This is a genomic window from Burkholderia sp. APQ4-4ca (assembly GCF_057837105.1).
In genome coordinates, this window is record NZ_JBYQCG010000067.1 from 7,469 (window position 1) to 63,276 (window position 55,808).

The 55,808-nt window shown below is 68.4% G+C and carries 51 protein-coding genes and 2 pseudogenes (1 of these 53 cut by a window edge); 18 read left to right on the top strand and 35 right to left on the bottom strand.

Annotation, left to right across the window (positions count from 1 at the left end; genetic code table 11):
• From AC3IFE_RS04675 to AC3IFE_RS04685, 3 genes are all read right to left on the bottom strand, one after another.
• Nucleotides 1–560: glutamate--cysteine ligase (locus tag AC3IFE_RS04675; protein ID WP_489189740.1), on the bottom strand; the 560-nt coding region annotated here is incomplete at its 3' end.
• Nucleotides 561–802: 242 nt separating this feature from the next.
• Nucleotides 803–2,320 carry an ammonium transporter gene (locus AC3IFE_RS04680; RefSeq protein WP_489189741.1) on the bottom strand — a complete coding sequence of 506 codons (1,518 nt, stop codon included), beginning with the start codon at nt 2,318–2,320 and terminating at the stop codon, nt 803–805.
• A 39-nt stretch (nt 2,321–2,359) separates the two neighbouring features.
• A complete protein-coding gene (locus AC3IFE_RS04685) occupies nt 2,360–2,698 on the bottom strand; it encodes a P-II family nitrogen regulator (protein WP_006398175.1) in 339 nt (112 codons plus the stop codon).
• A gap of 355 nt (nt 2,699–3,053) precedes the next feature.
• Here AC3IFE_RS04685 and AC3IFE_RS04690 point away from each other — a divergent pair, with 355 nt between their 5' ends.
• Both AC3IFE_RS04690 and AC3IFE_RS04695 read left to right on the top strand, forming a co-directional pair.
• Nucleotides 3,054–3,305, top strand: a complete 252-nt coding sequence (locus AC3IFE_RS04690; protein WP_006489451.1) for an accessory factor UbiK family protein — start codon at nt 3,054–3,056, stop codon at nt 3,303–3,305.
• Nucleotides 3,306–3,558: 253 nt separating this feature from the next.
• Nucleotides 3,559–5,163 carry a YifB family Mg chelatase-like AAA ATPase gene (locus AC3IFE_RS04695; protein WP_489189742.1) on the top strand — a complete coding sequence of 535 codons (1,605 nt, stop codon included), beginning with the start codon at nt 3,559–3,561 and terminating at the stop codon, nt 5,161–5,163.
• A gap of 333 nt (nt 5,164–5,496) precedes the next feature.
• On the opposite strand, the gene AC3IFE_RS04700 is transcribed toward AC3IFE_RS04695, so the two are convergent.
• Nucleotides 5,497–6,069 (bottom strand): hypothetical protein, encoded by a 573-nt coding sequence (locus AC3IFE_RS04700; RefSeq protein WP_489189743.1) that lies wholly within the window; start codon nt 6,067–6,069, stop codon nt 5,497–5,499.
• A gap of 156 nt (nt 6,070–6,225) precedes the next feature.
• Here AC3IFE_RS04700 and AC3IFE_RS04705 point away from each other — a divergent pair, with 156 nt between their 5' ends.
• Nucleotides 6,226–6,762: a peroxiredoxin family protein gene (locus tag AC3IFE_RS04705; protein ID WP_069620227.1), complete on the top strand. Its 537-nt coding sequence runs from the start codon at nt 6,226–6,228 to the stop codon at nt 6,760–6,762.
• A gap of 79 nt (nt 6,763–6,841) precedes the next feature.
• Here AC3IFE_RS04705 and AC3IFE_RS04710 read toward each other — a convergent pair whose 3' ends face one another.
• The 9 genes and pseudogenes from AC3IFE_RS04710 to AC3IFE_RS04750 all read right to left on the bottom strand — a co-directional run bounded on the left by AC3IFE_RS04710 (nt 6,842) and on the right by AC3IFE_RS04750 (nt 17,253).
• Nucleotides 6,842–8,194, bottom strand: coding sequence for a sigma-54-dependent transcriptional regulator (locus tag AC3IFE_RS04710; RefSeq protein WP_089468540.1), 1,353 nt, complete (start codon nt 8,192–8,194; stop codon nt 6,842–6,844).
• 98 nt (nt 8,195–8,292) lie between these two features.
• The gene (locus AC3IFE_RS04715; RefSeq protein ID WP_301739669.1) at nt 8,293–10,302 is read right to left on the bottom strand and encodes a sensor histidine kinase; all 2,010 of its coding nucleotides are present in this window, start codon (nt 10,300–10,302) and stop codon (nt 8,293–8,295) included.
• 4 nt (nt 10,303–10,306) lie between these two features.
• Complete coding sequence (locus AC3IFE_RS04720) at nt 10,307–11,599, bottom strand: dicarboxylate/amino acid:cation symporter (RefSeq protein ID WP_089468542.1); 1,293 nt, start codon at nt 11,597–11,599, stop codon at nt 10,307–10,309.
• Nucleotides 11,600–11,952: 353 nt separating this feature from the next.
• Nucleotides 11,953–12,162, bottom strand: a pseudogene (actP, locus tag AC3IFE_RS04725) (cation acetate symporter); the annotation flags it as partial.
• Between the two features lie 21 nt (nt 12,163–12,183).
• Nucleotides 12,184–12,369, bottom strand: a complete 186-nt coding sequence (locus AC3IFE_RS04730; RefSeq protein WP_489189744.1) for a DUF485 domain-containing protein — start codon at nt 12,367–12,369, stop codon at nt 12,184–12,186.
• A pseudogene (locus tag AC3IFE_RS04735) lies at nt 12,357–12,677 on the bottom strand (CoA transferase); the annotation flags it as partial. The gene AC3IFE_RS04730 and the pseudogene AC3IFE_RS04735, both read right to left, overlap by 13 nt.
• 31 nt (nt 12,678–12,708) lie before the next feature.
• Nucleotides 12,709–13,866: an acyl-CoA dehydrogenase family protein gene (locus AC3IFE_RS04740; RefSeq protein WP_489189745.1), complete on the bottom strand. Its 1,158-nt coding sequence runs from the start codon at nt 13,864–13,866 to the stop codon at nt 12,709–12,711.
• Between the two features lie 13 nt (nt 13,867–13,879).
• Nucleotides 13,880–15,088, bottom strand: coding sequence for an acyl-CoA dehydrogenase family protein (locus AC3IFE_RS04745; RefSeq protein ID WP_489189746.1), 1,209 nt, complete (start codon nt 15,086–15,088; stop codon nt 13,880–13,882).
• Between the two features lie 29 nt (nt 15,089–15,117).
• On the bottom strand, nt 15,118–17,253 hold the full coding sequence (locus AC3IFE_RS04750) for a 3-hydroxyacyl-CoA dehydrogenase NAD-binding domain-containing protein (RefSeq protein WP_489189747.1): 2,136 nt from the start codon (nt 17,251–17,253) through the stop codon (nt 15,118–15,120).
• A gap of 238 nt (nt 17,254–17,491) precedes the next feature.
• On the opposite strand from AC3IFE_RS04750, the gene AC3IFE_RS04755 reads away from it, so the two are divergent.
• The 3 genes from AC3IFE_RS04755 to AC3IFE_RS04765 all read left to right on the top strand — a co-directional run bounded on the left by AC3IFE_RS04755 (nt 17,492) and on the right by AC3IFE_RS04765 (nt 22,615).
• Nucleotides 17,492–18,448: a LysR family transcriptional regulator gene (locus tag AC3IFE_RS04755; protein ID WP_489189748.1), complete on the top strand. Its 957-nt coding sequence runs from the start codon at nt 17,492–17,494 to the stop codon at nt 18,446–18,448.
• Nucleotides 18,449–18,549: 101 nt separating this feature from the next.
• Nucleotides 18,550–20,424, top strand: a complete 1,875-nt coding sequence (gene ggt / locus AC3IFE_RS04760) for a gamma-glutamyltransferase (protein ID WP_489189749.1) — start codon at nt 18,550–18,552, stop codon at nt 20,422–20,424.
• Nucleotides 20,425–20,785: 361 nt separating this feature from the next.
• Nucleotides 20,786–22,615: a YadA family autotransporter adhesin gene (locus AC3IFE_RS04765; RefSeq protein WP_489189750.1), complete on the top strand. Its 1,830-nt coding sequence runs from the start codon at nt 20,786–20,788 to the stop codon at nt 22,613–22,615.
• A 333-nt stretch (nt 22,616–22,948) separates the two neighbouring features.
• Here AC3IFE_RS04765 and lipA read toward each other — a convergent pair whose 3' ends face one another.
• The 3 genes from lipA to AC3IFE_RS04780 form a co-directional block, all read right to left on the bottom strand.
• A complete protein-coding gene (gene lipA, locus AC3IFE_RS04770; RefSeq protein ID WP_006477693.1) occupies nt 22,949–23,941 on the bottom strand; it encodes a lipoyl synthase in 993 nt (330 codons plus the stop codon).
• The gene (gene lipB / locus AC3IFE_RS04775; protein ID WP_301739921.1) at nt 23,934–24,689 is read right to left on the bottom strand and encodes a lipoyl(octanoyl) transferase LipB; all 756 of its coding nucleotides are present in this window, start codon (nt 24,687–24,689) and stop codon (nt 23,934–23,936) included. Before lipB ends, lipA begins: the two co-directional genes overlap by 8 nt.
• 85 nt (nt 24,690–24,774) lie before the next feature.
• Entirely contained in the window at nt 24,775–25,101 is a 327-nt protein-coding gene (locus tag AC3IFE_RS04780; RefSeq protein ID WP_089468797.1) for a DUF2917 domain-containing protein, read from the bottom strand.
• 102 nt (nt 25,102–25,203) lie between these two features.
• On the opposite strand from AC3IFE_RS04780, the gene AC3IFE_RS04785 reads away from it, so the two are divergent.
• Complete coding sequence (locus AC3IFE_RS04785; protein WP_089468550.1) at nt 25,204–26,193, top strand: transcriptional regulator GcvA; 990 nt, start codon at nt 25,204–25,206, stop codon at nt 26,191–26,193.
• A gap of 19 nt (nt 26,194–26,212) precedes the next feature.
• Here the strand turns inward: AC3IFE_RS04785 and AC3IFE_RS04790 are convergent, their stop codons facing one another.
• The 10 genes from AC3IFE_RS04790 to AC3IFE_RS04835 form a co-directional block, all read right to left on the bottom strand.
• Nucleotides 26,213–26,521, bottom strand: coding sequence for an HP0495 family protein (locus AC3IFE_RS04790; RefSeq protein WP_011546305.1), 309 nt, complete (start codon nt 26,519–26,521; stop codon nt 26,213–26,215).
• Nucleotides 26,521–27,447 (bottom strand): D-amino acid aminotransferase, encoded by a 927-nt coding sequence (locus AC3IFE_RS04795; protein ID WP_489189751.1) that lies wholly within the window; start codon nt 27,445–27,447, stop codon nt 26,521–26,523. Before AC3IFE_RS04795 ends, AC3IFE_RS04790 begins: the two co-directional genes overlap by 1 nt.
• A gap of 48 nt (nt 27,448–27,495) precedes the next feature.
• Nucleotides 27,496–28,806 (bottom strand): D-alanyl-D-alanine carboxypeptidase family protein, encoded by a 1,311-nt coding sequence (locus tag AC3IFE_RS04800; RefSeq protein WP_089468552.1) that lies wholly within the window; start codon nt 28,804–28,806, stop codon nt 27,496–27,498.
• A gap of 490 nt (nt 28,807–29,296) precedes the next feature.
• Nucleotides 29,297–29,941, bottom strand: coding sequence for an alpha/beta hydrolase (locus AC3IFE_RS04805; protein ID WP_489189752.1), 645 nt, complete (start codon nt 29,939–29,941; stop codon nt 29,297–29,299).
• Nucleotides 29,942–29,954: 13 nt separating this feature from the next.
• On the bottom strand, nt 29,955–30,272 hold the full coding sequence (locus AC3IFE_RS04810) for a (2Fe-2S) ferredoxin domain-containing protein (protein WP_027785549.1): 318 nt from the start codon (nt 30,270–30,272) through the stop codon (nt 29,955–29,957).
• Nucleotides 30,273–30,426: 154 nt separating this feature from the next.
• Complete coding sequence (locus AC3IFE_RS04815) at nt 30,427–31,578, bottom strand: VanZ family protein (RefSeq protein WP_489189753.1); 1,152 nt, start codon at nt 31,576–31,578, stop codon at nt 30,427–30,429.
• A 43-nt stretch (nt 31,579–31,621) separates the two neighbouring features.
• Nucleotides 31,622–32,260 (bottom strand): ABC-type transport auxiliary lipoprotein family protein, encoded by a 639-nt coding sequence (locus AC3IFE_RS04820; RefSeq protein WP_489189754.1) that lies wholly within the window; start codon nt 32,258–32,260, stop codon nt 31,622–31,624.
• Nucleotides 32,261–32,333: 73 nt separating this feature from the next.
• Nucleotides 32,334–33,263 (bottom strand): MlaD family protein, encoded by a 930-nt coding sequence (locus tag AC3IFE_RS04825; protein WP_089468556.1) that lies wholly within the window; start codon nt 33,261–33,263, stop codon nt 32,334–32,336.
• A gap of 17 nt (nt 33,264–33,280) precedes the next feature.
• A complete protein-coding gene (locus AC3IFE_RS04830) occupies nt 33,281–34,180 on the bottom strand; it encodes an ABC transporter ATP-binding protein (protein ID WP_489189755.1) in 900 nt (299 codons plus the stop codon).
• A complete protein-coding gene (locus AC3IFE_RS04835; RefSeq protein ID WP_089468558.1) occupies nt 34,177–35,301 on the bottom strand; it encodes an MlaE family ABC transporter permease in 1,125 nt (374 codons plus the stop codon). The genes AC3IFE_RS04830 and AC3IFE_RS04835 overlap by 4 nt, the downstream gene beginning before the upstream one ends.
• A 391-nt stretch (nt 35,302–35,692) precedes the next feature.
• On the opposite strand from AC3IFE_RS04835, the gene AC3IFE_RS04840 reads away from it, so the two are divergent.
• The 3 genes from AC3IFE_RS04840 (at nt 35,693) to AC3IFE_RS04850 (ending at nt 39,305) form a co-directional block, all read left to right on the top strand.
• The gene (locus tag AC3IFE_RS04840; RefSeq protein WP_489189756.1) at nt 35,693–37,762 is read left to right on the top strand and encodes a bifunctional 2',3'-cyclic-nucleotide 2'-phosphodiesterase/3'-nucleotidase; all 2,070 of its coding nucleotides are present in this window, start codon (nt 35,693–35,695) and stop codon (nt 37,760–37,762) included.
• Nucleotides 37,763–37,770: 8 nt separating this feature from the next.
• Nucleotides 37,771–38,616, top strand: a complete 846-nt coding sequence (locus AC3IFE_RS04845) for a tetratricopeptide repeat protein (protein ID WP_489189757.1) — start codon at nt 37,771–37,773, stop codon at nt 38,614–38,616.
• A 143-nt stretch (nt 38,617–38,759) separates the two neighbouring features.
• Nucleotides 38,760–39,305, top strand: a complete 546-nt coding sequence (locus AC3IFE_RS04850) for a hypothetical protein (protein WP_089468561.1) — start codon at nt 38,760–38,762, stop codon at nt 39,303–39,305.
• Between the two features lie 67 nt (nt 39,306–39,372).
• Here the strand turns inward: AC3IFE_RS04850 and AC3IFE_RS04855 are convergent, their stop codons facing one another.
• Genes AC3IFE_RS04855 through AC3IFE_RS04865 form a run of 3 tightly spaced genes read right to left on the bottom strand, consistent with a single transcriptional unit; the run spans nt 39,373 to nt 41,009 of the window.
• Nucleotides 39,373–39,891: an OmpA family protein gene (locus AC3IFE_RS04855; protein WP_489189758.1), complete on the bottom strand. Its 519-nt coding sequence runs from the start codon at nt 39,889–39,891 to the stop codon at nt 39,373–39,375.
• Nucleotides 39,794–40,468, bottom strand: a complete 675-nt coding sequence (locus AC3IFE_RS04860) for a M35 family metalloendopeptidase (protein ID WP_226211326.1) — start codon at nt 40,466–40,468, stop codon at nt 39,794–39,796. The genes AC3IFE_RS04855 and AC3IFE_RS04860 overlap by 98 nt, the downstream gene beginning before the upstream one ends.
• Nucleotides 40,458–41,009: a PAAR domain-containing protein gene (locus AC3IFE_RS04865; RefSeq protein ID WP_089468564.1), complete on the bottom strand. Its 552-nt coding sequence runs from the start codon at nt 41,007–41,009 to the stop codon at nt 40,458–40,460. The genes AC3IFE_RS04860 and AC3IFE_RS04865 overlap by 11 nt, the downstream gene beginning before the upstream one ends.
• A 490-nt stretch (nt 41,010–41,499) precedes the next feature.
• Here AC3IFE_RS04865 and AC3IFE_RS04870 point away from each other — a divergent pair, with 490 nt between their 5' ends.
• The 3 genes from AC3IFE_RS04870 (at nt 41,500) to AC3IFE_RS04880 (ending at nt 43,656) form a co-directional block, all read left to right on the top strand.
• Nucleotides 41,500–42,420 (top strand): biotin--[acetyl-CoA-carboxylase] ligase, encoded by a 921-nt coding sequence (locus AC3IFE_RS04870; RefSeq protein WP_489189759.1) that lies wholly within the window; start codon nt 41,500–41,502, stop codon nt 42,418–42,420.
• Nucleotides 42,417–43,217, top strand: a complete 801-nt coding sequence (locus tag AC3IFE_RS04875) for a type III pantothenate kinase (protein WP_489189760.1) — start codon at nt 42,417–42,419, stop codon at nt 43,215–43,217. Before AC3IFE_RS04870 ends, AC3IFE_RS04875 begins: the two co-directional genes overlap by 4 nt.
• A gap of 196 nt (nt 43,218–43,413) precedes the next feature.
• Nucleotides 43,414–43,656 carry a hypothetical protein gene (locus tag AC3IFE_RS04880; protein ID WP_175976676.1) on the top strand — a complete coding sequence of 81 codons (243 nt, stop codon included), beginning with the start codon at nt 43,414–43,416 and terminating at the stop codon, nt 43,654–43,656.
• 16 nt (nt 43,657–43,672) lie between these two features.
• Here the strand turns inward: AC3IFE_RS04880 and rfaE2 are convergent, their stop codons facing one another.
• The 6 genes from rfaE2 to AC3IFE_RS04910 all read right to left on the bottom strand — a co-directional run bounded on the left by rfaE2 (nt 43,673) and on the right by AC3IFE_RS04910 (nt 49,681).
• Nucleotides 43,673–44,158 (bottom strand): D-glycero-beta-D-manno-heptose 1-phosphate adenylyltransferase, encoded by a 486-nt coding sequence (gene rfaE2 / locus AC3IFE_RS04885; protein WP_069620197.1) that lies wholly within the window; start codon nt 44,156–44,158, stop codon nt 43,673–43,675.
• 167 nt (nt 44,159–44,325) lie between these two features.
• Nucleotides 44,326–45,204 (bottom strand): ferritin family protein, encoded by an 879-nt coding sequence (locus tag AC3IFE_RS04890; protein WP_011353352.1) that lies wholly within the window; start codon nt 45,202–45,204, stop codon nt 44,326–44,328.
• Nucleotides 45,205–45,669: 465 nt separating this feature from the next.
• A complete protein-coding gene (locus AC3IFE_RS04895) occupies nt 45,670–46,896 on the bottom strand; it encodes a patatin-like phospholipase family protein (protein WP_489189761.1) in 1,227 nt (408 codons plus the stop codon).
• A 24-nt stretch (nt 46,897–46,920) separates the two neighbouring features.
• Nucleotides 46,921–47,649 carry a PhaM family polyhydroxyalkanoate granule multifunctional regulatory protein gene (locus AC3IFE_RS04900; protein WP_489189762.1) on the bottom strand — a complete coding sequence of 243 codons (729 nt, stop codon included), beginning with the start codon at nt 47,647–47,649 and terminating at the stop codon, nt 46,921–46,923.
• Between the two features lie 81 nt (nt 47,650–47,730).
• A complete protein-coding gene (locus AC3IFE_RS04905; protein WP_489189763.1) occupies nt 47,731–48,558 on the bottom strand; it encodes an enoyl-CoA hydratase/isomerase family protein in 828 nt (275 codons plus the stop codon).
• A 130-nt stretch (nt 48,559–48,688) separates the two neighbouring features.
• On the bottom strand, nt 48,689–49,681 hold the full coding sequence (locus AC3IFE_RS04910) for a fumarylacetoacetate hydrolase family protein (RefSeq protein WP_489189764.1): 993 nt from the start codon (nt 49,679–49,681) through the stop codon (nt 48,689–48,691).
• Nucleotides 49,682–49,823: 142 nt separating this feature from the next.
• On the opposite strand from AC3IFE_RS04910, the gene AC3IFE_RS04915 reads away from it, so the two are divergent.
• The 5 genes from AC3IFE_RS04915 to metH all read left to right on the top strand — a co-directional run.
• On the top strand, nt 49,824–50,690 hold the full coding sequence (locus AC3IFE_RS04915) for an IclR family transcriptional regulator (protein ID WP_489189765.1): 867 nt from the start codon (nt 49,824–49,826) through the stop codon (nt 50,688–50,690).
• A gap of 119 nt (nt 50,691–50,809) precedes the next feature.
• The gene (locus AC3IFE_RS04920) at nt 50,810–52,057 is read left to right on the top strand and encodes a DUF3108 domain-containing protein (protein WP_489189766.1); all 1,248 of its coding nucleotides are present in this window, start codon (nt 50,810–50,812) and stop codon (nt 52,055–52,057) included.
• 243 nt (nt 52,058–52,300) lie between these two features.
• Complete coding sequence (locus tag AC3IFE_RS04925) at nt 52,301–52,558, top strand: BTH_I0359 family protein (RefSeq protein ID WP_006477667.1); 258 nt, start codon at nt 52,301–52,303, stop codon at nt 52,556–52,558.
• 202 nt (nt 52,559–52,760) lie between these two features.
• The gene (locus AC3IFE_RS04930) at nt 52,761–53,828 is read left to right on the top strand and encodes a homocysteine S-methyltransferase family protein (protein WP_301739928.1); all 1,068 of its coding nucleotides are present in this window, start codon (nt 52,761–52,763) and stop codon (nt 53,826–53,828) included.
• 29 nt (nt 53,829–53,857) lie between these two features.
• Nucleotides 53,858–55,808 carry the 5' portion of a methionine synthase gene (gene metH, locus AC3IFE_RS04935; RefSeq protein WP_489189786.1) on the top strand. It continues 779 nt past the right edge of the window, so 1,951 of the gene's 2,730 nt are visible here — the first part of the coding sequence; it begins with the start codon at nt 53,858–53,860; the stop codon falls past the right edge of the window.

Genomic DNA, 55,808 nt, shown 5'->3' on the forward strand with positions numbered 1-55,808 from the left:
TCCAGCACGGCCGGGATGCCGGCCGACAGGTCGTTGTTCAGCAGGATCGAGCACGGGTCGAAATTCTTCAGGCCAAGGCGGCGCTGCGAACGCTCGAGCGGCTCCAGCACGATCTTCTGGCCGTCGGCCAGCGTGATCGGCGTCATGTCGGTGATGCTGGGGTCGAGCGAGCCGAAGCGCACGTTCAGGCCGGCCTGGCGCATGATCGTCGCGAGCCGCGCGACGTTTTCCAGGTAGAACGCGTTGCGGGTCGGCAGCTCGGGAATCACGAGCAGATTCTTCGCGTCCGGGCAGATCTTCTCGATCGCGGCCATCGCGGCCTGGACGGCGAGCGGCAGCACTTCGGACGGCAGATTGTTGAACGCGCCGGGAAACAGGTTCGCGTCGACGGGCGCCAGCTTGAAGCCGGCATTGCGCAGGTCCACCGAACAATAGAACGGCGGGGTGTGTTCCTGCCATTCGAGCCTGAACCAGCGTTCGATCGCAGGCGTCGCGTCGAGGATCTTCTGCTCGAGTTCGAGCAGCGGACCGTTCAACGCGGTAACGAGGTGGGGAACCATGAATCACTCGCGAGCGGGAGAATGAAGATTGTAGAGCAATTGCCTTGCCCATTTGGGGATTGTTCCCGGCTTCACAAGGATAGGGAGGGAGTTTTCGGCTATTGACCCGATAGAGTGAAGGGTTATCCGCTACGGCAGGAGGCGACAGGAGAAAAAAAGCCCGCCGGGTAGGCGGGCCGAAGTCGCTGCGCTCATTCGGGGCGGCGCCGTCTGCGCGGCGGCCCGCCGTTGATTCGTGTGACTTATTCCACGTGCTCGCCGTGCAGGATCACGTCGAGGCCTTCGCGCTCTTCCTCTTCGGTCACGCGCAGGCCGATCGTCAGGTCGATCAGCTTCAGCAGCACGAAGCTCAGCACGCCGCTGTAGACCAGCGTGATCAGCACGCCCTTCGCCTGCAGCAGCAGGCTGCCGTCGAAGCCGCCAATGTCCTTGACCGCGAACACGCCGGTCAGCAGCGCGCCGAGAATCCCGCCGATGCCGTGCACGCCGAATGCGTCGAGCGAATCGTCGTAGCCGAGCTTCGACTTGAGCCAGGTCGCCGACCAGAAGCACACGACGCCCGCCGCGATACCGATCACGAGCGCGCCCGCCACGCCGACGAAACCGGCTGCCGGCGTGATCGCCACGAGACCCGCGACCGCGCCCGACACGATACCGAGCACCGACGGCTTGCCCTTCGCGATCCACTCGGCAAACATCCAGCCGAGCGCCGCGCAGGCGGTGGCGACTTGCGTCGTCAGCATCGCGAAGCCGGCGCGGCCGTCGGCCGCGACCGCGGAGCCCGCGTTGAAGCCGAACCAGCCGACCCACAGCATCGAGCCGCCGATCATCGTCAGCACCAGGTTGTGCGGCGCCATCGATTCACGGCCGTAGCCGACGCGCTTGCCGAGCACCAGGCACGACACGAGGCCCGCGATACCGGCGTTGATGTGCACCACCGTGCCGCCCGCGAAGTCGAGCACGCCGTCGGCCGACAGCCAGCCGGTCGGCTCCCACACCATGTGCGCGATCGGCACATAGACGATCAGCGACCAGAGCGTCATGAACACGAGCATCGCCGAGAACTTCATCCGGTCGGCGAACGCGCCGCAGATCAGCGCCGGCGTGATGATCGCGAACGTCATCTGGTAGACGAAGTAGACCGATTCCGGAATCGTCGTCGCGAGGTGGCTGACCGTCAGCGTGGTCGCCTTGTCGCCCTTGATGTAGTTCATGCCGTGCAGGAACACGCGCGACAGGCCGCCGATGAAGCCGTTGCCCGGCGTGAACGCGAGGCTGTAGCCGACCACCGTCCACAGCACCGTGATCACGGCGGTGATCGCGAAGCTCTGCATCACGGTGGCGAGCACGTTCTTCTTGCGGACCATGCCCGCGTAGAACAGCGCGAGGCCGGGGATCGTCATGAACAGCACGAGCGCGGTGGACGTCAGCATCCATGCGGTGTCGCCCGCGCTGATCTTCGACGAATCGACCGAGAACGGTGCGGCGGGCGCAGCCGGGGCGGCCGGCGCGGATGCGGCGGCGGCAGCCGATGCGTCGGCCGTGCCCGATGCCGGTGCGGCAGCGGCGGATGCGTCGGCGGCCGGCGCCGAAGCGGCCGGAGCTGCGGCAGCCGATGCGTCGGAAGCCGTGGCGGCGGGCGCGGATGCGGCCGCGGTGGAACCAGCCGCGGCGGACGCCGCGTCGTCCGCGAGCGCGGAACCGACGCCGGCCGCGATCAGCGAGCCGGCCATCAGCAGGGACATCAGAAGTTTGCGCATCTTGGGTTTCCTCTTGTCGCTTGTCTTTAGTCTGTTCTGTTACAGCGCGTCCGCGCCCGTCTCCCCGGTGCGAATCCGGATCACTTGTTCGATCGGCGTGACGAAGATCTTGCCGTCGCCGATCTTCCCCGTGCGCGCGGCCCGCTCGATCGCTTCCACCGCCTGGTCGACGAGATCGTCGGACACGGCCGCCTCGATCTTCATCTTCGGCAGGAAATCGACCACGTATTCGGCGCCGCGGTACAGCTCGGTATGCCCCTTCTGGCGCCCGAACCCTTTCACCTCCGTCACCGTGATGCCGGAGACGCCAAGCGCCGACAGCGCCTCGCGCGTCTCATCGAGCTTGAACGGCTTGATGATTGCGGTAATGAGTTTCATGAAGTCCTCTCGCTGGGTTGTCCCGTCGAATTGGTTGGAATGTTGTAACGGACTCTTCTCAGCAACTCGCATGCCATGTTGGCCCGAACACCGTCTCGGAGGGCTTCGGAACGGGGTCGTATCCCGCGGTGTAAGGCGCCAAAGCCCGGCCGAATGGCCAACGTCGGCCGGTTTGCTGGCGCGGCGAAAGGATCGTTGCTAGAGTGCACGCACGTCCCGGATCGCCGGGCCATTCACCCATGCGGGCGCCATGCCCGGAATTCGCGCCCCGCGCGCACCATTTCCGGTCATGCGTGCATCATGGGCACGTACGCAACTGAAGATGCACATTTTTTGTGCAAGGAAGGGGAATCACATGAAGCAACCCAGCGACGTTTTCAACGATCTGCAGTCGCGCGTCAGCGATTTGCTGAAAAACTCGCCGGCCAAGGACGTCGAGCGCAACGTGAAGGCCATGCTGTCGCAAGGCTTCTCGAAGCTCGACCTCGTCACGCGCGAGGAATTCGACACTCAGGCGCAGGTGCTCGCCCGCACCCGCGTGCGCCTCGAGGAACTCGAAAAGCGCGTCGCGGAACTCGAGCAGAAGCTCGCCGCGCCGCAGGCCTGACGCCCCACCCGGCCGCAAGGTCCGGGCGCGGGCCGCCTCGTGCGGCTCGCGCCCGCCACCTTCCTCCGCGCTTCGGCGTCCGTCGTTCTTCGCAGCACCTCCGCTCTTCGCAGCCCATCGCTCTTCGCTGTTCGTCGTTCGCAACACCTCGTTCTTTCCCCGCGCCACGCCGGCAAGCGCGCACCGATTTCTCCGATTCCCGCGGCATGCGGCCCCGAACGGCCGTCGCCGCCTGTCATGCAGGAGCCTCGCCATGTCGCTCGCCGTGGTGCGCAGTCGCGCGCCCGCCTCCGGCCGCGCGCCGGACGTCACCGTCGAAGTCCATCTCGCCAACGGGTTGCCGTCGTTCTCGATCGTCGGGCTGCCCGATCTCGAAGTCCGCGAAAGCCGCGAGCGCGTACGCGCCGCGTTGCAGAACTGCGGATTCGAATTCCCGGTGCGCCGCATCACCGTCAATCTCGCGCCGGCCGACCTGCCGAAGGAATCCGGCCGCTTCGACCTGCCGATCGCGCTCGGCATCCTCGCCGCGAACGGCCAGATCCCGGCCGACGCGCTGGCCGGCCGCGAATTCGCCGGTGAGCTATCGCTGACCGGCGCGCTGCGGCCGATGCGCGGCGCGTTCGCGATGGCGTGCGGCGCCGCGCGGGACTGGCGGGCGGGCGCATCCGGCGCGGGCCTTGCTGGCGGCGCGGGCCTGGATGCCGGCGCCTCGCGCGATTCCGTCGCGACATCGCGTCCGCCCGAGCTGTACCTGCCGCTCGACAGCGCCGCCGAGGCCGCACTCGTGCCGGGCGTGACCGTATTCGGTGCGCGAGACCTGCCCGCGCTATGTGCGCACCTCGCCGATGCGCCCGACGGACGGCTCTCACCGGTCGCGGCGCCCTGCCTCGACGGCCTGCCGGCGCCCGCGGCGCCCGACCTCGCGGACGTCGTCGGCCAGCGCGGTGCGCGGCGCGCGCTGGAAGTCGCGGCCGCGGGCGGCCACCACATGCTGATGGTCGGCCCGCCCGGGGCCGGCAAGTCGATGCTGGCCGCGCGCCTAGCCGGCCTCCTGCCGCCGCTGACCGACGACGAGGCGCTGACCTCGGCCGCGCTGCTGTCCGCGAGCCGGCTCGGCTTCTCGCCCGCGCAGTGGCGCCGCCGTCCGTTCCGCTCACCGCATCACTCGTCGAGCGCCGCCGCGCTGGTGGGCGGCCGCAATCCGCCGCAGCCGGGCGAAATCACACTCGCGCACCTCGGCGTGCTGTTTCTCGACGAACTGCCGGAATTCGACCGGCACGTGTTGGAAATGCTGCGCGAGCCGCTCGAAGCCGGCCGCATCACGATCTCGCGCGCGGCCCAGCAGGCCGACTTCCCCGCCGCGTGCCAGTTGATCGCCGCGATGAATCCGTGCCCGTGCGGCTGGCACGGCGATCCGTCCGGGCGCTGCCGCTGCTCCCCGGACGTGGCCGCCCGCTATCTGCGCAAGCTGTCGGGGCCGCTGCTCGACCGCATCGATATCCAGATCGACCTGCCCGCGCTGTCGCCGGCCGAACTCGCGTCGCGCGCGACGGCGCCCGGCGAGCCGAGCGCCGTGGTGGCCGCCCGCGTCGCGCACGCGCGGGCGCTGCAGCTCGAGCGGCAGGGCAAGACGAATCACATGCTGAGCGGCCGCGAAACCGACGACCTGTGCCGGCCGACCGACGAAGGCGAGCGGTTGCTCCGCGAGGCCGGCGAACGCTTCGGCTGGTCGGCGCGCGCGTATTTCCGCGTGCTGAAGGTCGCGCGGACGATCGCCGATCTGGCCGGCGACCCGCTGCCGACGGCCGCGCAGATCGCCGAGGCGATCCGCTACCGGCGTGCGCTGACGGCGCTATGAGCGCTTGAGGAGGACAAAATCAGGCTGTCAAGACTTGACTTATACACAATTCCACTAATCCGGCCCCGGATCGCGGGTCGCGGCGGCCTTTGCCGGACCGAATTCGTATCCCGTTGTTTTAATTGATTTTTCTCAAACGGCGCACGGGCGGCCAAACGAGCCGGAAGGCCGTCCGGCGTGGCTGTGCGGGAAATACGCGGGACTTTTCAACAAAGTTATCCACATGCGCTGTGGATAGTCGAAAAACCCTCGCAAAATCCGGCGATTAGCATCGAAAGCTGCGAATGAACTTTCAGTTGTCACTGCGTGTCTGAGCGCCCTCGCCAGCCGCCGTCAATCGAGTTTGAACGAGCCGAAAAACTGATCGAGCTGCTCCTGCGCGAGCGGCCCGTCGGCGATCACGACGGCCTGGTATGCGTGCCGGCCGCGCGCGACGAGCCGCGCGACGATCGTCTTGCGCGCGCGATCGCCGCCGGCGGCCGCGCCCGCGATGCGCAGCTCGAGCCCGTTCACCGCGCCGCCGGCGGCGAGCGGCACGGGCACCGACGCCGTCTGCGGCGTGCCTTCGAGGTTGCGCGACAGCCCCGCGCGCAGGAATTCGAGCGCCGCGCGCCGCGTATCGTCGCGATCGTCGGGCAACGTCAGCGTGCCGACCGCGAATACCGCGCCGTCGACGTGCGCGGCCTGCATCCGCATCGGCATCGACGTACCGCCGAATGCCACCGGCTGCTCCTCGACGGTCGGCTTCGCCGGCAGGTCGATCGTGTAGCCGGCGTCGTTGTGCAGGGTGCGCCAGTCGTACGACGGCGAGCACGCGGCCAGCACGACGCTCAGGCAGGCCAGCGCGGCGAAGTGTCGCAGCGGGCGAAAAAGGGGGCGCAACGAATCGGTAACTTCCTTCGGCATGGCGGGGATCGAAGCAGGCAAAACGGGCATTATCCGCCGAACCTGAAATCGGGATGTGCGGCCGCCGCCGGTGCACACGCCGCATTCGCGCTAAAATGAGCGCCGAATTTCGACCTCCTTTGCATCGATCCGCGTCATCGACTCCGAGAGCACCAGATGAACACCACGCCTCCCGCCCGCCGCAGTACCGGCCCCGTGCGCTACCTCGTCGCGGCCGCCGTCGTCGCGGCGATCGCCGTCGCCGGCTTCTTCGCGTTCAACGGCAAGTCCAGCGTGCCGGACGCAACCTTCACGCTGCTGTCGGGCCAGAAGGTCTCGACCGCCGGCGACCTGAAGGGCAAGGTCTATCTGGTGAACTTCTGGGCGACGAGCTGCGCGACCTGCATGCAAGAAATGCCGCAGATGGTCGATACCTATAATCGCTTCAAGGGTCAGGGGCTGGAATTCGTCGCGGTCGCGATGAACTACGATCCGCCGATGTACGTCGCGAACTACGCGCAGACGCGCCAGTTGCCGTTCAAGGTCGCACTCGACGACGGCAGCGTCGCGAAGCAGTTCGGCAACGTGCAGCTCACGCCGACGACCTTCGTCGTCGACAAGGACGGCAAGATCCTGAAGCGCTACGTCGGCGCGCCGCAGTTCGCGGAACTCGACGCGCTGCTCAAGAAGGCGCTCGACGGCAACGCGGCCTGAGCGCCGCACGACAGGACTCGCAGGGCCGCACGCCGCGCCCCGCTCCGCGAAACGGACCGCACTGCGGTCCGTTTGCTTTTCAGCGCTCGGTTTCGCCTTTCGCCGACAGCCCGTAGCGCTTCATCTTCTCGTACAGCGTCGCCTTGCCGACATGCAGCCGGTCGGCCGTCGCGGCGACCGCGCCGCCCGTCTGGTTCAGCGCCTCGGCGATCACCGCGCGCTCGAACTGCTCGATGCGCTCCTTCAGCGTCTGGTCGTTGTCGGCGTCGTCGCCCGCGCCCGATTCCTGCGGCATGTCGGCCACGCCGAGCACGAAGCGGTCGGCCGCGTTGCGCAGCTCGCGCACGTTGCCCGGCCAGTCGCGCTGCATCAGGCTCGCGCGCTGCCGGTCGGTCAGCACCGGCGCGGGCCGCTCGTAGCGCACGGCAGCATCGAGCATGAAGTGTTCGAACAGCGGCACGATGTCCTCGCGGCGCTCGGCGAGCGGCGGCAGCGCGATCGTCACGACATTGAGCCGGTACAGCAGGTCGCGCCGGAACGTGCCGGCCGCGACGAGCTCGCTCATGTCGCCCTTCGCCGCCGCGACCACGCGGCAGTTCACGCGGATCGGCTGGTTCGAGCCGAGCCGCTCGAGCACGCCGTCCTGCAGCACGCGCAAGAGCTTCACCTGCAGCGCGAGCGGCATGCTTTCGATTTCGTCGAGGAACAGCGTGCCGCCGGACGCGTATTCGAGCTTGCCGACGCGCCGCTTCGCGGCGCCGGTGAACGCACCGGGCTCGTAGCCGAACATCTCCGACTCGAACATCGGCTCGGGCAGCGCGCCGCAATTGACCGCGATGAACGGCTTGTCGCGGCGCGGCGACAGCTCGTGCAGGCTGCGCGCGATCAGCTCCTTGCCGGCGCCCGTGTCGCCGTTGATCAGCACCGACGCGTCGGTCGGCGCGACGTTCGCGATCAGCTTGCGCACCTGCTCGATCGCGGGGCTGCGGCCGATGATGCGCGGCGCGACGACGTTCTGCCCGGCCAGCTCGCGCCGCAGCGCGTGGTTCTCGAGCACGAGCTCGCGGCGCTCGAGCGCGCGGCGCACCGTCTCGATCAGGCGCTCGGCCGCGAACGGCTTTTCGATGAAGTCGTACGCGCCGTCGCGCATCGCCTGCACGGCCATCGAGATGTCGCCGTGCCCGGTGACGAGGATCACCGGCACGTCGGGCACGCGCTCGCGGCACTGCGCGAGCACGTCGAGCCCGCTCGCGCCGGGCAGCCGGATGTCGCTGACGATCGCGCCGGCGGTATCCGCGACGATCGCCTTCTCGGCCGCTTCGGCCGACTCGAAGCCGGCAACGTCGAAGCCCGCCAGTTGCAGGCTCTGCACGCTCGCCCGGCGCACGAGCGCATCGTCCTCGATATAGATCACTTGCAGCCGGTTGGCCATCTTGGTCACTTGCTCCTGACAGGCCGCGCGGCGGGCGCGCGGCGCTCGTTGATGCCGGTCGTTCGCCGACCGGGCCTGCGGCCTACGGCCTGCTCACGCTAATGCGAGCCCGCCGGCTCGGACACGGAGTCCGGATGATGCGTGCGGGCGCGCCGCAGCGTCAAGACGAACAGCGCGCCGCCCGACGGGGCGTTGCGTGCGGTCAGCGCGCCGCCCGCGTCGCTCGCGATCGACGACGAGATCGCGAGGCCGAGCCCGAGCCCGCGCCCCATTTCCTTGGTCGTGAAGAACGGCTCGAACAGGCGCGGCAGCAAATCGGGTGCAATGCCGGAGCCGTTGTCGCGCACCTCGACCGCGAGCGTCGCGACCGACACCGCGATCGTCACCTCGATCGCCGGCGCCGCGACGCCGGCCACCGCGTCGAGCGCGTTGCCGAGCAGGTTGATCAGCACCTGTTCGAGGCGCAGGTCCTCGCAGCGCGCGACGAGTTCCGGATAGTCTCGTGCCAGATCGAGCGGCGCGTCCTGGGCGGGCGAGACGGTCGCGTCCTGCAGCGTCAGCGTGAGCGCGACGCCGCGCAGGCGTTCGTCGAGCAGCGACAGTACGCTGCGCAGCGCACGCACGACGAGCGCCTGCTCGTTGCGCGGCTTCGCGCGGCCGACGAACAGCTTCAGCTGGTTCGTGATCTTGCCCATCCGCTCGGTGAGCGCGGCGATCGCCTCGAGATTCTCGCGCGCGGCCGCCTGCTCGCCGCGATCGAGCAGCACGCGCGTGTTGTCCGAGAAGCTGCGCAGCGCCGCGAGCGGCTGGTTCAGTTCATGCGTGATGCCGGCCGCCATCTGGCCGAGCGCGGCGAGCTTGCTCGCCTGGATCAGTTCGTCGTGCGCGGCGCGCAGCTCCTGCTCCGCGCGGATCCGGTCGCCGACTTCCTTCTGCAACTGCTCGTTCGCTTCAGACAAATCGGCCGTCCGCTCCTCGACGCGCCGGTTCAGCTCCGCATATGCCTGCTGGAGCAGCGCGCGGCCGCGGATCATCTCGCGCACGCGGGCGCGGCGCATCCGCCAGTAGAACGCGAGCAGCGCGACCGACACGAAGCCGAAGCCGGTGACGATCGTCGCGTTGCGCGCATCGGCATCGATCGGCGCGATCGGCGCGAGCGTGACGAGCAGCCAGTCGGGCTCGCCGATCCGGCGCTTGCTGGCGAGGAAGCGCGGCGCGCGCCGGCCGGCGCCCAGACGCACGATCTCCGCATCGGCGCCGAGCGTCTGCTCGACGCGCAGCGGCAGCGGCGTGACCGGTTGCTGCGCATACTGGCGCGTTTCGTAGATCGACGCGGCGACGGGCCCCGTGAGCGGGCGCAGCGTGTGGTATTTCCACGCGGGCACCGACGACAGGAACACGACGCCGTGATCGTCCGCGACGACGAGCGGCTCGGACGCATCGGCGCCCTGGAACCATTCGAGGTTGAGCTTCACGACCACGACGCCCGCGATCTTGCCGTCGCGCCACACGGGCTGCGAGATGTAGTAGCCGGGGTCGCGCGAGATCGTGCCGATCCCGAAGAAGCGGCCGACCCGGCCGTTCATCGCATCGAGGAAATACGGGCGGAAACGGTATTCGATCCCGACGAAGCTGTCGGGCGCGCGCCAGTTGCTGGCGGCGACGCACAGGCCGTCCGCGCCGATCACGTAGGTGACGGTCGCGTGCGCGTGTTCGTTGAGATCTTCGAGATAGCGGTTGACGCGGGCGGTGTAGTCGCCACGCTTCGGCTCGGCGAGCAGATCCTGCACGTACGGATGGCTGCCGAGCAGATAAGGCAGCGATTCGTAGCGGTCGAGCGTGCTCTTGAGCGCGTTGGTGGTGCGATCGACGCGCACCGCGGCATTGCGCTGCAACTCGGCGACGCCGCGCTGCCAGGTGACCGTCCACGTGAGCGCGCACGCCGCGACGAGCGCGGCGGCGAGCACGACGAGGATGAGCAGGCGGCGCGTCACGGTCGAGGCTTCCTGGCGATGCGGATCGCCTATTGTGTCATAGGCCTGCGCATCGATACCCCGGCCGCCGCGGGCCGCACGGCCGGCGAGCCGTGCCGCCGCCTGCTCGTTCATCGCGTCAGACGCCGGCCGTCGTCTCGGTCGGCGCGACTTCGCTGCCGCCCTTCAGCGCCTGGCGCAGCTTGTTGCGGTCGAGCTCCTTCTCCCACGCCGACACGACGACGGTCGCCACGCCGTTGCCGACGATGTTGGTCAGCGCACGGCATTCGCTCATGAAGCGGTCGATGCCGAGGATCAGCACCATGCCCGACAGCGGGATCGTCGGCACGACGGCCAGCGTCGCGGCCAGCGTGATGAAGCCCGCGCCCGTCACCCCGCTCGCGCCCTTCGACGTGAGCATCGCGACGGCCAGCAGCGTCAGCTGCTGCATCCACGTCAGCTCGATGTTGGTCGCCTGCGCGATGAACAGCACGGCCATCGTCATGTAGATGTTGGTGCCGTCGAGGTTGAACGAATAGCCGGTCGGCACGACGAGGCCGACGACCGAACGCGAGCAGCCGGCCTTCTCGAGCTTTTCCATCAGCTGCGGCAGCGCGGCTTCCGACGAGCTCGTGCCGAGCACGATCAGCATTTCTTCCTTGATGTACGACACGAAGCGGATGATCGAGAAGCCCGTGGCGCGCGCGATCGCACCGAGCACGACCAGCACGAACACGACCGACGTCAGATAGAACGTGCCGATCAGCTTGAGCAGCGGCACCAGCGAACCGACGCCGTACTTGCCGATCGTGAACGCCATCGCGCCGAACGCGCCGATCGGGGCCAGCTTCGTGACGATGTGCACGATGCCGAACAGCACGCGCGTCAGCCCGTCGATGAAGTCGGTCACGACCTTGCCGCGCTCGCCGAGGTGCGCGAGCACGCTGCCGAACAGCAGCGCGATCAGCAGGATCTGCAGGATTTCACCCTGCGCGAACGCATCGACCATCGTGTTCGGGATGATGTGCATCAGGAAGTCGACCGTCGACTGCCCGTGCGCCTTCGCCGCGTACGACGCGACGGCCTTGCCGTCGAGCGTCGCCGGATCGATGTTGAAGCCGACGCCCGGACGCAGCAGGTGCGTGGCCGCGAGGCCGAGCAGCAGCGCGAAGGTCGACACGATCTCGAAGTACAGCAGCGCCTTGCCGCCGACGCGGCCGACCTTCTTCATGTCCTCCATGCCGGCGATGCCGGTGACGACCGTACAGAAGATGATCGGGCCGATCACCATCTTGATCAGCTTGATGAAGCCGTCGCCGAGCGGCTTCATGTCGGTGGCGATCGACGGGTAGAAGTGGCCGAGGATCACGCCGACGATGATGGCGAAAATCACCTGCACATAGAGCACTTTGTAGAAGGGTTTCTTCTTCACGATGGTTCCTGCTGAAGTGGATGAGCCGTGGAAACGGCGTCACGCGCGCAGGCGAATGTCTCAGGGGAGAAGGCATTCGCCCGCGCGGCTGCCGTGCCGCAACAAGCGATGCCTCAGGACATCCGGAGGGGGAGGAAGGCATTGGTCATCGGTTGTCTCCTTGGTTTAATAGTCAGGCCGGAGGCCGGCCATGCGCTTTATATTGCAAGGTCGATGCCAGGTTTCCGGAACCCCTCAAGCCATTGTTTTCATTGTATTTCCCATAATGCGGCAGGCAAGGAAATCCGGGATTCCGGATTTCCGGAAAATATCTGTCCGGCGATCCGGACGGACGCATTGTTTCATCGGATGAATCAGTGCTGCACGGCGCGGCTCGCCAGCACGCCCGTCTGCGCGTAGCACTCCTGCCGCGCGAACGCGTCGCGCTCGCGGCGTGCGCGCTCGCCGCGATCCGCGAGCGAGCCGACCACGATCCCGACGAACGCGAGCGGCACCGACACGAGCGCCGGGTTGTCGAGGAACACCGGCGCGCGTGCGTGGTGCAGCACGTCGACCCATACCGACGCACGATTCGCGCGCAGCATCTAGCACGCGGTCGGGCCGATCGCGACCAGGATGATCGCGACGCCCGCGGCGATCCCGACCGTCGTCGTCGCGCCGCGGTACAGCGGCGCGGCGAGCACGTGCGGCGCGAGCGCGACGAGCAGGACGAAGCCGTAGTACGTGGCGATCATCAACGCGGTGAGCGTGAAGCTGAAGCGCCGCCGCACTTGAAGTTGTGGAGCACCACGTCGGCCTGCGCGGCCAGCTCGCGCGCGATGCGCCGGCCGGCTTCCGTCTGCAGGTCGACGCAGATCGACCGCTTGCTGCGGTTCACGCTGTTGAAATAGGTGGTCTCGGTGTCGCCGATCCGCAGCCCCCAGTCGCGCGTATCGTCGCCGCGCGCCGGATGCTCGACCTTGATCACTTCCGCGCCGAAATCGGCGAGCACCATCGCGCACCACGGGCCTGCCAGCACGCGCGAGAAATCGAGCACCTTCACGCCGGCCAGCGGCAGCGCGCGCGTGTCGTTCGTCATCGTTGTCTCCTCCATGCGCGTTTGCGCGCCGTTATTGTGTCGACAGCGGTTTCGACAGCGCGATGTAGCGCGCGAGATGGTGATCCTCGTCGCCGAGTTGATGATCGATCATCACGAGACGCTTCGCGTAATGCGACAGCGGCAGCTCCCACGTCATCCCGATCCCGCCGTGCAGCTGGATGCTTTCTTCCGCGACGAGCGTGCCGATCCGGCCGATGGTGTATTTCGCCGCCGCGAGCGCGCGTTCGCGCACCGCGCGCGGCGCATCGAGCTGCGCGGCCGCGTTGATCACCGCCGAGCGCGCCTGCTCGACTTCGAGCAGCAGGTCGGCCATCCGGTGCTGCAGCGCCTGGAAGCTGCCGATCGGCAGCCCGAACTGCTTGCGCGTGCGCAGGTAGTCGAGCGTGTGCTCCTTCGCGACGTCCATCGCGCCGAGCGCTTCCGCCGACAGCGCGAGCAGCCCGTAGCCAAGCACGCGCTCGAGCAGTTCGGCGCCCGCCTCGCCGTCGTGCGCATCCGGCGCGCCGAGGGCGGCATCGGCCGGCAGCGCGACGCGCTCGAAGCGCACTTCGGCCGCGCGGCCGCCGTCGATCTTCCGGTAATCGCGCAGCGACACGCCCGGCGCATCGGCCGGCACGACGAACAGGCCGATGCCGGCCGCGTCGTCGTCGTTGCCCGACACGCGCGCGCTGACGACGAAGAACGCCGCCTGCGCGGCCTGGTCGACGACGCCCTTCGCGCCCGTCAGCACCCAGCCGTCGCCCGACCGTTCGGCGCGCGTGCGCACCGTCGTCAGTTCGTAGTGCGAGCCCGGTTCGTCGTGCGCGAAGGCGGCGCTCGCGCTGCCGTCGATCAGCGCGGCGAGCCGCTCGCGATGCGCATCGCCGCCGGCGAGCGCGAGCGCACGACCCGCGAGCAGCGCGCCGAGGAACGGTTCGACGACGAGCCCGCGCCCGAGGCATTCGAACACCACGGCGATGTCGAAGCCCGCGCCGCCGAAGCCGCCGTCGGCTTCGGCGAACAGCGCGCCAACCGTGCCGAGTTCGGCGAAGCGCCGCCACATCGCGCGGTCGAAGCCTTCGGCCGACTGCGCGATGCGGTCGCGCACCGGGAACGCGTACTGTTCGGCGATGAAGCGGTTCAACGTGTCCGCCAGCATCCGGCGGTCTTCTGTGTGCTGGAAATCCATCGTCGCGTCCCTCTTACAGCCCGAGCATCATCTTCGCGATGATGTTCTTCTGGATCTCGTTCGAGCCGCCGAAGATCGACAGCTTGCGGTTGTTGAAATACTGCTGCGCGGCGCTCGCGGCCTCTTCCGGGCCGACCGGCTCGCCGTCGTAATCGGCATCGAGTGCTTCCTCGACGAACGGCTGCGCGTACGGCCCCATCGCGCGCCGCATCAGCGCGGTGATCTCCTGGCGGATCTGCGTGCCGCGGATCTTCAACATCGAGCTTTCCGCGCCCGGCACGCCGCCGCCCGCGACCGCGGCCAGCACGCGCAGGTTGGTCGTGCGCATGTTTTCCAGCTCGATCTCGACGCGGGCAAGCCGCGCCGCGAAGAACGGATCGTCGGCCAGCGGCCGGCCGTGCTTCGTGACTTTCGCGGCGACCGCGCGCAACCGGTCGAGGGCCGCAGTCGAAAAGCCGATCCCCGCGATGTTGGTGCGCTCGTACGTGAGCAGGTATTTCGCGTAGGTCCAGCCGCGGTTCTCTTCGCCGACGAGGTTTTCCACCGGCACGCGCACGTCGGTGAAGAACACCTCGTTCACCTCGTGCTCGCCGTCGAGCGTGATGATCGGGCGAACCTCGACGCCCGGCGTGTTCATGTCGATCAGCAGGAAGCTGATGCCCTCCTGCTTGCGCACGTCGGTCGCGGTGCGCACGAGGCAGAAGATCATGTTCGCGTAGTGGCCGAGCGTGGTCCACGTCTTCTGGCCGTTCACGACGTAGTGATCGCCCTGCGCGTCCACACCTCGCACCGCGCTCGTCTTCACCGCCGCGAGATCGGAGCCGGCGCCCGGCTCCGAATAACCCTGGCACCACCAGTCGGTGCCGTCGAGGATGCGCGGCAGCCAGTGGCGCTTCTGCGCTTCGCTGCCGTACTTGATCAGCACGGGGCCGAGCATGTTCACGCCGAACGGCACGATGCGCGGCGCGCCGGCGAGCGCGCATTCGTTGTCGAACAGGAACTTCTGCGCGACGCTCCAGCCGGGGCCGCCGTATTCGCGCGGCCAGTGGCTCGCGAGCCAGCCGCGCGCATTCAGGATCGCGTGCCATTCGCGCATGTCGTCGCGCGTCAGGTGCAGGCCGCCCTTCACCTTGCGCGCGATGCGCTCGGGCAGTTCGGCTTGCAGGAAGCGCTGCACTTCGGTGCGAAACGCTTCCTCTTCGGGAGTGAAATCGAGGTCCATCGTGGGTCCGTGGCGAATGCGGTGGGTGTTCAGTCGATGCGGTTCAGGCTCCCGAAATCCGCGCCGCGCGCGACGAGATCGACGAGCAGCGGCGATGGCTTCCAGAACAGCGGATCTTCGTTCGCGAACGCGCGGATATCGGCGAGCACGTTCGCGAGGCCGACCGTGTCCGCGTAGTGCATCGGGCCCCCGCGATAACGCGGGAAGCCGTAGCCGTACAGGAACACCGCGTCGACGTCGAGCGGGCGCAGCGCGATCTTCTCGTGCACGACGTTCGCACCTTCGTTGATCATCGCGGCGAGGTAGCGGCGCAGGATTTCTTCATCGGTGAAGGTGCGCGGCGTGACGCCCTGCTTCGCGCGTTCTTCGGCGACGATCGCATCGACTTCCGGGTCGGGCGTGCCGACGCGCGCGCCGTCCGGATACAGGTAGTAGCCGCGGCCGGTCTTCTGCCCGAACCAGCCGCGCTCGCACAGCCGGTCCGAAATCTCCACGTAGCGCGCGTTCGGATCGCGCGTCGCCGCGCGGCGCTTGCGGGTCGCCCAGCCGATGTCGCCGCCCGCGAGGTCGACCACCTGGAACGGCCCCATCGGGAAGCCGAACGCGCGCACCGCGCGATCGATCTGGTACGGCGACGCGCCGTCCTCCATCAGGTAGTCGGCCGCCGTCCGATAGACGGCGAGGATCCGGTTGCCGATGAAGCCGTCGCACACGCCCGCACGCACCGGCGTCTTCTTCAGTTGCTTCGCCAGCGCGAACGCGGTCGCGACGACGTCCGGGCTCACGCGCTTCGGCACGACGATCTCGAGCAGCTTCATCACGTTGGCCGGCGAGAAGAAATGCAGGCCGATCACGTCGGCCGGCCGGTCGATGCTCGCGGCGAGTGCGTCGATGTCGAGATACGACGTATTGGTCGCGAGCACCGCGCCCGGCTTGCACACGCGCGCGAGTTCGGCGAACACGGCCTGCTTCACGGCCATGTCCTCGAACACGGCCTCGATCACGACGTCGGCCTGCGCGAGCGCGTCGTACGACGTGCTGCCCTTGAAGCGCGCGAGCCGCGCCGCGTGGGCGGCCGGCGTCATCCGGCCTTTCGCGACGAGGCCGTCGTACACCTTCTCGACGTGCGCGCGACCGCGCGCGAGCGACGCGTCGTCGCGCTCGATCATCGTCACCGGCAGCCCGGCGTCGAGCGCCGCGACCGCGATGCCTGCGCCCATCGTGCCGCCGCCGACCACGCCGATCCGCTCGACCGGCCGTGCGCTCGCACGCCGCGCCTCCGGCGCCTTCGCCGCCTCGCGTTCCGCGAAGAACGCATGCACGAGGCCCGCGCGCTGCGGGCTGTCGAGGCACTGCAGGAACAGGCTGCGTTCGAACTTCATCCCCGCGTCGAACGACTGCGTGAGCGCGGCCTCGACCGCGTCGACGATCTTCGCCGGCGAGAACAGCCCGCGCGATTTCTTCGGCAACTCCGCGCGCGCCGCGTCGATCGCGGCCTGCGCGGCCGCGCGGTCGGCCAGGCCCTGCGCGTCGCGCGTGCGGCGCACCGGCGCGCCGAGCGACACGAGTTCCTGCGCATACGCGAGCCCTTCGGCGAGCGTGTCGTCGCTGTGCGCGAGGCGATCGACGAGGCCGAGCGCGAGCGCTTCCTCGGCGCTCGCATGACGGCCCGTCAGCATCAGGTCGAGCGCGGCCTTCGCGCCGATCAGGCGCGGCGCGCGCTGCGTGCCGCCCGCGCCGGGCAGCAGGCCGAGCGTCACTTCGGGCAGCCCGAGTTTCGCGCCGGGCACCGCGAGCCGGTAATGCGCGGCCAGCGCGACCTCGAGGCCGCCGCCGAGCGTCGCGCCGTGCAGCGCGACCACGACCGGCTTGGTCCCCGATTCGATCCGTTCGCACACGTCGGGCAGCGACGGCGGCACGGGCGGCTTGCCGAATTCGCGGATGTCGGCGCCCGCGATGAAGTTGCGGCCGGCACCGACGATCAGCACCGCGCGAATCGCGTCGTCGGCCTGCGCGGCGTCGATCGCGTCGGCGAGGCCGCGCCGCACGTCGGCGGACAGCGCGTTGACGGGCGGATGGTCGATCGTGACGACGAGCACCTTGTCGCGCCGTTCGCGCGTGACGGTGCCGGCCGTGGGGCTGGCGGGGGAAGCGGTGGAATTCATCGTATCTCCAGTCGTGCGGTGCGCCGGGCGGCGGGAACCGGTCGGGCGGGCCGGCAGCGCCGGTGCGCGAGCCGGTTCGGGCGGCGCGGGAAACGGTCCGGCGTGGTTGCCGGGCATGACTCGATTCTCGATTGATCGAGATTCGTTGACAATTCCCGCACGCCTTTACAAGCTGTCAAGTCTGGCTTGACACTGAATGCTTTCCGACCGTAACGGGACGGATCAGGAGACAGCCCGCATGGACCTGAACGCGCTGACGCTGCTCGTCGAGATCCTCGACGCCGGCAATCTCAGCAAGGCCGCGCAGCGGCTCAAGATGAGCCGCGCGAACGTCAGCTACCGGTTGAACCAGCTCGAACGCTCGATCGGGCAGCAGCTCGTGCGGCGCACGACGCGGCGCATGGAGCCGACCGAGATCGGGCTGAAGCTGTACGAGCACGGCCGGCGCATCCGCAACGAGCTGCTCGCCGCGCAGGAATCGGTGACGACGCTCGGCCAGGACCTGCAGGGCCGCGTGCGCTTGTCGGTGCCGAGCGGCTACGGGCAGATGGTGATGTCCGACTGGCTGCTCGCGTTCAAGCGGCGGCATCCGGGCATCGTGCTCGACGTGGTGTTCGAGAATCGCGTGGAAGACCTGATGCGCGACGAAGTCGACATCGCGATCCGCGTGATGTCCGAGCCGCCGCAGAACCTCGTCGCGCGCGACATGGGCGCGGTGCGCTACGTCGCCTGCGCGTCGCCCGCGTTCGCGGCCGCGCACGGGATGCCGGCGAGCCTCGGCGCGCTGGCCGCCGCGCCGGTCGTCACCGCGACGGTGCTGGGGCGGCAGTTGCGAATCGCCGCGTATCTCGGCGACGAGCGCCACGAGGTGTTGCTCGAGCCGACGCTGATTTCGGAGAACTTCCTGTTCCTGCGCCAGGCGATCCTCGCGGGGATCGGCGTCGGCATCGTGCCCGACTACGTGATGCAGGACGACCTGCGGCACGGCGCCGTCGTCACGTCGCTCGATGCGTACCGGCTCAGCATCTTCGGCACCCACATGTACATGCTCTACATGCCGAACCGTCACCACACGCGCGCGACGTCGACGTTCATAGAGTTCATCCTCGAACAGGCGGGAAAGACCGGCCGGGGCGGGCCCGGCGGGGTGCGTCAGGGTTTCCTGTCGGATGACAAGCCGCCGGGCGCGCGGTGACAATAGCGCGCCGGGGCGGGCAGCGCCGTTGCGCCCGCGCCGACTTCAACCTCAACATCGACGCCGCCGTCTCCTTCGAATTCACTGCTGCCGAGGGTTCCATGTTCGACCGGATTCGTCCGCATTCGCGTCTCTGGACGCTGCTCGCCGCCGTCGCGTTCGTCGCGTTCAATGGCGGCTGCACGTCCCCGTCCTCGCCGTCGGGCGCCGTCGTCCCGGTCGCCGCCGCATCGGGCGCGGCCGTCCCGCTGCCGGGCGTTCACGCGCCCGAACTGTCGTCCGGCTGGACCGACAAGCCGGGCTGGACCTCGCAGCACTTCATGATCGCGGCCGCGAACCCGCTCGCGACGCAAGCCGGCTACGACATGCTGAAGGCCGGCGGCACCGCGATCGACGCGGCCATCGCGACGCAGATGGTGCTCACGCTCGTCGAGCCGCAATCGTCGGGCATCGGCGGCGGCGCGTTCATGCTGTACTTCGACGGCAAGACGACGCAGGCGTACGACGGCCGCGAGACCGCGCCGGCCGCCGCGACCGAGCGCCTCTTCTACGGGCCGACCGGCCAGCCGATGGGCTTCTACGAAGGCGTCGTCGGCGGCCGCTCGGTCGGCACGCCGGGCGTGCTGCGCATGCTCGAGGCCGCGCACCGCGCGCACGGCAAGCTGCCGTGGCGCCGGCTATTCCAGCCGGCCATCCGGCTCGCCGAGCGCGGCTTCACGATCAGCCCGCGCCTGGCGATGCTGATCGCGAACGACAAGTACCTGAGCAACGACCCGGCCGCCCGCGCGTACTTCTACAACGCCGACGGCACGCCGAAAGCCGCCGGCACGGTGCTGAAGAACCCGGCGCTCGCGACGGTGCTGTGCCAGGTCGCCGACCGCGGCGCGAACGCGTTCTACAGCGGCGCGATCGCGCGCGACATCGTGACGAAGGTGCGCAAGCACCCGACCAACCCGGGACTGCTGTCGCTGCAGGATCTCGCGCGCTACAAGGCGAAGGTGCGCGCGCCGCTGTGCGCCGACTACCGGCGCTCGGTCGTGTGCGGGATGCCGCCGCCGTCGTCGGGCGGCCTCGCGATCGCGCAGATGCTCGGCATCCTCGAAGCGATGCCCGACTGGCAGCAGATCGGCGCGCAGAAGCCGGTGCGCAACGAGGTTGGCTACGAGCCGACGCCGTTCGCCGCGCACCTGTTCAGCGAAGCCGGGCGCCTCGCGTACGCGGATCGCGCACGCTACGTGGCCGATCCCGATTTCGTGCCGTTGCCGGGCGGCAACTGGGCGAGCCTCACCGACAAGACCTATCTCGCGCAGCGCGCGCGGCTGATCGGCGACGCCAGCATGGGCGTCGCGCAGGCCGGCACGCCGCAGGGCGCGACGCTCGCACTGGCCGACGATCGCAGCCCCGAATGGCCGTCGACCTCCGACATCGCGATCGTCGATCGCTACGGGCAGGCGCTCTCGATGACGACCAGCATCGAGGATGCGTTCGGCTCGCGGCTGATGGTGCGCGGCTTCATGCTGAACAACCAGCTCACCGATTTCTCGTTCGTGTCGAACGACAACGGCCGGCCGGTCGCGAACCGCGTGCAGCCGGGCAAGCGGCCGCGCTCGGCGATGTCGCCGGAACTCGTGTTCGACCAGAAGACGAAGCAGGTGACGATGATCGTCGGCTCGGCCGGCGGCCCGGCGATCATCAACCACGTCGCGAAGACGCTGGTCGGCGTGCTCGACTGGGGGATGACGATGCAGCAGGCGATCGCGCTGCCGAACTTCGGGTCGATGAACGGGCCGACGCAGCTCGAACGCGGACGTGTGTCGGATGCGCTCGTCGATGGGCTGAAGGGCCGCGGGCACGACGTGCGGATCGTCGAGATGAACTCGGGGCTGCAGGGGATCCAGCGGCTGAACGTGCAAGGGCAGACGGTGTGGTTCGGCGGGGCGGACCCGCGGCGCGAAGGCGTGGCGATGGGGGAATGAGGGCGAACGACGTCCCTCCGTGGCGGTGTGCGCGAATCGGCGCGCACCGCCTTCCTGTCGTCTCTCCGTTCGCGCGCCGTCCGTGGCCGCGCGTTGCGTGAGCGCTCCGATCCCCCATCCCGGCATTCACGCCGCCCCGCCATCGCGCAACCGTAGCGTGGCCTATCCACGCTAAATCAATTTCGTACCGGTCTGATCGACGGCGCCCGCGTCCGTCCGTATAGTCGCTCGCTCACGTCGGGGCTACGTGATCGCGGTTTGCCGCTCACGAGCAACAACACCTCGCCCCGCGCCTTTCGACCAAGCCACGTATGCGTCAGCCCGCTGCGTCATACATCGTATCGATCAGGACTGCGATTAAATGTCACGTACCTTCGCCTCACCCTCCCGAACCGCGCGCGTCCGCTCGCATGCGGCACCCAAGCGGCAACCCGCGCCCTCCGTCCGCCTGTCGGCGCTCGCGTTCGCCCTCGTCGCGCTCGCGCCGTGCTACGGCCATGCCGCCGACCTGATCCTGGACAATCTGGTGGTCAACGACGGCACGGGTGGCACGCCCACCGCGTCCGGTGCCGGCTCGATCGCAATCGGAACGGGTGCAAAGGCGAATGGCGAGACCGGCGGGGATTACTCGGCGATCGCGATCGGCGCGAAAGCCGAGGCGAACGGACGCTCGACCATTGCCATCGGCGAAGGGGCGCATGTCCGGGGCGACCGCTCGAGCGCGTTCGGCGTGTCGTCGTCCGTCGTGGGCGACCGCTCAAGCGCATTCGGCTCCTCATCGAGCGTCCAGGCGGTCCGCGGCGTCGCGCTCGGCGCGGATTCGCAGGTCACCGCCAACGGCGCGGTCGCGCTCGGCCAGGGTAGCGTCGCCGACCGCACGAACACCGTATCGATCGGCGATACGGGCAGCGAGCGCCAGCTCGTGAATCTTCGCGCCGGCACCCGCGACACCGACGCAACCAACCTGTCGCAGCTGAAGCCCGTCGTCGCCGCGCTCGGCGGCGATGCGGCCGTCAACGCCGACGGAACCGTGCGCGGCCCGACCTACACGGTCGACGGACAATCGTTCAACAACGTCGGCGGTGCGCTGACCCAACTCGACGGACGCGTCACGACAATCGACGGCCGTGTCACCACCGTCGAAAACAACGTGACGTCGATCCGCAACGACGTCACCGATCTCGGCACGCGGCTCGACAACGGCACGACCGGCCTCGTCCGGCAGGATCCGTCGAATCTCGCGATCTCGATCGGCGCCGACAAGGGCGGCACGTCGGTCAGCGTCGCCGGCACGGACGGCACGCGCACGCTGACCGGCCTGTCGAACGGCACCGGCGACACCGATGCCGTGACGGTCGCGCAGCTCAAGGCGACCGGGCTGATCGATCCGAACGGCAAGGCGCTCGGCGCGATCGTGTACGACGACCTGACGCTGGATCGCGCAACGCTCGGCGGCGTCGGCGGCACCTTGCTCGACAACGTCAAGGCAGGCGCGATCGCGGCGAGCAGCATGCAGGCCGTCAACGGCGGGCAGCTCTTCTCGATGCAGCAGCAATTCGACACGCGGCTGGAATCGCTCGACACACGCATCAAGAACATCGAGCGGGTCGACCCGACTCCCCGGCCGCCGAGCGACGAGCACGGCAACCAGTTGGCGCAGCTGGGCGACGGCTCCGGTGCGACCGGCTCGAACTCGATGGCGCTCGGCCAGGACTCGACCGCATCCGGTAACGGCAGTCTCGCGATCGGCAACAACGCGACCGCGTCGGGGCAGAATTCGCTTGCACTCGGCAACAATTCGGTCGCCGATCGCGACAACACGGTGTCCGTCGGCGCGCCGGGGCAGGAGCGGCAGATCACCAACGTGGCGGCCGGCACCGCGCCGACCGATGCCGTGAACGTGCAGCAACTGAACGACCGCATCGGCAGCGTGCGATCCGACATGGATCACTATCGACGCGATGCAAGCGGCGGGATCGCGTCGGCGGTCGCGATCGCGAACCTGCCGCAGGCGTCGCTGGCGGGTGAAAGCATGGTCGCGGTCGCCGGCGGCACCTACAGCGGGCAATCGGCCGTCGCGTTCGGCCTGTCGACCGCCACCCGCAACGGGCGCTGGGTGATCAAGGCGTCCGGGTCGACCAATACTCGCGGCACGGTCGCGGTGGGCGCCGGCGCTGGCTATCGCTTTTAACTCGCCACGGCGACACCCTTCGCGTTAGACCGTTAAACGACAGGGGCCGAGGTTCGATCGATACGAACCCGGCCCCCTTGCTTTCTCGATACGGGCGCCAGCCCGCGTCCGTGCAGCCCGTACGGCCTACCCCCGCTCCTTCCCCGGCACGACCCGCCGCTCGACCCACCGCATTGCCAGATCGAACAGCCACGCGATCGCGATCCCGGGAACGCTGACGAAATTGTGCTGCGCTAGAAGCCGATGCTTCGCTGCGTCACGATAGCGAGCCAAAGAAATGCATAAAAAAACCCGCGAAGCGGGTCTTTTTATGCGCGGAGCGTCAGCGAGCAATCAAACCACCCCTGCCCCGTGCGCCTGCAGGTCGGCGTGATAGCTCGAGCGCACCATCGCGCCGACGGCCGCGTGCGTGAAGCCCATTTTGTACGCCTCTTCCTCGTACATCTTGAACGTATCCGGATGTACGTACGCCCGCACCGGCAGGTGGTGCTCGGACGGCTGCAGGTACTGGCCGATCGTCAGCATGTCGACGTCGTGCGCGCGCAGGTCGCGCATCACCTGCAGGATTTCCTCTTCGGTCTCGCCGAGGCCGACCATCAGGCCCGACTTCGTCGCGACGTCCGGATGCAGCGCCTTGAAGTCCTTCAAGAGCTTCAGCGAGTGCGCGTAGTCCGAACCCGGGCGTGCTTCCTTGTACAGGCGCGGCACCGTTTCGAGGTTATGGTTCATCACGTCGGGCGGCGCGGCGTTCAGGATCGAGATCGCACGGTCGAGACGGCCGCGGAAGTCCGGCGTCAGGATCTCGATGCGCGTGTCCGGCGACTGCGCACGCGTTTCGCGGATGCACTCGACGAAGTGAGCGGCGCCGCCGTCGCGCAGGTCGTCGCGGTCGACGCTCGTGATCACCACGTACTTGAGCTTGAGCGCGGCGATCGTGCGCGCGAGGTTCTTCGGTTCATCGGCGTCGAGCGGATCGGGACGGCCGTGGCCGACGTCGCAGAACGGGCAGCGGCGCGTGCACTTGTCGCCCATGATCATGAACGTCGCGGTGCCCTTGCCGAAGCATTCGCCGATGTTCGGGCAGCTCGCTTCCTCGCACACGGTGTGCAGGTTGTGCTCGCGCAGGATCGTCTTGATCTCGTTGAAACGCGAACTGCCGGTGGCCGCCTTCACGCGGATCCACTCGGGCTTCTTCAGCTTTTCGATCGGAATGACCTTGATCGGGATGCGTGCCGTCTTCGCCTGCGCCTTCTGCTTGGCGGTCGGATCGTAGGCCGGGGTCGCGGCCGTATCGGCCGGTGCGGGAGAAGCGGTAACGTCAGTCATTCGATTGTTCCAGTGCGTGCGGCTTGTCGGCGGCCGCGGATGCGCCGTCGAGGTTGGCGATCAGACGGCTCACCAGCGTGTGGGCGACGTCGTTCCAGTCGGCGGCAACCTCGAGGCTCGCCATGTCGACGGTTTCGAGTCCGGCATAGCCGCACGGGTTGATCGCGAGAAACGGGCGCAGATCCATCTTCACGTTCAGGCTCAGCCCGTGATAACTGCAGCCGTTGCGGATCTTCAGGCCGAGGGCCGCGATTTTCGCGCCTTCGTGCACGCCGGATGCCACGTAGATACCGGGCGCGCCCGCCTTGCGGACCGAAGCGAGATTATACGCCGCGAGGGTTTCGATCACGGCCGCCTCGATCTTCGTCACGAGCGTGCGCACCATCAGCTTGCGCCGGCGCAGGTCCAGCAACAGGTAGACGACGATCTGGCCGGGGCCGTGATAGGTGATCTGTCCGCCGCGGTCGACCTTCACGAGCGGCACGCCGCTGTCGGCCACCAGCAGGTGCGCCGGGTCGCCGGCCTGGCCGAGCGTATAGACGGGCGGATGCTCGACCACCCAGATCTCGTCGCCGGTATCGGCCGTGCGCGTGTCGGTGAATGCGCGCATCGCGTCGAAGCTCGCCTCGTACGCCTCGCGGCCCCGCCACCGCACGGTGACCGGCTGGGCCGGCTGATCCGGGACTCCGGCGGGCGATGCGGAAACAGCGACAGGCGTGGACACGATGGAAACCGGCGAAACGGACATGGGCGGTAGTTTACCGAAAACCCGTGGGTCTCGCCGGCCTTGGATGGGGGGACGGATCGCCGATATCCGTCGGATGAAACGATGGTCAGACGGTGCGCCAGCCGTCGTGCAGCAGCGCGCTCACGCGTTCGCGCAGCCGGGACAGCCCGCCGAGCGCGACTTCCCGCGGCGGCCGCGACACCGAGAACGCGACGCGTGCGCCCTCGCGACCTTCCGCGCTGAGCCACAGCCGCTCGCCGCGGCGCAGCTTCAGCGTCTCGCCGTCGGCCAGGAAGTAGTCGTCGACGTCGTTGCTGCGCGTCGCCCACACCGGCCCGCACTGGACGACCAGCCGCGTGCTGCGTTGCACCTTCATCGGCACGGTCTCGCCCGCGGGAATTTCGAAGGTGATGCTTGAAGAGATTTCTTGCATGATCGACTCCGCCAATAAGTGCTTCGATGACTACAATCCTAGTCACTTGAAGGTGTCCGACCAAACGACCAATTTTCACGTCGATGTGAGGAAAATTAGCAAATGGACCTCCGCCAGCTGCCGCCGCTGAACGCGATTCGCGCGTTCGAAGCCGCCGCCCGCCACGAGAACTTCTCGCGCGCCGCCGACGAGCTGTTCGTCACGCACGGCGCGGTCAGCCACCAGGTGCGCGCGCTCGAGGAAGAGCTCGGCGTGCAGCTGTTCACGCGCAACGGCAAGCGGCTGTGCCTGACCGACGCCGGCATGCGCTACGCGCAGCAGATCCGCACCGCGCTGATGGCGATCGCCGACGCGACACGCGACGTGCGCGCGAGCGACCGCGACCGGCGGCTGGTGGTCTCGATGCTGTCGTCGTTCGCCGCGCGCTTCATCACGCCGCGCATCGGCACGTTCATCGAGCGCCACCCTGAAATCGACGTCGAGCTGCAGTCGACCAACTCGCTCACCGACTTCGCGCGCGACGACGTCGATCTCGCGATCCGCTTCGGCTTCGGCAGCTATCCGGGGCTGCACGTGGAGCCGCTGTTCGAGGAGGTGTTCTTTCCGGCGTGCGCGCCGACGCTGAACGGCGGCAAGCTGCCGCAGACGCCCGCCGATCTCGCGCACTACCCGCTGCTGCGCTCGGACGACGAGCTGTGGCGGCCGTGGTTCGACGCGGCCGGGCTCGATACGCTGACCGAGCCGAAACGGGGGATTCTGTACCAGGATTCGTCGAACCTGCTGCTGGCCGCGATCGAAGGCCAGGGCATCGCGCTGGTGCGCCGCTCGCTCGCGGTGCACGACCTGCTCGACGGGCGCATCGTGCGCCTGTTCGACATCGACGGGCCAAGCCCGTGGCACTACTTTTTCGTGTGTCCGCCGCCGCTCTTGAACACGCCGCGCGTGCAGGCGTTCAGGACCTGGCTGTTCGAGGAAGTCGCCGAATACAAGCGGCTGTGCGACGAGCTGGACGCGCGGCGCGCGGCGGGGAAATGCCCCGCCGAGTGCGCGCTGGAGGGAGGATGGAAAGGGATCAGCGGCCGTTTGCGCTGACCCCGCGCCGAATGGGCGCTTAAAGAACGACCTTGACCATCGGATGGCCGGTCAGCGCGCGGTAGATGTTGTCGAGCTGTTCCTGGCTCGTCGCGCGCACGGTGATCGTGAGGCCCGTGTAATTGCCGCCGCTCGATGCGCGCTCCTCGATTTTCTCGACGTCGATCTCGTTGTCGTGAACGGCGACGACCTTGAAGATCGTGTCCTTGAATTCGGGGTGCGCCTTGCCCATGATCTTGATCGGGAAATCGCACGGAAACTCCAGCAGCGACTCCTTCCGGGTCTCGATCGCGCCGGTGACCTCGACGGTTTTGGTCGGTTCGCTCATCATTTTCTCCGGGTTAGGTCAAACTCTTCAAACTCGCGTGCCTTCGCACGCTGGTACGCGTCATACAGCGCCGCGAACACCGGGCCCGGCTTGCCGCCCTGCACGGGCAGATCGTCGAGCGACGTAACAGGCAGGATTTCCTTGGTGGCCGACGTCAGCATGATCTCGTCGGCCGAGCGCAGCTCGACCTCGCTGATCTCGCGCGCGACGAACCGGATTCCGCACTCTTCGGCCAGTTGCTCGACCAGCGCGTAGCGGATCCCTTCGAGGATCTTGTTGCTGCGCGGCGGCGCGAACAGCTCGCCGTTCTTCACGATCCACACGTTCGACGACGAGCCTTCGGTCACGTTGTCGTCGCGCAGCTGGATCGTCTCGAACGCGTCGCGTTCGGCCGCATGCTGCGCCATCAACACGTTGCCGAGCAGCGAGATCGACTTGATGTCGCAATGCAGCCAGCGGCGATCCTCGGCCGTCACGCAGCGCACGCCCTTCGCGCGCTCCGCTTCCGACGGCAGCCGCAGCGGGCTCGTCATCGCGAACACCGTCGGCACCGCGTTCGCCGGGAACGCGTGGCCGCGCTTCGCGACGCCGCGCGTCACCTGCAGGTAGACGAGCGCGTTGCCGTCGCCGAGGCCCTCGGCGTTCGCCGCGACCACCCGCTCGATCAGCGCGCGCCAGCCGGCCGCGTCGTGCGGATCGTCGATGCCGATCTTCTTCAGGCTGCGCGCGAGCCGCTCCAGATGCTGTTCGATCCGGAACGGCACGTGCGCGCCGTCGTGCGCATAGACGGGGACGACTTCATACACGCCGTCGCCGAAGATGAACCCGCGGTCGAGCACCGGCACACGGGCTTCGGACAGCGGTACCAGTTCCTCCTGCGCCGAGACGCTGAGGTAGACGATCGATTCGAATTCGGCTTGGCTCATGGCTGTGACAGATGGGGATGAAGTCGTGAAAACAAAGGCTCGTCGTGCTTACTTCTTCTTGCTGAACATCAGCAGGATCGAGTCCCAGATACGTCCGAAGATACCCGCTTCCGGCACCGCCTGCAGCGCGACGACCGGGAATTCGGACAGCGTCTTGCCATCGGCGACGATCTTCACGGTGCCGACCTGCTGGCCTTGCGCGAGCGGCGCGATCAGCGGCGCGTTGACGTCGACCTCGGTCTTGACCTTGTCGCCGAGACCGCGCGGCACGGTCGCCCACTGGTCGGCCGTCACGCCGACCTGCACGGTGTTGTCCTTGCCCTTGTAGACGCGCGGCGTCGAGATCGCCTGGCCGCCCTTGAACAGGCGCACCGAATCGAACGCGCTGTAGCCGTAGTTCAGCATCTTCATGCTGTCCTGCGTACGGTCGCCTTCCTTCGGCTCGCCCATCATCACCGACACCAGGCGGCGCTGGCCGTCGACGCCCGGGATCGCGCGCTTCGCCGATGCGATCAGGCAGTAACCGGCCGCCTGCGTGTGGCCCGTCTTCAGGCCGTCGACGGTCGGATCCAGCCACAGCAGCCGGTTGCGGTTGCCCTGGCGGATGTTGTTGTACTTGAATTCCTTCTCCGAGAAGATGCCGTAGTACTGCGGAAAATCGCGGATCAGGTGGGCCGACAGCTTCGCGAGGTCGCCGGCCGTCGTGTAGTGGTTCGGGTCGGGCATGCCGTTCACGTCGGCGAAGTGCGTGCCCTTCATGCCGAGGCGCGCCGCCTCGTCGTTCATCAGCGTGACGAACTGCCCTTCGCTGCCGCCGACCAGTTCGGCCAGCGCGATCGCGGCGTCGTTGCCCGACTGGATGATCATCCCGTACACGAGGTCGTGCACGGACACCGGCTTGTTCGCCTCGATGAACATGCGCGACTCGTCGCGGCCGACGCGGCGCACCGCGTCGCTCGGCGTGACGATCTGCTCCATCGAGATCTTCTTCTTGTCGAGCGCCTCGAACACGAGGTAGGCCGTCATCAGCTTCGTCAGCGACGCCGGCTCGACGCGTTCGTCCGCATTGCCCGATGCGAGCACCGTGTTGCTGGTCGCGTCGACGAGCACCCACGAGCGTGCGTTCACGCCCGGCGGCGGCACCGCGCCCGGCATGTAGGTCGCGGGCGCGCCGGTGGACTGCTCGGCGGCCGGCGCCGCATGCGCGGCCTTGGCCTTGGCGGCCGGCTTCGCCTCGGCGACGACGATCGTCGATGCGAGCGCGACGGGCAGCATCACGCCGAGCGCGACGTTGCGCGCGGCCGTGCTGAAGGCGATGGAGGAAGCGAGGGACTTGAGGCCTTGGGAAGACAGACGCATGATCGATTCAGGCTGATGGCAGAAAGTGCGGTGCGAAACGCGCAGGGTTGAACGGCAAGGCGGCGGGCATCTCGGGCACTCGCCCGACACCGTCGGGCGACGCGAAACGCGCCGGTTGGACTCGTGCGGGCGCGTTCGGTTCGCGGCCGTCGCGAGCGGGCGGACAGGCGGCGAAACGAGCGCCGCATGGGCCCAGCCGGGCCGCGGGCAACGCGAAAGCGGCCATTATACGTGGCCGCGCACGGCGCTTTTGCGAACCCGGCCGCGAACGCCCGACTACCCGTTGCGAGAGCATGGCACGGGAATGCGGCGGGCGCGCGTGCTCGAAGCCGCGTGAAAGGCGGCCGCAGGCGGCGTGCAAGCCGGGTTGCGCCGCCGGCGGCAGGCGGCGCGATGTCGCATGAAGCTTCGGGAAGGGTCGCGCATCGTCCGGCCGGGCGCCGGTGCGCGGTACGGGCCGCCGGCGCTTACGCCGGCGCCCGCAAGCAGGCTAACGCCACGCGTCGACGATGATGCGCTTCAGCACGTGCAGCTTGCGATGGAGGAAATGCTCGGCGCCGGGGATCACGACGACCGGCAGCTCCTGCGGCCGCGCCCAGTCGTACACCGACGCGATCGGCACCGTGTCGTCGGTTTCGCCGTGGATCACGAGCGTGTTCTCGGGCACGTCGGCCACCTGCCAGCGGCTCGCGGCCGTGCCGACGAACACCATCCGCTCGATCGTCTCGCCCGCGTCGCGCAGGCGCTTCGCGACGTGCGACAGCACGAAGGTGCCGAACGAGAAGCCCGCGAGCACGAGCGGCAGGTCCGCGTACGCGGGCTGCGCGCGCATGTGCGCGAGCACCGCGAGCAGGTCGTCGGCCTCGCCCGTGCCGTTGTCGTGCACGCCTTCGGTCGCGCCGACCCCACGGAAGTTCGACCGGTAGACGACGTAGTTCAGTTGCACGAGCGTGCGCGCGAGGGTCTGCGCGACCTTGTTGTCCATCGTGCCGCCGAACAGCGGGTGCGGATGCGCGACAAGCGCGATGCCGCGCGGCACGGCGCCGCCTTCGCGCACGGCGTCGGGCAGGTCGACCGCGATTTCGATCTGGCCGATCGGGCCCGCAATCAGCGATTTCTGCGTATGAACGTTCATTCGGCCGGCCCGCTCAGATCTTCAGGCGGTCGACGACCTTGCCGTCGCGCAGGTGCGATTCGACGATCTCGTCGATGTCGGCCTGGTCGACGTACGTGTACCACGTGCCTTCCGGATACACGACCATCACCGGCCCTTCCTCGCAGCGGTCGAGGCAGCCGGCCTTGTTGATGCGAACCTTGCCGGGCCCCGCGAGACCGAGTTCCTTCACGCGCTTTTTCGCGTATTCCTGCATGGTCTGCGCATTGCATTGCGCGCAGCTCGGGCGCTCGGCGCCCGGATCGCGCTGGTTCAGGCAGAAGAAGACGTGGTGCTGGTAGTAGGAATCCATGATGGTGACGAGCGGGCCGGCACGAGGCCGTGCGCAAAGAGGGGCGATGGATTGCCGCTGCACGAACGGGCAACGGAGGATGCGGACGATTATAGCGAGCGGCGCACGCGGCTGCCCGCGCCACGGCCGCCGCCGTGCGGCCCGGGCTGCCGTGTCAGCGGCGCAGCACGGCCGGCAGCCACGCGTGCTCGACCCGCTGGCCGAGCCAGATCAGCGCCGCGTAGGGCCAGATCCATGCGAGCCAGCGCGCGATGCTGTTGAAGTGCACGTAGCGGCCCTGCCGCCACCCCGACAGCGTGAAGTCGAAGAACGGGTTGACCGGCAGCAGGTTCACGAGCGCGACGCCGGCCAGCAGCGCGAGCGCGGCGAGCAGCGCGCGCCACGTCGCCGGCACGCGCAACGCGACGAGCGCCGCCGCGAAACCGAGCTCGATGCCGAGCCGCGCGCCGGGCGTCGCCCACACGACGACGAGGCCGGTGGCCGACTGCATGAACGTCGCGGCCGCCTTCAGCACGAGCGTGGCGACCACCAGCGCGATCAGCAGCCGGATGCGCGGCGCACGCGGGCGCATCGCGAGCGACGCGATCGCCAGCGCGGCGAACAGCATCAGCCCGCCGAGCACCGCTTCCCACGCGGAATCGGACAGCCAGCCGTCGACCCGCTCGGGCCATTCGCTGACGTGCCACGCGGCCGGCAGCCAGGCGAGCAGCGCGTCCTGCATCGACGCGTCGGCGCGCTCCCACAGCGCGGCCGGCCAGTCGCCGATGCCGAACAGGAACGGCGACGGAAACACGATCGCGAACGGCCACAGCGCGGCGAGCAGCAGCGGCGTCGAACCGTCGGCCTCCAGCCACGCGAAACGCAGCCGGCGCAGCGCGCCGCGGTCCAGCAGCGCGCCGGTGGCCGGCGCGGCCAGCGCCGCGCCCAGCAGCGCGCCGAGCGCATTGGCGCCGAGGTCGAGATTCGACGCGACGCGCGTCGGCAGGTAGGTCTGCAGCGCTTCCATCGTCCCCGACAGCAGCACGCCGAGCCCGCCCGCGATCAGCGTCGCGGCCACACCGCGCCAGCGCGGGTGCAGCGCGAGCACGCCGAGCGCGCCGAACGGCAGATAACCGAGCACGTTCGTGACCACGTCGAACACGGTCACGTAGCGCTGCATCGGCGCGAACAGGTAATCGAACGGGCCGATGCCGAGCGACACCCAGCCTTCGAACGGATACAGCGACGCATAGACGATCAGCGCCGCATAGGCGGCAAACGCCTGCCGTGCGAGCGGCGACGCGCGATGCGTGCCCGGCACGTTCATCGCGGATGCAATCGCGGATGCAATCGCGGCTGCACGTCGGGCGTCACGGCGTGCCCGCGTACGCCTGCACGCCGACCCACGCGGCGATCTGCGACACGAGTTCGTCGCTGGCCGCCGCGAGCGCACGCGCGCCGCCGGCCGCGTCGGGCGAGCTCGACGGCGCGCGCGCGACGAACGTACGCTGGCCGAGCACCTTGCCGTCCTGCATCAGCGTCGCGCGCGCGGTCACCGCGCCGTGGCTTTGCGACTGCCCGTCGAAGACCTGTTCGAATTCGCTCAGGTCGACCTTGAGCGTCGGCGCACGCACGCCGTCGGCGCCTTCGAGCACCGTCCCGCGCGACGACAGCGCGCCGCGCAGCCGCTGCGTGAGCAACTGCGCGGGCGGCGCGGTCCAGCGGCTGTCGCGATAGACGGCCACGTGCTGCGCATCGGCGTACGCGAGGCGGTACGCGAACTTGTCGGAATCGAGCGCGTCGGGCGCGGCGACGTCGAGCACCTTCAGCGCGGGCCCCGAACCGGCGGTCGTCACCGACGATGCGGGCCCGAGGTCGTAGCGGATGTTCGACAGCACCGCGTCGTTGCCGGCGCAGCCGGCCGCGAGTGCGAGCGTCAGTACGGCCAGCGCGGCCGCGGCCGGGCGCAGCGCGCGGTCAAGAATTCGTGGCATGGCGTGTTCCTGCATGAGATTTGCGGTTTCGATGAGCGTCAGTGCCCGGCCGTTTCCGGCCGGACGGTCGACAGGCGGCCTCCGGGCGTCACTTCCCGGCCGTCGCGCCCGGCCAGACGAAGCCCGCTTCGCCGGGCCCCGGCGCCGCGCCGGGCGAACCGAACAACAGACTGCGCGGGTTGCGGCCAAGTTCACCGGCGACGTCCTTCAATTGCCGCGACGCGTCGCCGACGCTGTCCGCCAGCGCATTGAAGCGCGGCAGCGTGTCGTACTGCACGCGCGCGTTGAGGCCGTTCAGCGCGACGCCGACCTGCTCGGCGGCCGTGCCGGCCTTGTTCAGGTTCGACACGAGCGGCCCGTTCGGCTGCAACAGCGAATTCGCCGACGCCATCGCGCGGTTCACCTCGTGCATCGTTTCCGGCAGCGCGGTGACGGCCGGGCCGAGCTGCTTCGTCAGCGTCGCGGCGCCGTCGGCCGCGTGCTGCAGGCTTTCGGCGGTCGCGCGCAACTGCTCGCGCATCTCGGGCGACATCAGCGCGTTCGCGCTCTTCGCGGCCAGTTCGAGCTGCCGCAGCAGCACGTCGCCGCGCTCCTGGATCTGGTCGAACAGGCTCGGCCGCATCGGGATCTGCGCGATCGACTTCGCGGACGACGGCAGCGGCGCCAGATCGCGCCCCGTATCCTCGAGCTGCACGAACGCGATGCCGGTCACGCCCTGGAAGCCGAGGCTGCCGTAGGTCGACTGCGTGATCGGCGCGTCGTGATCGACGAGGATGCGGATCCGGATCTGGCCCGGATGCGTGCGATCGAAGCCGATCGACTGCACCTTGCCGACGTCGAGGCCGCGAAAGCGCACGGCCGCGTCCGGGAACAGCCCCGTCACGTTGGTGCGCGCGAGCAGGTCGTACGGCACGCGCACGGTGCGGTCGACGTTGAACCAGAACACGGTGCCCGCGATCGCGAGCGTCAGCGCGATCGTGAACAGGCCGGCCCAGAACGCATGTGATTTGTTTTCCATTCGCGGGTTCCTTGCTTCTACAGCTCGACGCTCGACAGCGCCGGTTCGAGGGCCGCCTTCGGCAGCTTCGCGCGCCGCTCGGGCGGCAGCGCCTGCAATGCGCGGCGCCCGCGCAGCCCCAGGAAATATTCGTGGATGAACGGATGGTCGACGTTCGCGGCCTCCTCGACCGGCGCGGCGACCAGCACCTTGCGGTCGGCCAGCACCGCGACGCGCGTCGACAGCGCAACCATCGTGTCGAGGTCGTGCGTCACCATCACGACGGTCAGCCCGAGCGTGCGATGCAGCGTCGCGATCAGCTCGACGAATTCGTCGGACGCCTGCGGATCCAGGCCGGCCGTCGGCTCGTCGAGGAACAGCAGCTCGGGCTCCAGCGCGATCGCGCGCGCGATGCCGACCCGCTTCACCATCCCGCCCGACAGCGCGGCCGGCATCTTCGACGCGTGCTTGCAGGGCAGCCCGACCATCTCGAGCTTCAGCATCACGATGTCGTGCAGCAGGTCGGGCGGCACGCGGCCGAGTTCGCGCAGCGGCTGCGCGACGTTGTCGAACACCGTCATCGACGAGAACAGCGCGCCCTGCTGGAACAGCATCCCCGAACGCGTGCGCATCATCCGCGCGCTCGCGTCGTCGATCGTCGCCGTATCCTCGCCGAACACCTTGATCGTGCCCGACGTCGGCCGTTCGAGGCCGAGGATCTGGCGCACGAGCGTCGTCTTGCCGGAACCCGACCCGCCGACGATCGACACGATCTCGCCGCGCCGCACGTCGAAGTCGAGTTTCTGGTGAACGATGTTGCGCCCGTAGCGCTTGGTCAGGTTGCGCACCTCGATCACGAGGTCGCCGGCATCGGCGGCCGCGTCCGGCCCGGCGCCGATCGCCGCGGCATGCGCGGTCGGTTCGTTCGATGCGTTCATCCGAGCCCCACGTTCTGGAACAGGATCGCGAACACCGCGTCGGCGAGGATCACGACCGTGATCGACGACACGACCGACGTGGTCGTGCCTTCGCCGAGGCTCTGCGAGTTCGCCTTGATGCGGAAGCCGAAATGGCACGCGACCAGCGCGATCAGCATGCCGAACACGACGCCCTTGCCGACCCCGATGTACAGGTTCGCGATCGGCACGACGCCCGGCAGCGAGCGCACGAAATAGTTGATGTCGATGCCGAGCACCAGCTTCGCGGCGAGCGCGCCGCCCGTCAGCGCGATGATGTTGGTCCACATCACGAGCAGCGGCATCGCGACGCCGAGCGCGAGCACGCGCGGCAGGATCAGCCGCAGCCCGTGCGGGATGCCCATCACGCGCATCGCGTCGAGCTCCTCGGTCACGCGCATCACGCCGATCTGCGCGGTGATCGCCGAGCCCGAGCGGCCCGCGACGAGGATCGCCGACAGCACGGGGCCGAGCTCGCGGATCACCGACAGCCCGAGAATGTTCACGATGTAGCGGTTCGCGCCGAACATCTGCAACTGCTGCGCGGACAGGTAGCTGAGCACGATGCCGATCAGGAACGCGACGAGCGCGGTGATCGGCAGCGCCTGCGCGCCGGCGCTGTAGATGTTCGCCGAGGTTTCCTTCCACGGCATCGTCCGCGGGCGGCGCAGCACCGACAGCGCATCGAGGACCACGCGGCCGAACATCGCGATGCCGCCCTGCAGGTGTTCGCCGAACGTGAAGATCGCCAGGCCGAGCCGCGTGACGGGATCGAACCGCACGATGCGCTCGGGCGCCTCGCGCTGGCTGTCGAGCCGTTCGATGCGCTCGAAGATCGTGCGCTGCGTGGCGCTCAGCGCGACGCCGGCCGGCAGCTTGCGCCCCCACACGCGCCACAGCGCCTGGCCACCGACGTGGTCGAGGCGCTCGATGCCGGACAGATCCCATTCGCTCACGCGCCCGTTGGCGATGCTCGCGATGCGGCGCGCCACGGCGCCGCGGTTGCGCGCGAGCGAGAGCGCAGTCCACTGGCCGGTCAGGCGCACCGTCTGGCCCTGGCCGCCGGCATCGACCGACAGGCCGGGAGGAGTCTCGAAGTCCAAGGGCGGGTTGTTTGCAAAAGGATGACAGCGGCCATTGTAGCGAACCGCCCGATGCCGCGACGCGAGGATTTCGGCGGGTTGCGCAGCCGGCGGCGCGAACTCGGGAGGCGCAGCCGGGGCGCGGGGCCGGGGGCGCCGAACGCGGGGCGCGCGATCGAGGCGCCGGGCTCGGGCGCGCAGCCCGGGCGCCGGGCCGGTGCCGGCCGGTGCTGGCCGGGACCGGCCCGAACCGACGCGAACCTCGGCTCGCGGCCGGCGTCGCGACCTTTCATTGTTCCGTCACGTTTCCTTTCGATACTCTCACGCGCCGCACCTCAGGCCGTCGGCGCGCCGCGCCGCCATTCGTGCGTACCTCGCGTTTCATAAAACAGAACACCGAACAGGACATCCGATGCGTCTCCCCCCGCTTTCCCGCCGCCGCGTACCGGCCGCCGCCGCGCTCGCCAGCCTCGCCTTCGTCCTCGCCGGCTGCGGCGGCGACGACGTCACCGCCACGCCGCCGTCGCGGCCTGAGACCCAGGCGCCCGCCGGCACGACGGCCACGCTCGCGCTGCTCGAGACGACCGACCTGCACACCAACGTGCTGTCGTACGACTATTTCAAGCTCGCCGCCGACAATTCGCTCGGCTTCGAACGCGTGTCCACGCTGATCGCGCAGGCGCGCAAGCAATACCCGAACACGCTGCTGCTCGACAACGGCGACACGATCCAGGGCACCGCGCTGGCGGACTACCAGGCGCTGGTCAAGCCGGTCGGCTGCGACCAGACGCTCGCGATCTACAAAGTGATGAACGCCGCGAAATTCGACGGCGGCGGGATCGGCAACCACGAGTTCAACTACGGGCTGCCGTACCTGTCGCAGGTGACCGGCAACACGTTCGAGATCGACGGCCTGCCCGCGCCGGCCCAGCAGAAGAAGTGCGCCGGCCCGAACTTTCCGCAGGTGCTCGCGAACGTGATCAGCGCGAAGACCAATGCGCCGCTGTTCACGCCGTACACGATCCTGACGCGCACGGTGACGGCCACGACGCCGGACGGCAAGACGGTCAGCGCGCCCGTGAAGATCGGCATCATCGGCTTCACGCCGCCCGCGATCATGAACTGGGACAAGCGCTGGCTCGACGGCAAGGTCTACACGACCGGGTTGAAGGAAGCGGCCGAGAAGTACATTCCGGAGATGCGCGCGAAGGGCGCCGATCTCGTCGTCGCGATCTCGCACGGCGGCCTCGACGATTCCGCGTACTCGCCGACGATGGAAAACGGCAGCTGGTGGCTGTCGAAGGTGCCCGGCATCGACGCGATGCTGATCGGCCACTCGCACCAGGTGTTCCCGGACGCGAACAGCACCGTGGCGCAGTTCAACCTGCCGGGCGTCGACAAGGTCAAGGGCACCGTCAACGGCGTGCCGACCGTGATGGCCAACTACTGGGGCAAGCACCTCGGCGTGATCAAGCTCGGCCTGAAGTTCGACGGCAAGACGTGGATCGTCGACAAGTCGCAGACGACCGTCGAGGCGCGGCCGATCCAGAACGCCGACAAGAGCTACGTCGCGGCCGACCCGTCGGTCTCCGCCGCGATCGCGGCCGAGCACCAGGCGACGATCGACTACGTGAAGACGCCGATCGGCTCGACCGACTACCGGATGAACTCGTACTTCGCGGACGTCGGCGATCCGGGCGCGATCCAGATCGTCAACGAGGCGCAGGCCGACTACGTGAAGACCTACGTGCAGGCGAACCTGCCGCAATACGCGTCGCTGCCGGTGCTGTCGGTCAGCGCGCCGTTCAAGAGCGGCTTCGGCGGCGGCACCGACTACACCGACGTCGCGCCGGGCGCGCTCGCGATCAACAACGCGGCCGACCTGTACCTGTATCCGAACACCGTGTACGCGGTGAAGGTGAGCGGCGCCGACGTGAAGAACTGGCTCGAGACGGCCGCGAAGCGCTTCAACACGATCGACCCGACCCAGGCCACCGTGCAACCGCTCGTCAGCACCTTCCCCGGCTACAACTTCGACATGTTCACGTCGGCCGATCTCGCCTATGAAATCGACGTCACGCAGCCGGTCGGCAGCCGGATCAGGAACCTGACGTACAAGGGCGCGCCGATCGACCCGAACGCGCAGTTCATCGTCGCGACCAACAACTACCGCGCGAGCGGCGGCGGCAACTTCCCGGGCCTCGATGGCAGCAAGACGATCTTCGCGTCGCCCGACGCGAACCGCGACGTGCTGATCGCGTTCATCAAGAAGCGCGGCGCGATCACGCGCGCGGCCGACGGCGCGCAGCGCAGCTGGCGCTTCACGAAGCTCGCGAGCTCGGTCGCGCACGTGCGGTTCGCGTCCGCGCCGAACCGCCTCGGCGACGCGACGGCGGCGGGCCTGACCGGCATCACGCAGGTCACGGCCGACGACGGCTCGGGCAAGAACCTCGCAACCTACGAGATCGACCTCACGCAATGAGACACGCGATGCAACCGATCCAGACGATGCGGCCCGCTGAAACCGGCTTCGCCGCCGCCGCGCGGCGCATGCTGCGCGCGAAACTCCCGCCGGCCGCGCTGCTCGCGGCGGCGGCCGTGACCGTCGCGGCCGTCGTCGCGGCGACCGGCCTGCGCGGCAGCGGCCCCGCGCCGAGCGCCGCGCAGCTCGACGAATGGCAGGCGATGGTCGCGCAGGCGACCGAGCCGCATGCGCTCGCCCAGTTGCGCACGCTCGCGCGCCGCGGCTCGGGCGACGCGCAGGCGGCGCTCGGCATCGCGCTCTCCGATGCGCATGAACCGGGGCTGCGCGACGAGGGACGCGGCTGGCTGGAAACGGCCGCGGCGGCCGACGGCAAGGCCGACGCGCCGGCTGCGCGGCGCGCGCAGCTCGCGCTCGGCAAGGCGTTGCTGCTCGGCAGCGGCGACTTCCCGAAAGACTATGCGCGCGCCCGCGCGCTGCTCGGCGCGGCGGCTTCGAACGGCGATCCGGCCGCCGCGTATTACCTCGGGCTGATCTACCGCAGCGGCTACGGCATCGCCGCCGACCCGGTGCAGGCCGCGCACTGGTTCGACATCGCGTCGCGCGCGGACATTCCGGCCGCCGACTTCATGCTCGCGAACGCGTACCGCGACGGCAGCGGCGTGCCGCGCGACGAAGCGCGCGCGCTCGCGCTGTATCGCCGGGCCGCCGAGCATGAACTGCCGGAAGCCGTGCAGACGCTCGCGATGGCCTATCGCAACGGCGAACTCGGGCTCAAGCCCGACGCGGACGCGTTCCACGCGCAGTGGATCGAGACCGCGCACGCGCTGAAGCATCCGGTCGTCGCGCCGTGACGGCGGTTCGGCCGGGACAGGCTTGATCCGACGCCCTGCGCATCGATCGTCCGGAAACGGAATCGGTCGCGGGGCGTCGATCGATGCGCGTGCCGCCATGCATTAACATGCAGCCTCACAATAAAACCTGAGAGAACCGCATCATGTCCAATCGCCTGTCGCGGCTTCGCGCCGTCCTCGGCGTGGCCGTCATTTCGGTCACGGCCGCCCCGCTCGCGGCACTCGCCGCACCGCCCGCCCACTACGACATCTTCAACGCCGCGCTCTGCAAGCCACCGTTCACGTCGGACCTGATGGATTCGATCTACAACACCGCGAAGGCGACCGATCCGAAGCCGGACCAGTCGATGCTGGGCGCTGCCGTCTACCGCCTGCCCGAGCCGATCCACCGCGACGGCTTCACGACGCAGCACGTGGTGTTCGTCAGTACCGGCATCGGCGTGCTCGTCGACGGCGAAGTCGCCAGCCAGCTCGCCGAGCGCTACCAGCTCACCCGCGAGAAGGGCAGCCTGCTGGGCGCGTCGTCGGTCGGCTATTCGCGCCGGCTGACCGTCCGCGGCCCGGGCGGCGCGCTGATCCTCGTGTCGGCCCGCCAGGGCCCGGCGCTGAAGGGCAAGACGCTGCTGGCCTGCGAAATGACGTCCGAAGAGGACATCAAGGCGCTGGAGCAGATGGAGAAGCAGCGCTAAGCAGACGGAGCGCTGGCGCAACGCAACGCCACTGCGGGGATATCTCGCATGCGAATACCGTACGTCGTTACTTCTGCTCCGGCAAGACCGTACCGCACGGATTCTCGCAACCTTCCGATGAACACGCTGGAATGAACTCTATCTCTATCTGATTGCGTTCACTCGACGGAACAACGGAGTTGCTTGGCCAGATTTTAGAGTCCATGTGAATCCGATCTTTTGCTACGCCGAGATCGAGCAGATACGCTCGGACAGCATTGGCCCGAGTACGGGCGGTCGAAATTGCGTCTCGCTCGTGCTCGTCGGCATATCCGTAGATCACGACGGGACCGTTATTGGCCGCACTGTCCCGAACTCTAACCAACAAGCTGGCGAGCGCGATCCGGTCAGCATTCGAAATGGTCACGACGCCGCGGTCGAGCTTACTTGCATATTGCAAGGAAAAGCTACAAGCAAACACGACGCCTGACGCACAAAGCCCCGCAAGGCTAATCGATGCACAAGATATACCACGCAATATTGTCCGCATTCCTGATCGCCATTGTCGGAGCCTCTTTGGCGAGTCGCCTGCTGAGAAATTGTCCATAGGTGTTCTTGTAGTCAACCGCTCCGAATGTATCCCGAAAATGCACGCACTCGTGAACAATGGTCAGTTGCATCGAGGAAAACGTACCCGCACTCGTATCCGGAAGCTCACAGAACTTCGGGGAAATCGATATCGTGTGCGTGGCGGTATCGGGGCCGCAAACGTGCGCAACTTCGCCGTCTAGATTTTTGGTATTCGGCGTACAGCCGAGAGCCCGATCAAGGTCGGGATCGGAGCGAACGAAATTCCTCGCCGTCAATCCATTCATGACTGTGATCAACGCCACCAATCCGTTCGTCAGCACCCCGCGAGTGGGTTCGTCGGCAATCCCGAACCACTCTCTGACTCTCGCCCGCGCAGGCTCTCTCCAGACATCGAGTTCGTCAATTCGCTGCGTGATTATTTTTACGGCATCGTCGCGCAACGTCAGGACTTTCTTCCGAAATGCCGCATCGGTCATGTTTTTGCAGATCGGCGGCCCGTCGACTGCCAATAAAAGCTCAACCTTCGAACCACGCGTCGTATTCGTCATGGCCGAGTCATGCACGGTCACGTATTCGTAGTCATCATGCGGCATGACCATGCTCCACTATTTCAATTCGCAGTTTCTCCGAATGCCGCGTCGCTACGCGCTGTGTGTGCCCGGCACGATCAGTCATACCGCTGAAGACCCGGCCGGAACTGGTATGTATTCGATACGGCACGCATGCCAAGGGCTGCCCCGTCTTCTCGTTTTTCAATACATACTGCTCGTCGCATTCCGCCCCAGCGACGGGCGAGTGAGAATGTTCCTCTCCCAGCCCTTTCTGGTCAGCCGCCCCGTCACCGACCCGCATTCTCATGCCCCGCTCGGCATAGAACACAGGCGGCGGACTGCACCCGCATGCATTGATATCCCCACTCAACGCCCATCCCTGACCATTCGGTGCCCTGCCGGGCAAGCGCGGTCCTTTCGGCGCGACAAACCCGACCCGCTCGCAAGCCGTGCAATAGGTTTTCATGTAGAGCGTGGCGATCTGCACACGTGGCGGCGGATTGGAACACGTGACACATTCCAGTCCCTCGGTGATCGTCGCGCTCCCGCCCCGATCGCCCTTGGCGAGGAAATAGCGGATCATGCGGTATCACCTCGGCTCATCGCGCCCGAGCAACGCTCATCCGTGAAAGCACCGAGCGTCGCGCATCTGACAACGGTCGGCCTGCCAGCGGCATATAGGCCGCCGCTAACCATCAACCGGCCGACAACAACCAACGAAGACTCGAGTAACCATTGCTCGCCACCATTCATCCGGATTCCCTCTCGTCGCTATCAGTGCAAATCTCATCGCACAAAAATGCACGATCGCCACACGAAAATCCATCATACGAATTCGAAATCCTGACCGATCGATATCGGTCGACGATGTTTCGTCGATCGATCAACCGGAATGTCGGAGCTACATTGATTCCAGCTCGCATGCGCACAACTACCTGCATGCAACTTCTCTCAATTCGGCACAAGCGCATTCGCGCGACGCGTCGCACTTCAATCGGCCCTTGCCTCCCGGGGAAATGACCATTCCCCCGCTTGCCGACGCGCCAACGCCCCCTGTCGCTACAATAGGCGCCATGAACGCCCCAACCTCCTCCGACAAGCCCGAATCCGGCGACGCGCACATCGCGCGCAACCGGCTCGAGGCCCATCTGGACGCCGCACCGCGCGCGTGGCCGCTCGACATCGTCGCCGCCACCGGCTCGACCAACGCCGACGTCGCAACGCGGCTCAAGGCGCTGCCGCGCAGCGCGAACGCGTTGCCCGCGCCGCTCGTGCGCGTCGCGTTCGAGCAGACGGCCGGCCGCGGCCGGCAGGGCCGCCCGTGGTTCGCGCAGCCCGGCAATGCGCTGCTGTGCTCGGTCGGCTGCATCGTGCCGCGCACCGTCGATGCGCTCGGCGGCCTCAGCATCGCGATCGGCGTCGCGCTCGCCGAGGGGCTGGCCACGCTGCCGCTCGACGCCTGCATGCGCGTTGCGCTCAAATGGCCGAACGACCTGCTGCTGACGGCCGACGACGACGGCACGCCGCGCATCGTCGGCAAGCTCGCCGGGATCCTCATCGAAACCGTCTGGACCACCGCCGACGCCACCGCCGTCGTGATCGGCTTCGGCATCAACGTGCGCGGCGCGGAAGCCGTCGCCGCGCAGGTCGACGCGCTGCGCGCGCGCGAAGCCACGCTCGCGAGCGGGCTACCGCCCGCCGCGCTGTCGATCGCGTGCGCGTCGGCGAACCTCACCGATACGCTCGCCGCGTCGCTGAACGCACTCACGCCCGCGCTTGCGCAGTTCGGCACCGAGGGCCTCGCGCCGTTCCTGCCGCGCTGGCACGCGCTGCACGCGTACGCGGGCCGCGAAGTCGTGCTGCTCGAACAGGGCGTCGAACGCGCGCGCGGCATCGCGACGGGCATCGACGCGACCGGCCAGTTGCTGCTCGACACGCCGAGCGGCGTGCAATCGATCGCGGCCGGCGACGTATCGCTGCGCGAAGCGCAATGAGCGAACCGTACCTGCTGATCGACGCCGGCAACAGCCGGATCAAGTGGGCGCTCGCCGACGCGCGGCGCACACTGGTCGACACGGGCGCGTTCGGCCACACGCGCGACGGCGGCGCCGATCCCGACTGGTCGATGCTGCCGCAGCCGCGCGGCGCGTGGATCTCGAACGTCGCGGGCGCCAACGTGGCTGCACGGATCGATGCGCTGCTCGAGGCGCGCTGGCCGGGCCTGCCGCGCACGACGATCCGCTCGCGGCCCGCGCAATGCGGCGTGACGAACGGCTATACGACGCCCGAACAGCTCGGCAGCGACCGGTGGGCCGGCCTGATCGGCGCGCACGCGGCGTTTCCTGGCGAGCATCTGCTGATCGCGACGTTCGGCACCGCGACGACGCTCGAGGCGTTGCGCGCGGACGGCCGCTTCACGGGCGGGCTGATCGCGCCGGGCTGGGCGCTGATGATGCGCGCGCTCGGCACGCACACCGCGCAGTTGCCGACGCTGACCACCGATATCGCCAGCGGCCTGCTTGCGGACGGGCAGGCCGAACCGTTCCAGGTCGATACGCCGCGCTCGTTGTCGGCCGGCTGCCTGTACGCGCAGGCCGGGCTGATCGAACGCGCGTGGCGCGATCTCGTCGCTGCGTGGCAGGCACCGGTGCGGCTGGTGCTGGCAGGCGGTGCGGCAGACGAGGTCGCGCGTGCGCTGACGGTCCCGCATACGCGGCATGACGCGCTGATCCTGTCCGGGCTCGCGCTGATCGCAGCGGACGCGGCTGGCCCGGCAACGGTGCAGGAGTGACGGGAAGGCGCCGGCATCGCGCTGGCGCATGGCGAAGCGGGTCCACGCGGCCCGCGTCACGCCGACGACGCAATACGCGCGGCGCCGCGCCAGCGGCCCGCACGAACGGTAGACGGAAACCATGAAAAAAGCCGGCCATGCGGCCGGCTCGACTGAACGACGTGAATCACGTCGATGACGACAAGGAGTTTCGACGATGCTGCGCTGGCTGATCGCTGTTCTCTTTCTCGCCAACATGCTCGCGTTCGTGGTGGCGCGCGGGGTGTTCGGGCCGCTGCCGGCGGCGGGCCCGCGCGAACCCGGCGTGCTGTCGCGGCAGGTGCAGCCCGACGCATTGCGCGTGACCCCGCTCATGCGGGCGACCGACCAGCCCGTCGTCGGCGGCCCGATCGCGGCGCCGGCCGTCACGACCGCACCGCTCGCCGCGTCCGCCCCGTGACGGCGCCGCGCCGCGCTCAGGACTGTTGCGCGCGCACCTTCTTCAGCAGCGCCGTGGTCGAGCGGTCGTGCTCGAACGGAATCGCCAGCGCACGGCCGCCCCAGCCGCGCACGAGCGCCGACTCCGGCAGCGCATCCATGTCGTAATCGCCGCCCTTCACGAGGATGTCCGGACGGACGGCCTCGATCAGCGACACGGGCGTCTTTTCCGCGAACGTCACGACCCAGTCGACGCTTTCCAGCGCCGCCAGCAAGGCCGCACGATCCTCTTCGCGGTTGATCGGCCGGTCGTCGCCCTTGCCGAGCATGCGCACCGACGCATCGCTGTTCACGCCGACGATCAGGCAGGCGCCGAGCGCTTTCGCATCGGCGAGGTACGTGACGTGACCGCGATGCAGGATGTCGAACACGCCGTTGGTGAACACGACGGGCGACGGCAGCGACGCGCGCAGCGCGACGAGGGCATCACGGGTGATCAGCTTGCGTTCGAAGGTGGCGGACATGATGGAGATCGGACGGAATGAACGACGGCGCGCGCGACGGCGGCACCCGATAAAAAGCCCGCCGGATCGACCGGGCGGGCTTCATGCAACGAACGCGACACGGTGCCGCGAGCCGCGCGAATCGGGTGTGGATCGGACCCGACTTGCGGCGGCGGCGCCGGCCGGCCTCAGGCCGGCTGCGCGGCCGACGACGGGCCGCTTTCGGCCTGCAGGCGGCCGGTGACTTCCTTGCGGTAGCGGTTCAGCTCCTGCGCGGTCGCGAACGTACGCTCGAACAGGATCGACAGGTTGTGCAGGATCCGCTCGACGACCTTCTTCTCCCACTCGCCGTCGAAACGGATCTGCTCGTCGAGCCAGCGCTCGAGCCATTCCGGATCCGGCAGGCGCGACTGCACGGTGTCGCGCGGGAACAGCGCCTGGTTCACGTGCAGGTTGGTCGGGTGCAGCGGCTTCTCGGTGCGACGCGCCGACGCCATCAGCACGCCGATCTTCGCGAATGCGGCACGGGCGACGTCGCCGCAGTTGTTCAGCGCTTTCTTCATGTAGCGCAGGTACGCGCCGCCATGACGCGCTTCGTCGCGCGAAATCGTTTCGTAGATCTGCTTGATGACGGGCTCGGTGTGCCAGTCGGCCGCGCAGCGGTACCAGTGGTTCAGGCGGATTTCGCCGCAGAAGTGCAGCATCAGCGTCTCGAGCGGCGGCGCCGGATCGAACTGGAAGCGCACCGCGTGCAGTTCCTCTTCGGTCGGCACCATCTCCGGCTTGAAGCGGCGCAGGTATTCCATCAGCACGAGCGAATGCTTCTGCTCCTCGAAGAACCATACGCTCATGAACGCGGAAAAATCGCTGTCGTGCTGGTTGTCGCGCAGGAACATTTCCGTCGCGGGCAGCGCCGACCATTCGGTGATCGCGTTCATCTTGATCGTCTTCGCCTGCTCGTCGGTGAGCAGCGAAGCGTCGAACTTGTCCCACGGAATGTCCTTCTCCATGTCCCAGCGGACAGCTTCGAGCGACCTGTAAAGTTCCGGATAAAGCATGGTGTTCATGATGGTCCCACCCCTGTTCTGCGCAATGCGACTTCTCTAAACGTGACTGTTGCCGCGCAAGCGCGCCACGCGCGCTTTTTGCAGCCAAGACTGTAATTTTACGCGGGAAACCGGCCCGCCGGACGCCGATTCCTCGTCCGGCAGCCAGGCGGCCGCGTTGCCGCCGTTGGGCATGCCGCGACCCGCTCCGTTCGAGCGGAGCCGGCCGCGCTTGCCTGAGTGGGGGGCCGGCGCTGGCCGGCTCGTTGGCGCGCCCGTCCCCTGCCCCAGGCGGGTCCCCGAAAGGCCCCGTGCGGATACCGGATCGGCGGGCTGCTCGATATGGTGTATACGGCGGCGGCCATGATAGCACGCGTGCATGACGGTTCCGAGACGCCCGGCCGGTCGCGCGCCGCCAACCGGGGTGCGGCGATCGGTCGCGGCCGACCGTCGCGAAAATGCAACCTTACAGTACGCCTGCGCGTGTCAGATCCGTATTTCGCCGGCCGCGAGGCCGCCCTCCGGCGGCGTGCCGGCCGCCGGCGCACTGCCGCCGTCCGCCCCCGCGATCCAGCCGGCGAGCGTCTCCCGCTGGGCCCGGCCGTCGCGGTAGCCGAGCTCGATCAGCTCGCGCGTGAACGCTTCCTCGAACAGCAGGTAGCTGGCGAACGACGCGCCGGCCGGCTGGCTGCCGCCGATCGCGCCGAGCAGCCCGCGCATCGTCGCCGGCATCTGCTTCAGGTGCTTCGCGGCGATCAGCTCGATGCGCTCGGACGGCGCGATCGCGAGCACGTCGACGTGCCGCCAGCCGCTGTCGATCTCGACCTGGTGCGGCAGGTGCTCGATCATCTGGTTGATGTGCTCGATCCGTTCGATGTCCGAGCCGATCGAGTCGAGGAACACGCTCGCGAGCACCTGCTGGCCGATCTGCGCGAGCGTCGGGTAGCCACGGGCCCGTCCCGTGCCGTTCGCGGCCGGAATCTCGGGCCGCGGATCGGCCGCGCCGACGACGACGATCCGATCCGCGCCGAAGTGGATCGCCGGCGACAGCGGCGCGATCTGCCGGATCGAGCCGTCGCCGAAGTATTCGACCTGCCCGTCGAGCACGAGCGGCACGGCGGGGAACACGAACGGAATGGCCGACGACGCGAGCAGGTGCGACGCCGACAGGTCGACGAGCCGCGCGGTGCGCTGCGCGCGCCGCCATGCCAGGATCGGCTCGGCGGCCTGATAGAACGTGAGGTGCCGGCCGCTCGAATAGCTGAGCGCGGTGATCGCGAGCGCGTGCAGCAGGCGCGCCTCGAGCATCTGCTCGATCCGGTGGAAGCTGAGCTCGCGTTGCAGCAGGTGCGCGAGCGGCGTGTTGTCGAGCAGCCCGCGCGGCGAGCGGCGGGCCGCCCAGCCGAACGTCATCGTCGCGAGCCAGCGCGCGCCGGCGCCCGCGATGCCGAGCCAGTCGGTGCGATACACGTAATCGGCGCGCAGCGGCTCCCAGAATTCGAGCAGGCGCCGCACGCCGTGGGAGAAGTCGTCCGCGTGGCTCGCGATCGACGTCGCGTTGATCGCGCCGGCCGACGAACCGCACACGACCGCGAACGGCACCGTATGCCGCCGCGGATCGGCCTCGCGCGCGATCTCGGCCAGCGCCTTCAGCACGCCGACCTGGTATGCGGCGCGCGCGCCGCCTCCCATCAGAACGAGCGCGAGTCGCATGATCGACCTGCTACCTGCGCCGCATCACGTCGAGCGCTTCGGCGGACGCGTTTCGGGCGACGAAGCGGCCGCCGCGCGCGCCGCGGCCGAGCCGGACGGCTTCGCGCGCTTCGCGGCGGGCTTGCGCGGCGCGGCCGCGGCGGACTTCGCGGCGGGTTCGGGCGCGGCGGCGGTCTCCGGCGGCGCGGCGTCCGGCGCGGCCGGCTGCATGCCGGGCTGCGCCATCGCGAGGCTCGCGAGCTGGTTGAATTGCGTCTGCAGCAGATTCCACCAGCCGGACGGATCGAACGGCTGCTGCGCGGGGTCGCCTTCCGGCGCAGCCGCGGCATCGGCCGCGGCCTCGCCCGCCGACGCGGGTTTCGCGGCCTGCGCGGCGGCCACGGCCGCTTCCTCGGCCGCCGACATCGAGCTTTGCGCGAACGCGCCGAACGCACGCAGCGTCGCGAGCGTCGCGCGCTGCACCTCGAGCGCCTGGATCGCGGACTGCAGCATCCCGAGATTGAGCTTCAGCCACTGCTCGACCGCGCGCAGATCGGTGATCCGCTTGTCGAGTTCCTCGACGTTCGTGAGCGGCGACATCATGTCGGACATGCTCGACAGCGACGGCGGCAGCCCGTGCGTGGCGCCTGGAAACGGCGCCATCCCGCCGAACGGCGACATCCGCATCATGTCCCACATCCGGTCCATCATGTCGGCGGGCTGGAACCCGGCAAAGCCGGCGAAAGGGTTGGCGCCGGAGGCATCGGTCGTCATACGGGCATCCTGGTTGACTGGGGGAGCGAGGCGGCCGCCGAGCGTCGCGCAGCCGCGCGTGGTTCGATCATAGCGCGCACGTCAGAACGGTGCGTCTCCGGGAAATGCGGGCGGGCGCCGTTCGCGCAGCGAGCGGATGCCTTCCTGCACGTCGGGCCCCGAAAAACCCATGAATTCGAGCGCGAGCGACGTATCGAAGGTGGGCCCGGCCGTGCGCAGCCAGTTGTTCAGCGCGTACTTGGTCCAGCGGATCGCCGACTGCGAACCGTGCGCGAGCCGCTCGGCCACTTCGTATGCCTTCGGCAGCAGGTCGGCCGGCTCGACCGCGAGCGAGACCAGCCCGATCCGCTCGGCCTCCTCGCCGCTCACGGGCTCGCACAGCATCAGGTAGTACTTCGCCTTCGCCATCCCGCACAAGAGCGGCCACACGATCGCCGCGTGGTCGCCGGCCGCGACGCCGAGCCGCGTATGGCCGTCGATGATGCGCGCATCCTTCGCGGCGATCGAGATGTCGGCGAGCAGCCCGGCGACGAGCCCCGCGCCGACGGCCGGCCCGTGCATCGCCGACACGATCGGCTTGCTGCAGTTGATCACGTTGTAGACGAGATCGCGCGCCTCGCGCCACACGCGGGCGCGCACGTCGAAATCGTTCGCCATGTCCTCGACGAGCGCGAGATCGCCGCCCGCCGAAAAACCCTTGCCTTCGCCGCGGATCACCGCGACGCGCGTGTCGGGATCGCGATCGACGTCGCGCCAGATGTCGGCGAGCTCGCGATGCATGCGCGCGTTCGCGGTCGCGAGGCCGCTGCGGTTCGCGCCCTCGCCGCTCATCACGATGTCGAGCACGCCATGGGCGCGGCGCGTCACGTTCAGTGCTTCGTAGCCGCCGTATGCGGCGAGATCGGCCATCTGCTGCTCCTTGCTCGAGGCGCTCGAGCGCTTGAATCGAGTGTAGCCAAGCCCGCGCGATCAAACATCGGGCGAAACCCGGCGCGCGGGCCGAAGCCGGGTTTCGCCGTGTCGTTGCGTATCGCGCCGCTTATGCCGCGCCGTCGGGCGGCGAAACCGACTGCTCGATCGCGCCGAAGATCGACTTGCCGGCCGCATCGAACATCTCGATGCGCACGGTGTCGCCATAGCGCATGAATTCGGTCTGCGGCGCGCCGTGCTCGATCGTCTCGAGACAGCGCTTCTCGGCGATGCAGCAGTAGCCGCGCTTCGCGTCCTTGTTCGACACCGTGCCCGAGCCGACGATCGAGCCGGCGCGCAGGTTGCGCGTCTTCGCCGCGTGCGCGATCAACTGGCCGAAGTGAAACACCATGTCGGTGCCGGCGTCGGGCTGCCCGACCTTCTTGCCGTTCCAGTGGACGATCATCGGGCGGTGCACGCGGCCCTCGCGCCATTCGTCGCCGAGCTCGTCGGGCGTGACGGCGACCGGCGCGAACGCGGTGGCCGGCTTGCTCTGGAAGAAGCCGAAGCCCTTCGCGAGTTCGGCCGGAATCAGGTTGCGCAGCGACACGTCGTTCACGAGCGTGACGAGCCGCACGGCCTTCAGTGCGTCGTCGGGCGACGCGCTCATCGGCACGTCGCTGGTGATCACCGCGACTTCCGCCTCGAAATCGATGCCCCATTCCTCGGACGGGCACACGACGTCGTCGCGCGGCCCCAGGAAATCGTCGCTGCCGCCCTGGTACATCAGCGGATCGGTCCAGAACTCGGGCGGCATCTCGGCGCCGCGCGCGCGACGCACGAGCTCGACGTGGTTCACGTACGCGGAGCCGTCGGCCCACTGGAACGCACGCGGCAGCGGCGCCATGCAGTTGGCCGGGTCGAACGCGAACGCGTTGCGCGCGCGGCCGTGGTTCAGCGCATCGTACAGGTCGCGCAGTTGCGGCGCGTAGAACGCCCAGTCGTCGAGGACGCGCTGCAGCGTCGGCGCGATCGCATCGGCAATCGCCGCGGTGTGGAGGTCGCGCGACACGACGATCAGCTGGCCGTCGCGCGTGCCGTCCTTCAGCGAAGCAAGTTTCATAGGGAGGATCTGCCGTTGTAGTGACGATGGAAGGAATCTATTTTACGATGGTGAATCCATGCGGCGCGCCGTGATCGCCCACGCCGTTTTCGCCCCGTTTTTTCGTCCCGTTTCCTGCCGCATTTTCGCCCACCCGCCGCCCATGCCCGCCAGCCCGCTCCCCGACGACGATCTCGCCGACTCCGATACCGACGACGCCGCCTCCGGCGAGCACGGCGAGAAAGTCCGTTCCGGCATCCAGTCGATCGAGGTCGGCTTCCGCCTGCTCGACGTGCTGACGAGCGAGCCGCGCGCGATGATGCTGCGCGATCTCGCGCAGCGCGCGGGCATGAGCCCGGCGAAGGCGCACCGCTACCTGGTCAGCTTCTCGCGGCTCGGCGTCGTGTCGCAGGATCCCGTCTCGGGCCGCTACGAGCTCGGCGGCTTCGCGCTGCAGATGGGCCTCGCGCGGCTCGCGCGCGTCGACGGCGTGAAGCTCGCGCGGATCGCGCTGACCGAATTCCGCGACCGTCTCGACCAGACGGTCGGCATCGCGGTATGGGGCAACCAGGGGCCGACGATCGTGCATTGGATGGAATCGAGCCATCCGGCGAAGGCGTCGCTGAAGCTCGGCGACGTGATGCCGCTGCTCGGCTCCGCGACGGGCCTGCTGTTCGCCGCGTACCTGCCGCGCAGCAAGACCGCCGCGATGCTCGAGCGCGAACTCGCCGATACGCGCCGCTCGCCGCACCACGGCGGCCCGCGCACGCTCGACGAAGTCGATGTGGTGCTCGCCGACGTGCGCGAGCACCAGGCCGCGCGCGTCGAAGGGATGCTGCTGCCGACGATCCACGCGTTCTGCATGCCGGTGTTCGACGCGGTCGGCGAACTCGCGCTCGCGATCGTCGCGCTCGGCCAGGAAGGCTCGTTCGACATCGCGTGGGGCGGTGAAATCGACACCGCGCTGCGCGCCTGCGCGCGGAAACTGTCCTACGAACTCGGCTATAGTCCCGACGCACGCGACGCCTGACGCATCCGGTCCACGCCACGTCACGCATCGCGTCGCGAACGCGCAGCGCATCCGACGGTCCGATTCCTGTGGCGCGCGCCGCGCGCCCGCCGTCACGCCAGCGCCCCGACCCTGTTCCGATGCCCATGCAGTCTGCCGACCTTCGCCCGCGTCACGCCCTACCCCGCCGCTGGCTGCGCGTGGGCGTCGCGCTCGCCGCCGTGCTGGTGCTGCATGCGCTTGCCGGGTTCTGGCTGATGCGCAATCGCGAATCGTTCACGCCGCCGCCACCCGCCGACATCCCCGTGCAGATCGAGCTGCTGAAACCGCAGCCGATCGAGCGTCAGCCCACGCCACCGGAGTCGAAGCCGGTCGAACGGCCGGCCGCGCCGAAGGCGGCCCCGCCGAAGGTGGCCCCGCCGAAATCCGCGCCGTCGCACGAACCGGTCCTCACCGCCACGCAAACGGCCGAGCACGGCGAGCCGCCGGCCGCCGCTGCATCCGGGGCGAGCGGCGCATCGGGCGCATCGGGCGCGCAAGCCGCGTCGGCCGCGGGCCCCGGCGCCGCGACGCCGGGGCCGGCCACGAGCGGCGTGAAGTTCTCCGCGCCGCCGTCCGGCGACCTGCAGTACGACACGTTCTACAACGGCATGCAGAACATGATCGGCACGATCCACTGGCGCACCGACGGGCACACGTACGACCTGTCGGTGTCGATGCCGGTGCCGTTCGTCGGCCCGTTCACCTATCGCAGCGAAGGCCGCATCGACGCATTCGGCGTCGCGCCCGACCGTTACGTCGAGAAACGCGGCAAGCGGCCGGAAGACATCGCGATCTTCAACCGCGAGATCCGGCAGGTGGTGTTCACACGCACGCCGAACAACGCGCCGCTGCCCGACGGCGTGCAGGACCGTTTCAGCATGCTGATGCAGTTGTCGGGGCTGCTGCGCGGCAATCCCGCGGCCTACAAGCCGGGCGTCACGCAGCAGTTCTTCGTGATCGACAACAACAGCGGCGAGACCTGGCCGATCACGGTGATCGGCGACGAGCAGGTGCAGACGCAGGCCGGCATCGTCGCGGCGCGGCACTTCATGCGCCTGCCGCGCCGCCACGGCGACACCCGCCGCATCGACATGTGGCTCGCGCCGTCGCTCGGCTGGCTGCCCGCGCGGCTTGTGCAGACCGAGCCGAACGGTGCGCAGATCGAGTTGCTGTGGCACGGCCGCCTCGCCGCACCGAACGTGCCCGCCGACGCCGCGCCGGCGGGCGGCGCAACGAACGCGCCCGCCGCGGCATCGCCCTCCCACGCATCGCCCGCGGAACCCGCGCCATCGGCACCGCCCGCGACGATGCAACCACCGGCGTCGTCGACGGTCACACAGCCATAAACGCACATGAATCGGCAATTTCGACCGATTACAGTTTTTCCGGAAATGGCCGATGACACTCTTTAACAACTATTTCAGTCCACCGGCTCACAATGAGAAACGTTTGATAGACATCGGCTTCTAACCGATACACCCCACGCAACGGGAGAACGGGGTGTGCAGCGCAAGCCCCTTGAAACCGGCAAGGCTTGCCCCACCTAGGGGACAACAAGGCCAGATGCCACTGCGAAGAGGAGTGCCGCCATGCAAATGATCTACAACAGCCCCAACTACTGCGTCGTCGAATTTGCGCCGCAGGCCGGCCATCACCTGATGAATGCCGGCGGATACGAAATCGTCGACAAGAACGCGCAGCGCGAAATCTTCATCGACGGCGAACTTGCCGAACGATTCCGCGCGCACGTGAAGCAGCTGATCGAGGATGAGCCGTCGCTCGACGAAGTCGACGAATTCCTCGGACAATTCGACAGCCTGATGATGATGCCGGTCGTGCTGCACTGACGACTCGCGGCCCGGCGCGTCACGCGGCCGGGCCATTCGCCGCGCATCGATGCGGCGCCGCGTGCACTCCGATCCTGCCCCCGTCCGGCTCGCCGGCGGGGGCTTTCCTTTGGCGGGCCGTCCGGCCCCCACGGCGAGGGCCGACGACCGCTTGACGCACCGGCTACAATGACGGTTTTCCGTCTTCGCCGGTCTCCCGCCCATGTCTGCGACTCCTCTCGCCGCTCCCGTCCCGCTCGACGCGCGCTACACGCGCGGCGCCGCCCTGCCCGCGCTGCTGAAATCGCGCATCCTGATCCTCGACGGCGCGATGGGCACGATGATCCAGCGCTACAAGCTCGACGAAGCCGCGTATCGCGGCGAGCGCTTCAAGGATTTCCCGCGCGACGTCAAGGGCAACAACGAGCTGCTGTCGCTCACGCAGCCGCAGATCATCCGCGAGATCCACGACCAGTACTTCGCGGCCGGCGCCGACATCGTCGAAACCAACACGTTCGGCGCGACGACCGTCGCGCAGGCCGACTACGGGATGGAGGATCTGGTCGTCGAGATGAACGTCGAATCGGCGAAGCTCGCGCGCGAATCGGCCGCGAAATACGCGACTCGGACCAAGCCGCGCTTCGTCGCCGGCGCGATCGGGCCGACGCCGAAGACGGCCAGCATCTCGCCGGACGTCAACGATCCGGGCGCACGCAACGTCACGTTCGACGAGCTGCGCACGTCGTACTACCAGCAGGCGAAGGCGCTGCTCGACGGCGGCGTCGACCTGTTCCTCGTCGAGACGATCTTCGACACGCTGAACGCGAAAGCCGCGCTATTCGCGCTCGACGAGCTGTTCGAGGACACCGGCGAGCGCCTGCCGATCATGATCTCGGGCACCGTCACCGATGCGTCGGGCCGGATCCTGTCGGGCCAGACCGTCGAGGCGTTCTGGAATTCGCTGCGCCACGCGAAGCCGCTCACGTTCGGCCTGAACTGCGCGCTCGGCGCGGCGCTGATGCGCCCGTACATCGCCGAGCTCGCGAAGCTGTGCGACACCTACGTGTCGTGCTACCCGAACGCGGGCCTGCCGAATCCGATGAGCGACACCGGTTTCGACGAAACCCCCGACGTCACGTCGGGCCTGCTGAAGGAATTCGCGCAGGCCGGCCTCGTGAACCTCGCGGGCGGCTGCTGCGGCACGACGCCCGAGCACATCGCCGAGATCGCGAAGGCGCTCGCCGACGTGAAGCCGCGCCGCTGGCCGAACCAGTACAGCGACCACGCCTGACCGACCGCCCCACGTCCTTCATCAAAAGAATTCGCACCGCCATGACCGATCACATGATGCGCCTTGCCGGCCTCGAGCCGTTCAACGTCACGCCCGGGACGCTCTTCATCAACGTCGGCGAACGCACCAACGTCACCGGCTCGAAGGCGTTCGCACGGATGATCCTCAACGGCCAGTTCGACGAGGCGCTCGCCGTCGCGCGCCAGCAGGTCGAGAACGGCGCGCAGGTGATCGACATCAACATGGACGAGGCGATGCTCGACTCGAAGGCGGCGATGGTGCGCTTCCTGAACCTGATCGCGTCGGAGCCGGACATCGCGCGCGTGCCGATCATGATCGACTCGTCGAAGTGGGACGTGATCGAGGCCGGCCTCAAGTGCGTGCAGGGCAAGGCGATCGTGAACTCGATCTCGCTGAAGGAAGGCGAGGACGCGTTCCGCCACCATGCGAACCTGATCCGCCGCTACGGCGCGGCCGCGGTCGTGATGGCGTTCGACGAAACCGGCCAGGCCGATACCTACGCGCGCAAGACCGAGATCTGCAAGCGCTCGTACGATTTCCTCGTGAACGAAGTCGGCTTCCCGCCGGAAGACATCATCTTCGACCCGAACATCTTCGCGGTCGCGACCGGCATCGAGGAGCACAACAACTACGCGGTCGACTTCATCGAGGCGACCCGCTGGATCAAGCAGAACCTGCCGTTCGCGAAGGTGAGCGGCGGCGTGTCGAACGTGTCGTTCTCGTTCCGCGGCAACGACCCGGTGCGCGAGGCGATCCACACCGTGTTCCTGTATCACGCGATCCAGGCGGGCATGGACATGGGCATCGTGAACGCGGGCCAGCTCGGCGTGTACGCCGATCTCGACGCGGAGCTGCGCGAGCGCGTGGAAGACGTGATCCTGAACCGCCGCGACGATTCCACCGATCGCCTGCTCGAGATCGCCGACAAGTTCAAGGCGGGCGGCGCGAAGAAGGAAGAGAACCTCGAGTGGCGCAACCAGCCGGTCGAGAAGCGGCTCTCGCACGCGCTCGTGCACGGCATCACGACCTTCATCGTCGAGGATACCGAGGAAGTGCGCGCGAAGATCGCCGCGGCCGGCGGCCGTCCGATCAACGTGATCGAAGGCCCGCTGATGGACGGGATGAACATCGTCGGCGACTTGTTCGGCCAGGGCAAGATGTTCCTGCCGCAGGTCGTGAAGTCGGCGCGCGTGATGAAGCAGGCGGTCGCGCATCTGATCCCGTTCATCGAGGAAGAAAAGCGCCTGCTCGCGGAAGCGGGCGGCGACGTGCGCGCGAAGGGCAAGATCGTCATCGCGACCGTGAAGGGCGACGTGCACGACATCGGCAAGAACATCGTGTCGGTCGTGCTCCAGTGCAACAACTTCGAGGTCGTCAACATGGGCGTGATGGTCCCGTGCAACGAGATCCTCGCGAAGGCGAAGGTCGAGGGCGCGGACATCATCGGGCTGTCGGGCCTCATCACGCCGAGCCTCGAGGAAATGGCGTACGTCGCGTCCGAAATGCAGCGCGACGACTACTTCCGCGTGAAGAAGATTCCGCTGCTGATCGGCGGCGCGACGACGTCGCGCGTGCACACCGCCGTGAAGATCGCGCCGCACTACGAAGGCCCGGTCGTCTACGTGCCCGATGCGTCGCGCTCGGTGTCGGTCGCGTCGAACCTGCTGTCCGACGAAGGCGCGGCGAAGTATCTCGACGAGCTGAAGTCCGACTACGAACGGATCCGCGACCAGCACGCGAACCGCAAGGCACAGCCGATGGTCACGCTCGCCGACGCGCGTGCGAACAAGACGAAGATCGACTGGGCCGGCTACCAGCCGGTGAAGCCGAAGTTCATCGGCCGCCGCGTGTTCAGGAACTACGACCTGAACGAACTCGCGAACTACATCGACTGGGGCCCGTTCTTCCAGACGTGGGATCTCGCGGGCCCGTACCCGGCGATCCTGAACGACGAGATCG

What these genes read in the sequence shown, in the direction of transcription:
- AC3IFE_RS04880 (WP_175976676.1), top strand. Translation starts at nt 43,414, where the DNA reads ATGCTGCGCTGGCTGATCGCTGTTCTCTTTCTCGCCAACATGCTCGCG.
- AC3IFE_RS04785 (WP_089468550.1), top strand. Translation starts at nt 25,204, where the DNA reads ATGGACCTCCGCCAGCTGCCGCCGCTGAACGCGATTCGCGCGTTCGAA.
- AC3IFE_RS04800 (WP_089468552.1), bottom strand. Translation starts at nt 28,806, where the DNA reads ATGCGTCTGTCTTCCCAAGGCCTCAAGTCCCTCGCTTCCTCCATCGCC.
- AC3IFE_RS04810 (WP_027785549.1), bottom strand. Translation starts at nt 30,272, where the DNA reads ATGGATTCCTACTACCAGCACCACGTCTTCTTCTGCCTGAACCAGCGC.
- AC3IFE_RS04870 (WP_489189759.1), top strand. Translation starts at nt 41,500, where the DNA reads ATGAACGCCCCAACCTCCTCCGACAAGCCCGAATCCGGCGACGCGCAC.
- AC3IFE_RS04740 (WP_489189745.1), bottom strand. Translation starts at nt 13,866, where the DNA reads ATGGATTTCCAGCACACAGAAGACCGCCGGATGCTGGCGGACACGTTG.
- AC3IFE_RS04900 (WP_489189762.1), bottom strand. Translation starts at nt 47,649, where the DNA reads ATGACGACCGATGCCTCCGGCGCCAACCCTTTCGCCGGCTTTGCCGGG.
- AC3IFE_RS04715 (WP_301739669.1), bottom strand. Translation starts at nt 10,302, where the DNA reads ATGAACGAGCAGGCGGCGGCACGGCTCGCCGGCCGTGCGGCCCGCGGC.
- AC3IFE_RS04695 (WP_489189742.1), top strand. Translation starts at nt 3,559, where the DNA reads ATGTCGCTCGCCGTGGTGCGCAGTCGCGCGCCCGCCTCCGGCCGCGCG.
- AC3IFE_RS04805 (WP_489189752.1), bottom strand. Translation starts at nt 29,941, where the DNA reads ATGAACGTTCATACGCAGAAATCGCTGATTGCGGGCCCGATCGGCCAG.
- AC3IFE_RS04755 (WP_489189748.1), top strand. Translation starts at nt 17,492, where the DNA reads ATGGACCTGAACGCGCTGACGCTGCTCGTCGAGATCCTCGACGCCGGC.
- AC3IFE_RS04710 (WP_089468540.1), bottom strand. Translation starts at nt 8,194, where the DNA reads ATGGCCAACCGGCTGCAAGTGATCTATATCGAGGACGATGCGCTCGTG.
- AC3IFE_RS04920 (WP_489189766.1), top strand. Translation starts at nt 50,810, where the DNA reads ATGCCCATGCAGTCTGCCGACCTTCGCCCGCGTCACGCCCTACCCCGC.
- AC3IFE_RS04685 (WP_006398175.1), bottom strand. Translation starts at nt 2,698, where the DNA reads ATGAAACTCATTACCGCAATCATCAAGCCGTTCAAGCTCGATGAGACG.
- AC3IFE_RS04875 (WP_489189760.1), top strand. Translation starts at nt 42,417, where the DNA reads ATGAGCGAACCGTACCTGCTGATCGACGCCGGCAACAGCCGGATCAAG.
- AC3IFE_RS04690 (WP_006489451.1), top strand. Translation starts at nt 3,054, where the DNA reads ATGAAGCAACCCAGCGACGTTTTCAACGATCTGCAGTCGCGCGTCAGC.
- AC3IFE_RS04895 (WP_489189761.1), bottom strand. Translation starts at nt 46,896, where the DNA reads ATGCGACTCGCGCTCGTTCTGATGGGAGGCGGCGCGCGCGCCGCATAC.
- AC3IFE_RS04815 (WP_489189753.1), bottom strand. Translation starts at nt 31,578, where the DNA reads ATGAACGTGCCGGGCACGCATCGCGCGTCGCCGCTCGCACGGCAGGCG.
- AC3IFE_RS04750 (WP_489189747.1), bottom strand. Translation starts at nt 17,253, where the DNA reads ATGAATTCCACCGCTTCCCCCGCCAGCCCCACGGCCGGCACCGTCACG.
- AC3IFE_RS04845 (WP_489189757.1), top strand. Translation starts at nt 37,771, where the DNA reads ATGCAACCGATCCAGACGATGCGGCCCGCTGAAACCGGCTTCGCCGCC.
- AC3IFE_RS04780 (WP_089468797.1), bottom strand. Translation starts at nt 25,101, where the DNA reads ATGCAAGAAATCTCTTCAAGCATCACCTTCGAAATTCCCGCGGGCGAG.
- AC3IFE_RS04930 (WP_301739928.1), top strand. Translation starts at nt 52,761, where the DNA reads ATGTCTGCGACTCCTCTCGCCGCTCCCGTCCCGCTCGACGCGCGCTAC.
- AC3IFE_RS04820 (WP_489189754.1), bottom strand. Translation starts at nt 32,260, where the DNA reads ATGCAGGAACACGCCATGCCACGAATTCTTGACCGCGCGCTGCGCCCG.
- AC3IFE_RS04795 (WP_489189751.1), bottom strand. Translation starts at nt 27,447, where the DNA reads ATGAGCCAAGCCGAATTCGAATCGATCGTCTACCTCAGCGTCTCGGCG.
- AC3IFE_RS04910 (WP_489189764.1), bottom strand. Translation starts at nt 49,681, where the DNA reads ATGAAACTTGCTTCGCTGAAGGACGGCACGCGCGACGGCCAGCTGATC.
- ggt (WP_489189749.1), top strand. Translation starts at nt 18,550, where the DNA reads ATGTTCGACCGGATTCGTCCGCATTCGCGTCTCTGGACGCTGCTCGCC.
- AC3IFE_RS04925 (WP_006477667.1), top strand. Translation starts at nt 52,301, where the DNA reads ATGCAAATGATCTACAACAGCCCCAACTACTGCGTCGTCGAATTTGCG.
- AC3IFE_RS04765 (WP_489189750.1), top strand. Translation starts at nt 20,786, where the DNA reads ATGTCACGTACCTTCGCCTCACCCTCCCGAACCGCGCGCGTCCGCTCG.
- AC3IFE_RS04915 (WP_489189765.1), top strand. Translation starts at nt 49,824, where the DNA reads ATGCCCGCCAGCCCGCTCCCCGACGACGATCTCGCCGACTCCGATACC.
- AC3IFE_RS04825 (WP_089468556.1), bottom strand. Translation starts at nt 33,263, where the DNA reads ATGGAAAACAAATCACATGCGTTCTGGGCCGGCCTGTTCACGATCGCG.
- AC3IFE_RS04745 (WP_489189746.1), bottom strand. Translation starts at nt 15,088, where the DNA reads ATGGACCTCGATTTCACTCCCGAAGAGGAAGCGTTTCGCACCGAAGTG.
- lipA (WP_006477693.1), bottom strand. Translation starts at nt 23,941, where the DNA reads ATGACTGACGTTACCGCTTCTCCCGCACCGGCCGATACGGCCGCGACC.
- lipB (WP_301739921.1), bottom strand. Translation starts at nt 24,689, where the DNA reads ATGTCCGTTTCGCCGGTTTCCATCGTGTCCACGCCTGTCGCTGTTTCC.
- rfaE2 (WP_069620197.1), bottom strand. Translation starts at nt 44,158, where the DNA reads ATGTCCGCCACCTTCGAACGCAAGCTGATCACCCGTGATGCCCTCGTC.
- AC3IFE_RS04905 (WP_489189763.1), bottom strand. Translation starts at nt 48,558, where the DNA reads ATGGCCGATCTCGCCGCATACGGCGGCTACGAAGCACTGAACGTGACG.
- AC3IFE_RS04700 (WP_489189743.1), bottom strand. Translation starts at nt 6,069, where the DNA reads ATGCCGAAGGAAGTTACCGATTCGTTGCGCCCCCTTTTTCGCCCGCTG.
- AC3IFE_RS04840 (WP_489189756.1), top strand. Translation starts at nt 35,693, where the DNA reads ATGCGTCTCCCCCCGCTTTCCCGCCGCCGCGTACCGGCCGCCGCCGCG.
- AC3IFE_RS04855 (WP_489189758.1), bottom strand. Translation starts at nt 39,891, where the DNA reads ATGGACAATTTCTCAGCAGGCGACTCGCCAAAGAGGCTCCGACAATGG.
- AC3IFE_RS04865 (WP_089468564.1), bottom strand. Translation starts at nt 41,009, where the DNA reads ATGATCCGCTATTTCCTCGCCAAGGGCGATCGGGGCGGGAGCGCGACG.
- AC3IFE_RS04890 (WP_011353352.1), bottom strand. Translation starts at nt 45,204, where the DNA reads ATGAACACCATGCTTTATCCGGAACTTTACAGGTCGCTCGAAGCTGTC.
- AC3IFE_RS04830 (WP_489189755.1), bottom strand. Translation starts at nt 34,180, where the DNA reads ATGAACGCATCGAACGAACCGACCGCGCATGCCGCGGCGATCGGCGCC.
- AC3IFE_RS04680 (WP_489189741.1), bottom strand. Translation starts at nt 2,320, where the DNA reads ATGCGCAAACTTCTGATGTCCCTGCTGATGGCCGGCTCGCTGATCGCG.
- AC3IFE_RS04705 (WP_069620227.1), top strand. Translation starts at nt 6,226, where the DNA reads ATGAACACCACGCCTCCCGCCCGCCGCAGTACCGGCCCCGTGCGCTAC.
- AC3IFE_RS04860 (WP_226211326.1), bottom strand. Translation starts at nt 40,468, where the DNA reads ATGCCGCATGATGACTACGAATACGTGACCGTGCATGACTCGGCCATG.
- AC3IFE_RS04850 (WP_089468561.1), top strand. Translation starts at nt 38,760, where the DNA reads ATGTCCAATCGCCTGTCGCGGCTTCGCGCCGTCCTCGGCGTGGCCGTC.
- AC3IFE_RS04790 (WP_011546305.1), bottom strand. Translation starts at nt 26,521, where the DNA reads ATGAGCGAACCGACCAAAACCGTCGAGGTCACCGGCGCGATCGAGACC.